The sequence below is a fragment of the Kribbella sp. NPDC058245 genome (assembly GCF_042882005.1).
In the GTDB taxonomy this organism is placed as follows: Bacteria; Actinomycetota; Actinomycetes; order Propionibacteriales; family Kribbellaceae; genus Kribbella.
In genome coordinates this window covers 56,476-113,360 of the sequence record NZ_JBHVWY010000009.1, presented here as the reverse complement: position 1 = coordinate 113,360, position 56,885 = coordinate 56,476, and the positions used below count along the sequence as shown (strand labels likewise).

The window sequence follows — 56,885 nt, the reverse complement described above, 5'->3', positions numbered from 1 at the left end:
CGTCGCCTGTTGCCCAGTACGCCGAGGAGCTGGGCGGCATCGAGATCCTGAAGCCGGTCAAGCCCAGTGATCCGGACTTCCTGGCCCGGCTGGCGGAGATCGCGCCGGATTGTTGCCCGGTCGTCGCGTACGGCGGTTTGTTGCCTCAGGCAGCGTTGGACATCCCCGAGCACGGGTGGGTGAACCTGCACTTCTCGGTGCTCCCTGCGTGGCGAGGTGCCGCGCCGGTGCAGCACTCGATCATCGCGGGCGACGACGTGACCGGGGCCAGCACGTTCCGGATCGTGAAGGCGCTGGACGCCGGCCCGGTGTTCGGCGTACTGACTGAACCGATCGGGCCGACCGACACCGCGGGTGACCTGCTTGGCCGGCTGGCCGAGTCGGGGTCGAGGCTGCTGGTCGACACGTTGGACGGCATCGAGGACGGGATCCTGCAGCCGCAGGAGCAGCCGGCCGATGGTGTCTCGCTGGCGCCGAAGATCAACGTCGAGGACGCCGAGCTGGACCTGACCGCGCCGGCGCTGCGCGTGGACCGGCTGGTCCGCGGCTGCAACCCGGCGCCCGGTGCGTGGACGACGTTCCGTGGTGAGCGGCTGAAGGTGCTCGCGGTCCGGTTGACCGACGAGGAGCGGAAGCCAGGTGAGCTACAGGCGACCAAGTCCAGTGTCGTGATCGGTACCGGCAGCAAGGCGGTCGAGCTGCTGACCGTCCAGCCGCAGGGCAAGAAGCCGATGGCCGCGGCCGACTGGGCCCGCGGTATCCGCATCACTCCTGAGGACAAGCTCGGTGAGTGACCGGTCACCGAGGAATCGTGAGCCGCAGAAGCGGCCGGACAAGGTGCGGCAGGTCGCCTATCGGGTGATCCGCCAGGTCACCTCCGAGGCCGGTTACGCGAACCTCGTGCTGAACAAGGCGCTGCGCGACGCACGCCTGGCCGGCCGGGACGCGGCGTTCTGCACCGAGCTCGTGCACGGCACGCTGCGCTGGCAGGGCACGTACGACGCCTTCCTCGCGCGCTGCGTCGATCGCCCGCTGAACGAGCTGGACCCCGAGCTGCTCGACATCCTCACCCTCGGCACTCACCAACTGCTCCGGATGCGCGTCGACTCGTACGCCGCGGTGAACGAGATGGTCACGCTGACCCGGGCCGAGATCGGTCACAAGCGCAGCGGCCTGGTGAACGCCGTACTGCGCAAGATCAGTCAGCGTACGTTCGACCAGTGGATCGAGACGGTCGCGCCGCCGATCGAGGAGAACCGGCTGCTGCACCTCGCGGTCGCGAAGGCGCATCCGACCTGGGAGGTCGAGGCGTTCGCGCAGTTGCTGGGCGACGGCGACGAGCTGGAAGACCTGCTCGACGCCGACAACGAACCCGCGCGCGTGACACTGGTCGCCCGCCCCGGGCTCGCCACGGTCGACGAGTTGATCGAGGCCGGCGCGAGTCGCGCGAAGTTTTCGCCGTACGCCGCCATCCTGCAGAGCGGCGGTGATCCGGGCCGGATCGCGGCCGTGGCAACCGGCCGGGCCGGAGTCCAGGACGAGGGTTCGCAGCTCGTCGCGCTCGCGCTAGCGAACGCGCCGATCGAGGGTTCGGACACCGAGTGGCTCGACCTGTGCGCGGGGCCCGGTGGGAAGTCGGCGCTGCTGGCGGCTCTGGTGGAGAAGCGCGCAGGCGCGCTGACTGCGGTTGAGCCGCTTGAGCACCGCGCTGAGCTCGTTCGCGCCAACCTGCGGGCGATCCCGGGTGATCACAAGGTGCTGGTGGAAGACGGTACGAAGCCGACCTGGGCGGAAGGCTCGTTCGACCGGGTCCTCGCCGATGTTCCGTGTAGCGGGCTCGGTGCGCTGCGTCGTCGGCCGGAAGCACGCTGGCGTCGTACGCCGGAGGACATCGAGGAGCTGCGGCCGCTGCAGGAGGACCTGCTCGACTCGGCGATCACCTCGGTTCGCCCGGGCGGAGTCGTCGCCTACGTGACGTGCTCGCCGCACCCCGACGAGACGCGCGCCGTCGTCGACGCCGTCCTGGCGAAGCGGGACGACGCCACTCTCGAGGACGCTCGGGAGCTGTTCCCGAATGTACCCGAGCTCGGCGCCGGACCCGACGTCCAGTTGTGGCCGCACCGGCAGGGCACAGACGCGATGTACCTGGCGCTGATCCGGCGGAACTGAGGCTCACCAGCTGGACCTGCTGTCAGGTGCATTAAGTGGAACGGTCATGATTGAGGGGTGACTGTCACCGCCGTTCGTCCTGAGACATCCGTCCGCCGGCAGCAGCTTGCCGGGCTGGCCGCCGCCTTCGGTATCGGGTCCTTGTTCGCGATCCAGTCCCGGCTGAACGGCGGACTGGGCGAGCTGCTCGGCGACGGGATCGCGGCCGCGCTGATCTCCTTCGGCACCGGCACAGTGATCCTGGCGATCACGGCCGCGCTTGTTCCGGGGATCCGCCGTTCGCTCGGCAACGTCTGGCGCGCCATCCGTGACCCGCTGAATGCCGGCGGCCTGCGCTGGTGGCAGTGCATCGGCGGCCTGTGCGGGGCCTGGATGGTTACGGTTCAGTCGATCACCGTGCATGTGCTCGGGGTCGCGGTCTTCATTGTCGCGGCGGTCGCCGGGCAGGCAGGCAGCAGCCTGATCGTCGATCGGCTCGGGTTCGGCCCGGCCGGCCGGCAGGAGTTCAGCACGCTGCGAATCGTCGGCGCCGGAGTCGCCTTGGTGGCCGTCGTCCTCGCAGTCTCCGACCAGCTCGGGCACTCGACTGGGCTGCTGCTCGCGATCCTCCCAGCTCTCGGCGGCGTCGCGACAGCGGTGCAGCAGGCGATCAACGGCCGGGTCGCACAGACCGCAGCCGGCGGCCGGTACGGCGCGGTCGCGGCCGGTGCGGTCAACTTCGGCGTCGGCTTCGCCGCACTGGTGGTCGTGTTCGGAATCGATCTCGTCCTGCGAGGCGCGCCGAACGCCTTGCCGGGCAACCCGTGGCTCTACCTCGGCGGCGCCTGCGGCGTGATCTTCATGAGCGTGGCCGCGGCCGTTGTCCGGGTGGTGGGCGTCTTCGTCCTGGGCCTGGGCACGATCGCCGGCCAACTGATCGGCAGCCTCGTCGTCGACCTCGTCGCCCCCGCCTCCGACAAAGCCATCACCCTTCCCGTCGTAGCCGGCACCCTCCTCGCCCTGGTTGCCGTCGTCGTCGCAGCCGTCCCGAACCTGCGCCGTACCTAAGAACATGTAGTAGGTATCTACGTATACGGTCCCGCACGCCTGAGCTCTGCCGTAGCAACGCTGACTCGTGGACCACTACCCGTTCTTAGCAACCAGATTCGGCGCGACGACTACCGGCTTGCGCTTGACCGTGAAGACGCCTTGGGAGATGGCTACGCCGAGGAGGACGACGAGGCCGCCGACGGGTTGGTACCAGGTGATGTGTTCGCGCAGGATGATGACGCCGACCAGGATCGAGAAGACCGGCATCAGGTAAGTGACCATCGAGGACCGGCTCGCGCCGATCAGGCGGATGTTGCGCATGTTGAGGACGAACGCGATGCCGCTGCCGAGTGCGCCCAGGGCCAGCACGCTGCCGAGGACCTCGATCGACAGCGACCATGGTGCCGGCGGGAGTTGGCGGGTGACGATCGGGGCCACGATCGCGAGCTGAACCATTGCGCAGAGCAACAAGGTCGCCGACAGGGCTGTCCCGGAGACCTTGGTCCCGGCCAGGAAGCGCTTCTGGTACGGAACGGCGATTCCGTAGCTGATCGCGGCGAACATGCACAGGAGCTGACCGGTCAGATCCGCGCCGCCGCTGACATTCCACGCACCCAGTACGACGAGCATGCCCACGAATCCGATCACCAGGCCGAGTCCGCGCTGCAGCGAGAAGAGCTCGGTCCGGAAGATCAGTACGGCGATCGGCAGCACGACCAGTGGGGTGATGCCGTTCCAGATGCCGGCGAGCAGCGAGGGGATGCGCTCCTCGCCGTACCCGAACAGGGTCCAGGGGATCGCCGATCCGACCGCGCCGACCACGAACGAGTGCGCCCACAGTCGCGGATCGCGGGGGAGCGCTTCGCGCTTGAACGCGAGGAACAGCAGCAGCACGATCGCGCCGGCCATCACCCGCCCCAACGCCAGATACAGCGGCGGTAGTTCGCGCACGCCGACCGAGATGAACAGGAAACTGCAACCCCAGATGGCGGCCAGGGTCAGCATGGTCGGAAGCCACGCGCGCGTCGGAATCGTGTCAGTAGTCGCAGGGGTGCTCACTCCTGACATCCTGCACCACGCCGCCGACAATTCGTACTGCGATTTCTGGATCCGGGCAGAGCTTTGTCCGGCCGCGGGCAGGGCCTGGCTCAGAACCGGTTCGGCGGGAGAGGATGGCGGGCATGGGTGCCTTCGATGTCATCGCCGTCCGCAAGCAGTTCCCGGCACTCGCCGAGGGGGCCGCGCACTTCGACGGACCCGGTGGATCGCAGACTCCACAAGCCGTGGCCGACGTTGTCGCGAGCACCATGACCTCGGCCCTCGCGAATCGCGGCCGGCTCACACCGGCCGAGCGCCGGGCCGACGGCATCGTCCGGGACGCCCGTACGGCGATGGCCGACCTGCTCGGGTCGACGCCCGAGGGGATCGTGTTCGGCCGCAGCATGACCCAGCTGACGTACGACTTCTCCCGCACGCTGGCCAAGTCCTGGGGGCCTGGCGATGAGATCGTTGTCAGCCGCCTCGACCACGACGCGAACGTCCGTCCGTGGGTGCAGGCCGCCGAGGCTGTCGGCGCGACCGTCCGCTGGCTGTCGTTCGATCGGGATACCTCGGAGCTCGACGATCTCGCGCCGCTGCTGTCCGACCGGACGAAGCTGGTCGCGGTCACCGGTGCCTCCAATCTGCTCGGCACTCGGCCCGACGTTGAGCAGATCGCCGCGCAGGTCCACGCGGTCGGCGCGCTCCTGTACGTCGACGGTGTGCACCTGACCGCGCACGCCCCGGCCGACACGTCGTACGCCGACTTCTACGCCTGCTCGCCGTACAAGTTCTTCGGGCCGCATCTCGGCGTGCTGACCGCGCGTCCGGAACTGCTCGAGACGCTGCGGCCGGACAAGCTGCTGCCCGCGACAGACGCCGTACCGGAGCGGTTCGAGCTGGGCACCCTGCCGTATGAATTGCTCGCCGGTACGACGGCCGCTGTCGCCTTCATCGCTGCTTTGGGTGGCGAGGGCGCGACCCGGCGGGAGCAGTTGAACGACTCCCTGCGCCTGGTCGAGGCTCACGAGGACGCGCTCCGGGACGATCTCGAGGCCCGCCTCAAGGCGATCCCCGGGATCACGCTCTACGGCCACGCGGCCCGCCGTACGCCGACGTTGTTGTTCACGCTGGACGGTCACGCGCCGAGCGCGGTCGCCGAACACCTCGCGCAGGCCGGGGTGAACGCCCCGGCCGGCACCTTCTACGCCTACGAACCCGCCCGCCACCTCGGTCTCACCGAAGGTGCAGTCCGCGCCGGACTAGCGCCGTACACGGACCAATCCGACGTCGACCGCCTAGCGGAGGCTGTCTTGACGCTCGCCAACAGCACTAACTAAAGTCAATGGGGAAAGTCGAGGGGGGTCAGGTGAGGGAACCCAGCGCGGTCTTCGTCCAGAGCGGCGACGACCTGATCACGGCCACCCGCCGCGACGCCACGTGGTCGGCGGCCGGCGTCGACGTCAGCTGGCTGGACGGGCCGATCGACGTCACCGCGGACACCGTCACCCGAGTCGCCCTCCGCTGGTCGTATCCGCTGCCGGCCGACGCGCTGATCCTTGGCGACGCCTGGGAACGCTCGTACGGCGATCTGCAGTGGCGGCATCAGCAACCCGAGCGCCTGCTCCCGTGGTACTTCCTCATCCACGATCCTGCCACCGGCCGCACGACCGGCCTCGGGGTCGAGGTGCAACCGAACGCGTTCGCAGCCTGGACCGTCGATACGTACGGCGCCACGCTCTGGCTCGACCTCCGCAACGGCGGCGGCCCGACGAAGCTCGACGGACGGACCCTCCGAGCAGCTACCGTCCGACTGTTCGACGATGCAGGAACCCCGTGGCTGACCCTCGAGGCAGCGGTCGCCACCATGAGCTCCCGACTGCCGGCGCGACCTGAGCCCGCGCCGGTGGTCGGGGCCAACAACTGGTACTACGCGTACGGCGAGAACTTTGACGAGAAGGCTGTCCTCACCGACGCCGCCACCATCGTCGAGCTCGCCGACGGGCACCCGGTCAAACCATTCAGCGTGGTCGACGACGGCTGGTACCCGGGCGGCATCGCGTCGGGCGGACCATGGGACCGAGGCATCCCCGGCGTCTTCGACGACCTCGCCGGTACGGCGGCCTCGATCCGGGCGCTCGGCGCTCGACCGGGACTGTGGTTCCGGCCGCTCCTGGTCCGCTCGTCGAGCCCGCAGGCCAGATCCGGTCCGCACGACAAGCCGGGCCGCGCGCTCGATCCGTCGTACCCGGAGGTGCTCGACCTGGTCCGTGCGGACCTGACCCGGTTCAAGGACTGGGGTTTCGAGCTGGTCAAGCACGACTTCAGCACGTACGACGTGTTCGGCGCCTTCGGGCCGGCGATGGGATCACGGCTGACCGAGAGCGGTTGGCAGCTGCACGATCCGAGCCGGACGACGGCCGAGATCGTGCTCGCGTTCTACCGCGAGATCCGGGACGCGGCACAGGACGTCGTACTGATCGGGTGCAACACGGTCGGGCATCTCGCCGCCGGGCTGGTCGACGTACAGCGGACCGGGGACGACACGTCCGGGCGGGACTGGGAGCGGACTCGCAAGATGGGCGTGAACACGCTCGCGTTCCGGCTGCCGCAGCACGGGCGGTTCTTCACCGTCGACGCGGACTGCGTGCCGTGTACCCCGCAGACGCCCTGGGAGCTGAACGAACGCTTCCTCGACCTGATCGCCCGGTCCGGTACGGCGCTGTTCTTGTCTATCGATCCGTTAGCCCGCACCGAACGTACCGACCGGGCGCTGAGGGCCGGTATCCGGCTGGCGCTCGACGGCGGTGACGCCGGCGGGATCGAACCAACCGACTGGTTGGTTAACACCACCCCGACGGAGTGGCGCAGCGGGGGAGGCACGATCCACTACGACTGGTCCCGACCCTGGGGAGCGGATCCCATCTCCGGATGAGTATCCGTCGCGGGACGAATCTCGATCGCGTCGGTGGGTACAACGACGCGGTGGTCCTGGATGCCATCCGCCGGAGTGAGCAGCTCAGCCGTGTCGAGCTCGCCACGGCTACCGGCCTGTCCGGCCAGGCCATCTCGAACATCATCCGTCGACTCCTCGACGCGGGCCTGGTCCGCGAGGCCGGTCGGCAGAAGAGCACCGGCCTCGGCAAACCCCGCACACTGCTGGAGCTCGAGCCCGCCGGCCAGTACGCCGTTGGCGTCCATCTCGACCCGGCGGTCGTCACCGTCGTACTGCTCGATCTGACCGGCGCTGTGGTCGCCCGGCGCCAGCTTGCTCCACCTCTGGATGACGATCCAGACGTCCTGATCGACGCGATCGCAGACACCGTCGAGGCCGTCATCGCGGAGTCCGCGGCACTCCGCAGTCGAGTGATCGGCGTCGGGATCGCCGCGCCCGGCCCGATCGACGTCGAGCGTGGCGTGGTCGTCGACCCGCCGAACCTCTCCACCTGGCACTTGGTGCCGTTGCGCGACGAACTGCGCGAGCGGACCGGGCTGCCGGTGCTGCTCGACAAGGACGTCACCGCGGCGGCCGCTGCCGAGAAATGGGTCAGCGGACCGGGCAACTTCGTGTTCTTCTACCTCGGGACCGGAGTCGGCGCCGGTCTGGTCCTTGGCGACGAGGTCGTTCGCGGCTCGTCCAGCAATGCCGGCGAGATCGGCCATCTGATCGCCGACCCGGACGGGCCGGTCTGCTTCTGCGGCCGGCGGGGCTGCGTCGGCGAGTCCAGCCGGCCGCGCTACCTGGTTCACCAGGCGGTCCACGCCGGAGTGCTTGCCCAGAGCATCGACCTGGACGACCGGCAGGCGGTGGATGCGGCCTTCGTCCAGCTGTGTACGCTGGCCGCCGCCGGGCCTGGCGCCGCGGCTGAGATCATCACGGCACTGGCCGAGCGGATCGCCAAGGTGGTCGAGGACGTGGCGAACCTGCTCGACCTGGACCGCGTGGTCTTCGGCGGACCGTACTACGAGCAGCTCGCCCCGCTGCTGATCGACAGTGTCCGGACCGCGCTGCAGAGCCGCTTCACGGTCCGCACGATCCACGGCGTACAAGTCACCGGTACGGCGCTCGGCGCGGACGCCGGGGCGATCGGAGCCGGCAGCCTGGTGCTGGACCACACGTTCTCGCCGGAGCGCGAACTCGTTGCTGAAAGGTAGCCCCGTTGTCGAAAGGTAGTGGAGTCTGATGATCGATCCCGACGTGCTGGCCCGCGCCACCGAGAAGGTCCGCGCGGCCAGTGGGGACGACGTGATCGCGGAGATGTTCCGGCGGTCGATGGCCGAGAACCTCCCGGCCGTGGCCGAGCGGATGCCGGACGGTACGACGTTCGTGCTGACCGGCGACATCCCGGCGATGTGGTTGCGCGACTCCGCGGCTCAGCTCCGCCCGTACCTGCTGCTGTGCCAGGACGACCCGGGTCTGCAGGACGTGCTGATCGGGGTCCTGCACCGGCAGCTGGAGTACGTCGTACTGGATCCGTATGCGAACGCCTTCAACAAGGAAGCCAACGGTGCCGGGCACACGTCCGACGAGACCGAGATGTCGCCGTGGGTGTGGGAACGCAAGTACGAGATCGACTCGCTGTGCTTCCCGCTCGACCTCGCCTACAAGTTGTGGAAGGCAACGGGCCGGGCCGATGTGATCGACGCGCGGTTCCGGCCGGCGGCCGAGGCGATCCTCGAGTTGTGGACGGTCGAGCAGGATCACGAGGCGCGGTCGCCGTACCGGTTCCAGCGTCATGACGACCGACCGTCGGACTCACTCGTGCGCGACGGGCTGGGGCGGTTGACCCAGCCGACGGGGATGTCGTGGAGCGCGTTCCGGCCGAGTGACGACGCTACGGATCTCGGCTTCAATGTGCCGGGCAACATGTTCGCGTCCGTGGTGCTCGGGTATCTGCAGGAGATCGCGGTCGAGGTCTTCGGTGACGAGTCGCTGGCGGCTCGGGCGAAGGAGCTGAAGTCGTCGATCGAGGACGGCATCGCTCGGCACGGGACGGTCGATCACCCTGTTCATGGTCGCGTCTACGCCTATGAGGTGGACGGGATGGGGGAGGCGTTGCTGATGGACGACGCCAACATGCCTTCGTTGCTGAGCGCCCCTTTGTCCGGCTTCGCCGCAGCCGACGACCCGACGTACCTGGCGACGCGGAAGCTGTTGCTGAGCCCGGAGAACCCGTACTACTACAGCGGTACGGTTGCCTCCGGCATCGGTAGCCCGCATACTCCGCCGCGGTACATCTGGCACATCGCCCTTGCTGTGCAAGGGATTTCGAGCACATCCGCGGAGGAACGCCAGCAACTGCTGGAGCTCCTCCGCGACACGACCGGCGGTACCGGGCTCATGCACGAAGGGTTCGACGTCGACGACCCTTCGCAGTTCACTCGCGAGTGGTTCTCCTGGGCGAACGCGATGTTCTGCGAGCTCGCCCTGGTCCACGCCGGCGTCAGGTGACGTCACGCCGGCTGGTCGTCCACGCGGCCACCGCAGCGAAGGCCAGGCAGTAGCCAACGAGCGTCAGCAGGGCACGGCCGCCGCCGACCGCATCCCGTACGCCGGGAGGTGCGTCGCCGGTGGCCATCCCGGTCACGGCAAACACCAGCGAGCCGGCGTTGGCGCCGGGCAGCGCGTTGGACAGGAACTTGAGGTCGGGCAGCAAGCTGTTGACGACTCCGGCCAGCAAGGTCTCGATGCCGAGGATCCACACGACGCCGAGTCCGATCGGCAGCGCAACGTTGCGGAAGGCAACGGCCAGGGCTGCTCCGGCCAAGCACCACGTCATCAACACCAGCCAGCCGCCCGCCAGCCCCTGGGCGAGGTCTAGCGCGCTCGGCCAGTCGGTTGTTGCGTTCTCGGCAGCTGCGATCCCGATGCTGCACAGGGAGCAGGCGATGAAGATCCCGAGCACCCACAGGGCGATCATCGTGGCGAGGCCGAGGAACTGCGCGCCGAGGATCGTCGCGCGGCCCGGGCGCTGGGTGAAGATCGTCTTCAGCGTGCCCCAGGTGTGCTCGCCGCCGATCACGATCGCGCCGAGCACCAGGGCGAGCGCCCCGGCGAAGATCGGGTAGCCGCCGATCGTGTTGTCGATGACTCTCGCCGGAAGCATGCCGGCCAGCACTGTGTCGCGTGGGACACCGGTCGTCTCTGGATTGTCGTCGCCGGTGATGTACCCGAGGTAGGGGAGGAGGTAGCCGAAGATCAGGCTCAGGATCAGACCGGCGCCGAACAGTACCCAGACGGCGGAACGTTTGCGGAGCTTCAGGAGCTCCGCGCGATAGCTACCCAACATCGGCCTTCTCCGTCGTCAGTTCGAAGAACAGATCCTCGAGAGCTCGTTCAGTGCTGTGCAACTCGGACACGGCAACCCCGGCCTCGACGAGTACCCGGTTCACCTCCGCCGCGCGCTCCGGATCCACTTGCACACGGAGCGTTTCGTCGTACAGGTGGACGGTGTTCGGGCCGAGCAACCTGGTCAGTACGGCGTGCGCGGTCTGCTGCGGTTCGGCGCGGACGATCAGTTCCTGCTCACCGCGCAGATCCTCGACGTTGTGCTCGGCAACCATCCGGCCCGAGTCGATGATGCCGACCCGGTCGCAGATCTGCTGCACCTCACCCAGCAGATGGCTGGACAGCAGCACCGTCTTGCCGTCCGATCCGAGCTCGCGGATCAGCCGGCGCATGTCGCGCATGCCTGCCGGGTCGAGGCCGTTGGTCGGCTCGTCCAGGATCACCAGCTCCGGATCCTTCAGCAACGCCGCCGCGACGCCGAGCCGCTGCTTCATCCCCAGGGAGTACGTCGAGAACCGGTCGCGGGCCCGGTCCTTGAGGTCCACCAACTCCAGCACCTCGTCGACCCGCAGCCGCGGCACCTCGGCGTACTCGGCCAGGAGGCGCAGGTTGTCGAGCCCGGAAAGGTAGGGATAGAACGCGGGCGACTCGATCATCGACCCCGTCTTCCCGAGGATGTCAGGGCTCCCCGGCCGCCCACCGAGTACCTTGATCGTCCCGCTCGTCGGCGCGATCAACCCGGTCAGAATCCGCAGCGTCGTGGTCTTCCCCGCCCCGTTCGGCCCGAGGAACCCGTACACCTCACCCGGCAGAACCGTCAGGTCGACCCCGTCGACCGCGAGCGTGTCGCCGTACCTCTTCGTCAGGCCGATCACCTCGACCAGTGGAACCCCTGTCTCGTTCATACCCCGAGACTGCCGGTGAACCACCCTCGCCCGCGTCGTCCACCGGGAGTGAACCCAGGTACGTCCCTCGGAGTACCCAAGGCCCGTTTGGTGGGTCAGCCCATCAAACGGTGGGTGGGCCACCCGCATGCCGTTCGCTCACCCACAACGCGGTGGGTCAGCCCATCAAATAGGGAACGGGGTCAGCCGAGCCAGCCGGGGCGGACGAGGCCGGTCTGGTAGGCGACGACCACCAACTGGGCACGATCGCGGGCACCGAGTTTGATCATCGCCCGGCTCACGTGTGTCTTCGCGGTCGCCGGGCTCAGCACCAGCCGCTCGGCGATCTCGTCGTTCGACAACCCCTCGCCAACCAGCGCGACGATCTCCTTCTCGCGCTCGGTCAGTACGTCGAGCTCCTTGCTCGCATGGGGCTGCCGGCTGCGGCTGGCGAACTCTGCCACCAACCGCCGGGTCACCCCCGGCGACAGCAGCGCATCCCCGCGCGCTACAACGCGAACCGCTTGCAGCAACTCCACCGGCTCGGTGTCCTTCACCAGGAACCCACTGGCCCCGACCCGCAACGCCTCGAACACGTATTCATCGAGATCGAACGTCGTCAGGATCACCACATGTACGTCGGCCAGCGCCTCATCCGCACCGATCATCTTGGTCGCCGTCAGCCCATCGGTCCCCGGCATCCGGATGTCCATCAGCACGACATCAGGCTTCTCCGCCCGCGCCACCGCGACGGCCTCGGCCCCATCGGCCACCTCGCCGATGACCGTGATGTCGTCCTCGGCGTTCAGCAGCGCCCGGAATCCGGCCCGCACCAACGCCTGGTCATCCGCCAGCAGAACCCTGATCATGCGGACAACCTAGGCCAAACCAGCGTCATGAGCGAGCAGTGCAATCTGCGTGCGATTCCCCAGCTCGAGCTTCGTCAGGATGTGCGAGATGTGCGCCTTCACCGTCGCCAGGCTCATATAGAGCTCACCAGCGATCTGCGCATTCGCCTTTCCCTGCGCCACCGCCAGCATCACGTCGTACTCGCGGGGCGACAACCGCTTCAGCGACTCCTGCGCGATCGTATGCGCATCCGCCTGCGTCGCTGCCCGGTCCATCAGTCGCCGGGTAATCGCGGGGGAGAGGATCGGATCCCCGGCCGCGACCCGCCGTACCGCCTCGACGATCTGAGCCGGTGGCGTGTCCTTCAACAGGAACCCGCTCGCCCCGGCGCGCAGCGCGTGCAGCACGTTCTCATCGGTGTCGAACGTCGTCAGTACGACGACCTCCGGCGGATTCGGCCGGGCGCGCACCCGCCGGGTCGCGACGATCCCGTCGACGCGCGGCATCCGCAGATCCATCAGTACGAGATCCGGGAAATGCGCGTCGACCGCCGCGGGTACCTCGTCGCCGTCGGCCGCCTGCCCGACCACCGCGATCCCATTCGCGCCGTCGAGCATCATCTCCAGGCTCGCCCGCACGAGCGCGTCGTCGTCCACCACCAGTACGCGGATGGTTGGTTCAGGCCCGGTCATGCCGGCCACGGTAGCGAGGCCTCGAGCCGGAAACCACCGCCGGGCTCCCGCTGATGATCGAGCGTCCCACCGGCCAGCTGCACCCGCTCAGTCAATCCGACCAGCCCGGTTCCACTCCCGGGAGCCAGCGGTACGCCGTTCGATCCCGGATTGGTCAGCGCGATCCGCAACCCGGTACCCGGGCGTCCGGTCACGGTGACCGTCACCGGATGCCCGGCCGCGTGCTTCCGTGCGTTCGTGAGCCCTTCCTGCACAACCCGGTACGCCGTCCGCCCGGTTGCCGGCGGCAACGACGTGGCCTCGTCCACCCGTTCGTCGTACGCGACCGTCGTACCGGCTGCCCGCGACTCGGCCACCAGCCCTTCCACATCCCCGAACGTCGGTTGCGGCCGCCCGCCCGGTCCCTCCTCGATCTCGGTGTCGCGCAGCACGCTGATCACCTCACGCAGTTCCTCCAGCGCCTGATGCACGCCGGTGCGGATCACGCCCGCGGCCTGCGCCAGCTTCTCCGGTGACGAGTCCGGCCGGTACTCCAGTGCACCCGCATACGTTGCCAGCAAGGACAATCGATGCGCCAGTACGTCGTGCATCTCGCGAGCCATCTGCGTCCGCTCGGCCGTCCGTGCCTCGGCGACCCGCCGCCCCTGCTCAGCCTCTGCCCGCTGCGCTCGCTCCAGCAGGTTGCCGAGCAGTTGCTGGCGCGCCTGGATCCACTGCCCCCACCCCAGCATCGCCACATGCACCGCGACATCAAGCACCGCAAACCAGAGGAACGGCAGATTCCCGATCGGCCGCCAGGCCCCCTGAACCAGGTGCGCCCCGATCTGGATCGCCGTCACGATGATCGCCGTCCGCTGCGGCAACCGCAGCGCGATCCCCATCGTCGTCGCCGTCGAGGCCGGCGTCGCAGCAGGCGAGAACACCGCCAGTACGGCGAGCGCCACCGCGGCTGGCACCGGCCGTCGCGGCACCAGCACCATCAGCGCGGTGCTGACGATCCCGATCGTCACATCCAGCCCGACCCACCGTGGATGACTGGCATCCGCCAGTCGTCCCACGATCGTCAAGGCCGTAAGCCCTCCGACCGCGAGCACGACCCAAACATCCCAGACCCACCGCCGCCCCGTCGGCGGACAGTCCTGTAGCTCCATGCCCAAAACCCTAAGCCGCCAGGCGCCCGCCCACCACCGACCAAAGTAGAAGCCCCGCAGCCGTCGGACCGATGCCCGAACGTCGTGTTCTCAGCCACCGTGATCCCACCAACCAGTCTCCGGAGGCCGAAATGCAGACCATCACCTCGTCCGTCCCGATCGCTCAGCCGGCCAAGCGCCGTACCGATCGAAGCAGGTTGCTGGTCGTCGGTGTCGCGACGATCGCGTCCGCAGCGTGGTGGGCGGTCCTCGTCCCCGTCGGCGGGCTCACGCTGGACGCGCGCCAAGGCGGCGTACTGCAGCATGTCGGTGCCCCCGCCGTCGCGATCTCCACAGCCCTGATTGCCCTGGCCGGCTGGGCGCTCCTGGCGATCCTGGAGCACTACGCGATCGGCGCCCGCAAGGCCTGGACGATCGTCGCGGTGATCTCCTGCCTGATGTCGCTCGGCAGTCCCCTCACCGGCGGCATCGGCGTCGGCGCCAAGCTCGGCCTCGCGTCGTTCCACCTGCTCGTCGGCGCGATCGTCATCTTCGGCCTCCACCGCACCGCGCTCTCTGCCCAGGACCGTTGCTACGAAGGCAACTGAGCAGCCTGATAGAACCCCTGGATGTGCGCGGCCACCAACCCGGCCGCGCCGTCCGCGTCCCCGGCCGCAAGCGCCGACACGATCGCTCGGTGCTCACCTCGCAACCCCACCGCCGTCGCCTCCCAATCCGGCAGATTCGGTACGGCGGCCAGCACGTACCCATGAATTGCCGACCGCAACGACTCCATCACCGCGGCGATCAGCACGTTCCCGGCCAACCCCGCCAGCGCCACATGGAACTCGGCGTCGAGCAGATGAAACGCCTCCGGCGACAACCCCGGCGCATCCATCCGATCCAGCAGCTCAACCACCGAATCCAGATCCACCGACCGCCCAGCCGCCTCCCGAGCCGCCCACGACTCGAGCAGGATGCGTGTCTGCACCACATCACCCATCGGCAGATGATTCGTTGCCAGATGCAACCTCAGTACGGCGGTCAGCGGCGACACCGGCTCGGCCACGATCACCGCGCCCGCCTCCGGCCCAGAACCGGTCGCTGTCCGTACGACGCCCATCGCCTCCAGCACCCGAACGGCCTCCCGCACCGACGGCCGGCTGATCCCGAGCTGCTCCGCGAGAACGCGCTCTCCGGGCAGGCGCCCACCGATCCGCAGCCGCCCGGCCCCCAGGTCGGCCTCGACCCGATGCAGCACCAGTTCGTAGTTCTTCACGCGATGACTCTACCCGTGTGGTCGGACCACACGGTAGGCTGTGGTCCGACCACACGACATCCGCCTGTTCCGGAGCCTCTGATGACCGATCGACAACTCCCCAAATGGTCCGAGCTGAAGCCCCTGCTGCGGGCGAAGCCGGTCACCGTGAACGCGACCGAGCGCCGCCTCGAGAAAGCGCTCACCATCGCGGATCTCCGGACGATCGCCAAGCGCCGGACGCCGCGCTCGGTCTTCGACTACACCGACGGTGCCGCCGAGGCCGAGATCAGTCTCAGCCGGGCCCGCCGGCTGTTCGCCGAGATGGAGCTGCAGCCGTCGATCCTGCGCAACGTCTCCGACATCGACCTCGGTACGTCGATCCTCGGCACCCGCTCGGAACTGCCGTTCGCGTTCGCGCCGACCGGCTTCACCCGGATGATGAACCACGAGGGGGAGAGCGCGGTCGTCAAGGTCGCGCAGCAGGTCGGCATCCCGTACGCGCTGTCCACCATGGGGACCACCTCGATCGAGGACGTCGCGGCCGCAGCTCCCGACGCGCGCAAGTGGTTCCAGCTGTACGTCTGGAAGGACCGCGACTTCGGTGAGGACCTGGTCAAGCGGTCCGCCGCGTCGGGCTATGAGGCTCTGATGCTGACTGTCGACGTACCGGTCGCCGGCGCCCGCCTGCGCGACGTACGCAACGGCTTCACCATCCCGCCGTCGCTGACGGCCAAGACCGTCCTGGACGCGTCGATGCACCCGGCCTGGTGGGCCAACCTGCTCACCACCCAACCGCTGACCTTCGCCTCGCTGTCCAGCTGGGACGGCACTGTTGCCGAGCTGCTGGACAAGCTGTTCGACCCCACCATGACGATCGACGACCTGAACTGGCTGCGCTCGATCTGGGACGGCCCGCTGATCGTCAAGGGCATCCAGACCGTCGAGGACGCCCGCCGCGTGGTCGAGGCCGGCGCGGACGCGATCGTGCTCTCCAACCACGGCGGCCGCCAGCTCGACCGCGCCCCAACCCCGCTGCGCATCCTGCCCGAGGTCCGCAAGGCGATCGGTACCGAGACCGAGATCTACCTGGACACCGGCATCATGTCCGGCGCCGACATCGTCGCCGCAATCGCTCTGGGCGCCGACGCCTGCCTGGTCGGCCGCGCCTACCTCTACGGCCTGATGGCCGGCGGTCAACGCGGCGTCGCCCGTGCTGCCGACATCCTCACCAAGGAGGTCCGCCGCACGATGGCTCTGCTCGGCGTCTCCAGCATCGCCGAACTCAACCCGTCACACGTGCGTCTACCCGCCTAACGGCAACGTTGCGACGACCCGCAGGCCACCCACGGGGGTGCGGGTCGTCGCCAGCGTCCCGCCGAGCGCAGTGGCTCGCTCACGCATGCCGACGATCCCATTGCCTTCGGTCGGGGGACCGGCCAGCGACCGCCCGTTGTCGTCCACCTGGATCACGAGCGACTCCTCGCCGTACTGGATCCGGACGGTCGCGGCTGTCGCCTTGGCATGCCGTACGACGTTTGTCAGCGACTCCTGGATGATGCGGAACGCAGCACGGTCCAGTCCGGTCGGCAGCGGTCGTGACTCGCCATGGATGGCGGTGTGCACCTCTAGACCCGCCATGGAGGTCCGACTGACCAGGTGCTCCAGCCGGTCCAGCCCGGCGACCGGTTGCCGTGGTGCTGACTCGTCGTTCTGGCGCAGGATGCCCACGATCGAGCGCAGCTCGACCAGCGCCTCCTTGCTGGCGTCTTTGATCGCCGAAAGCGCCGGAGCGGCCTGCTCGGGCTGACGATCCGCCAGGTGGAGCGCAGCGGACGCCTGCACGTTGATCAGCGAGATGTGGTGCGCCACCACGTCATGCAGCTCCTGTGCGATCCGGAGCCGCTCCTCACTGGCCTGCCGCAGCTCAGCCTCGCGTCGTGTCCGCTCCGACGCAGTCACCCGGTCGCGGTGCGCTCGGAACAGCTCCGAGATGCAGCCCAGCAAGACGAAGAAGAAGCCGACCAGCAAGATCTGGTAGACGCCCTGCTCATTGATGCCGAGCAACAGCCGCCCACCGACATGGCCGAGATACAGCGCGGCCAGGGCCGACCACCCGACCAGGCGATTCCCGCGCCGGATGTTCGAGAACACCGCGATGATGAACGGGATGATCACCGGGCCGTACGGGTACTGCATCAGCATGTAGATCAGCGTCGAGGCGACCGTTGCCCACAGCACCGGGATGGGATGGGTCCGCAGCCAGTACAGCGCCAGCGTCCCTTTCAGGACGAGCAGCACCATGAACCAGTCCGCGGCCCGATGGTCGAAATGAACGTTCCGCGACGCCCCGATCGACCCGACCACTCCGATCACGGACAGCACCAGAGGCAGAGCTATCCGCCGTACCTGGGGCCAGTGGTCGAAGCTCACAGTACGGAACGGTACGGCGGCGCGGTGCTCGATGTCATCGTCGCCACGGAGTAGTTGGATCTACTTCCGTTGCAGTAGTTAGTACTTGACGTCGTAGATCTTGTCCTCGTACTCCTGGCCGTAGTACTTCTGCAGCTCGGCCAGCGAGGCGTCCTTGCGCTCCAGCGCCTGTGAGATCTCCGCCCGGCTCGGCGCCGCGTCGACGTCCCAGGTCTCCGGCTTCCACAGCTTCGAACGCAGGAACGCCTTCGAGCAGTGGTGGTAGACCTCCTCGATCTCGACCAGCAGAGCGAGCTGCGGCCGGTTCCCCTTCACGATCATCTGGTCGAAGAACGGCGCCTCCCGCACGATCCGGGCCCGCCCGTTGATCCGCAGCGTGTCCGTCCGGCCCGGCAGGAAGTAGATCAGCCCGACATGCGGATTGCTGATGATGTTCGCGAAGCTGTCCACCCGGCGGTTGCCGGCCCGGTCCGGGATCGCGATCGTGGTGTCGTCCAGAATCAGCGTGAACCCGGCCGGATCGCCCTTCGGCGAGACATCACAAGTGCCATCAGCGGCCGATGTCGCCATCAGCACAAACGGCGAGGCGGCCAGCCAGTCCCGGTCCAGCGGGTGCAGCTCCTTGCGCTCCTTGTCGACCGCTGCGCCCAGCGGCTGCGGCACAATCTCGCGCAGTTCCTCGTACGTCGTGACCTCGACCAGACCGGGGATATCCATCAGGCTCCTCAGGCGACCACGGCCGAACCGTCCACACTGACGGCCCGCGTCCGCGCTGCCCATTTTACGGCGGGACCAGTCAACACACTGGTCCCTAGGAACAACGCTCCGACGATGATCCAGCCGATCGGGCCCCAGCCCAGGACCACTGTGGTCAGCAGCGCCGGACCCAGCATTCTGGCGATCGCGGGGCCGGTGCCGAAGAAGCCTTGGTACTGACCCTGCTTGTCGGCCGGTGCCAGTCCGAAGCTGATCTCCCAGGCGCCCGAGGCAAGCTTCATCTCGCCCAGTGTCAGCAGTGCTGCAGCCACCACAAGCACTCCGGCAGCGACCGCCGGGTGCAGCTTCATCGCGGTGAAGGCGAACACACCACACGCGGCCAGCATCGCGATCCCGGCGTACCGGATCGACTTCGTCGCCGTGCGCAGATCGCGAACCTTGCGCGCCACCCGCACCTGGAAGACCATCACGCCGAGCGTGTTCACGATCATCAGCGAGGCGACCGCCCAGCTCGGGGCGTCAGTGCGGGTCACGATCCACAGCGGGCCGATCAGGCTGATCAGCGGCATGAACAGCAGCATGATCGAGTTCAGCAGCGCGAGGACGGCGTACGGGCGATCCCGCAGTACGGCGAGCCGCGGCTCACCCTGGACCCGGACGGTCGCTGCGATCGACGGCACGCGTCGGATCAGCGCGGCGGCGATCAGGAAGCTCAGCGCGTCCACTGCAAAGACCGTCAGGTACGCCGCCTCTGTGTCGAAGCGGAGCGCGATCCCGCCGAGCAGCGCCCCGACCGCCAGCCCACCGTTCACCGTGGCTTGCAGGAAGGCCCGGATCTTGGTGCGCTCGGCAGGCGCGATCAGTCCGGCGAGGAGTGCCTGCCGCGCCGCCGTGAGACCGGTCTGGCTGCAGGCGTAGGCGATCGCGGCCACCAGGAAGAGCGGGAAGCTCCGGACGAACAGGAACGCCGAGACCGAGACCGCCGTACTGAGTGCCAGCAGGATGGCGACCATCCGCGGTCCCTTGCGGTCGGCCAGATTGCCCAGCGGTACGCCGGTCAGGAACCCGACCAGCCACGCGATCGTCAGCCCGAGGCCGACCTGCGCCTCCGACAGCCCGACCACGCGGGTGAAGAACAGCGCCGACGTGACGACGAACGCCCCGTCGCCCACCGCGTTCGCCAGCTGCGCCATCGCCAGATCGCGCGGCGCACCCGCCGGCGGCAAGAACTTGTTCGTCATCATGGGATGAGCCTATGGCCCTGGCGGCCCACGCAGCAGATCCACTTCACCTGGAGTCGGCTGGGCCAATTCCGGAAATTGGTCTGTGGATAACTCACATCCGGTGCCGAGATCACGGCACCTTCTAGGTATGAGCTTCCTTGATCTCGCCCCCAGCTGGTCCGACTACCCCCTCACCGACCCCACCCTGGCCGCCGACGTCGTCGACCTCATGGTCAGCATGGGCGACCGGTACCGAGGCACCTTCACCGCCATCCTCTGCGGCCCCGACGCCCGCTTCCGCGCCGTCGTCGCCATCGACCTGCCTGCGTACTTCGCCGCCGAGGCCACGCGCCTCGACACCCCCAACCTCGATCTCCCCGGCCTCGACACCCCCGGCCTCTGCGCCACCGCCCTGCACCCCATCGTCCCCGCCCTCCGCACCGAGCCCGGCGCCGCCCTCCTCCTGGCCCTGGGCCGCCCTGGCCCGCCCACCTGGCCCGACCTCGACCACGAATGGTCCACCGCCGCCACCCACCTCTGCCGCGCCGCCCAAGTCCCCCTCCTCGGCTTCTACATCGCCACCCCCGGCCACCTCTACCAACCCCTGGAGCTCAACGCAGAAGCCGCCTGACTCGTCCTTGCTATGGAACACTGATGACTGCGACCGTTCGGCAGAAAGGAGACCACGCGATGAGCATCGCCCCCGCTGGTCACGTCGGGCCTTGGACGATCGAAGATGTTGAAAGGCTCCCCGACAATGGCGACCACAGTCGCTACGAACTGCTCACCTCCGGTGTTCTCACTGTGACCCCGGCGCCAGGAACCGTTCACCAGCGCGCTTCGCGCCGCCTCGCCAACCTGCTGGAAGCAGCCGTCGCGGCCGCGAAGGCGCCTTATGAGGTGCTTGAGACGGTCAACGTCGAGATCCCCGGCGGCCGGTTGACGGAGCCGGACATCGTCGTGGTCGATCGCACCGTCTCCGCCACCGCCCCGTCGCGTTATCAAGGTGCCGCCGTCCTGCTCGTCGTCGAGATCGTCTCGCCCAATACGCATCCGCAGGACCGGATCATCAAGCCCGAGCTCTACGCCGAAGCCGGCATTGACTTCTATTGGCGGCTGGAGCCTGAGGGGCGCCCGCACCTGGTTGTCTCCAAGCTCAGCAACGGCAAGTTCGGCCGGGCATTGACCGCCTTCGGTGGAGTGGTTTCCACGATTGACGAGCCGTTCCCGATCCGGCTGGATCCGGCCGCGCTCGCCCGCCAATAAGGGTTCAGCGGACGCCGCGGGGGCGGAACTGGATGCTGATGCGGGGGCCAACGCGACCGCTGGCCTTGGGGATGGCGTGCTCCCAGGTGCGTTGGCAGGAACCGCCCATCACGATCAGATCGCCGTGCCCGAGCGGATACCGAATGGCCGAACCCACCGGACCGCTCAACCCACCCGGCCGTGGCCGAAGAGCGAGCATGCGTGGTTCGCCGACCGAGAGGATCGCGACCATGGTGTCCTCGTGATTCCCGCGACCGATTCGATCACCGTGCCAGGCCACGCTGTCCCGGCCGTCGCGGTAGAAGCACAACCCCGCCGTCCGGAACGGTTCGCCCAGCTCCTCGCGATAGTGCTCGCTCAAGGCGTCGCGAGCCTCGTCCAGAATCGGCACCGGGAGGTCCTGGCTCTCCTCGTAGAAGCACAGCAACCGCGGCACGTCCACCACCCGGTCGTACATCTGCCGCTTCTCCGCGTACCACGGCACATCCCGCACCAACCGCTCGAACACCTGGTCCGCCCCGGTCAACCACCCCGGCAGCACGTCGACCCAAGCGCCCTGCCCAAGCTCCGCCCGTGTGATGCGGTCGAGCGATCCCAACCCCGGATCCTCGAACGCATCCAGCAACGAGCCCTGAAGATCAGCACCCATGCGACGCACTCTACCCGAGATTCGAACATTTGTTCCCATAGGATTCGGTGGCGGTGTCCTCGGACACAACGTCCTCGGACAGAATGGGCCGGGTGACGGTGTCGTGGTGGTCGGTGGTGGCGAGCGTCGCGGGTGGCGTTCTGCTGTTGTGGGCAGCGCTGATCGCCGCGCTGTGGCGCGTCCGGCCTGACGAGCTGCGGATCCGGGACACGCTGCGGCTGCTGCCTGACCTGGTACGGCTCCTGCGTCGGCTGGCCGGGGACCGGGCGCTGCCTCGTGGGGTGCGAATCCGGTTGTGGCTTCTGCTGGCCTACCTCGCGTTGCCGTTCGACGTGGTGCCTGACTTCATCCCGGTGATCGGCTACGCCGACGACGCGGTGATCGTTGCGTTCGCGCTCAGGTCGGTCACCCGCCGGGCCGGACCTGCCGCACTCGATCGGCACTGGCCTGGCTCGCCGGATGGTCTCGCGGCGGTTCGCCGCCTCGTCGGGCTCCCTGCGGGTTGCTGAGACATGCTGACCGACTTCCTGCCCACGCTTCTGGCCGCCTCGGCGGCCGCGTTCGGTCTCGCGGCGTTGTCAGCGGTCGCCGGCTTCGGCGGCGGCGTGCTGCTCCTGCCGGTCTTCACTGCCCTCTTCGGCTTGCGAGTCGCGGTGCCGATGCTGACCCTGACCCAGTTGTCCAGCAACGGCTCCCGAGCATGGCTGAATCGGCGCGACCTCCGCTGGCCGCTGATCGGTTGGTTCGCCCTCGGAGCGGTGCCCTGTGCGGTCGCAGGCGGACTCCTGCTCGCTCACGCGCCACTCGCGCCCCTGAAGAGGCTGCTTGGCGTGTTCCTGGCCGGTGTCGTGGTCTGGCGACGGCTCAAGCCGCATCCGCGCAAGCCCGCTGACCCAGCCTTTGCCGCGGTCGGCGCCGCGTCTGGTCTCGGCTCAGCACTGCTCGGCTCTGTCGGCCCGTTGACCGCGCCGTTCTTCCTGGCCTACGGCCTCACCCGCGCCGCCTACATCGGTACCGAGGCCGTCAGCGCGCTCACCATGCACCTCACCAAGATCGCCACCTACGGAGCCGGTGACCTTCTCACCCGTCAGGTCCTGCTCTACGGCCTCGCGCTCACCCCCGCAACCCTGCTCGGCGCATGGGCGGGAAAGCACGTTGTCGGCCGGATCAGCGACCGACTCTTCGTCTTGCTGGTCGAAGTCGGCCTACTCGCCGCCGGCGCACTGTTCCTCATCGGCCTCTGACACTCTGATGCGCCCTACTCGACGGGTTCCTGGAACGGGCGTACCTCGAGCTTGCGACGACAGACCTTCGACGCCTCGGCCGCGAGCTTGAGCGCGACATCCAGGTCGGGCACGTCCCAGATCCAGACACCGCCGAGGTACTCCTTCGACTCGACGAACGGCCCGTCGCTGACCACGGGCACCTCGCCCCGGGCGTCGATGACCGTTGCCGCGGCCGGGTCGGCGAGCCCGCCAGCGAGTACCCAGTAACCCGCCGCGATCAGCCGCTCGTTGAACTCGCCGACGTCGGGCCGCCCGTCCGTGCTGCCGGGGTTGTCCTTGTCGTCGACCACAGAAACCAGATACCGCATCGGAAGATCCTCTCGGCTGAAGGTGAAGGCATTCTCACCCCTGCTACGAACTCCGGCGCCCCGATCCGACACCCACTCGCTGGTTTCTTCCGTCGGCGTCGAGGCCCCCGATGCGAAGATGGCCGCTCATCCGTTCCATCACACCGGGAGGTCCCGACATGGCCAGCAAGCTCACCGAGCTGGCGATCGACTGCGCCGATCCCGGTGTCCTGTCCAGGTTCTGGTGTGCGGTTCTCGACTACGAGGTGCAGCTCATCGAGGAGGACCTCGTCACCATCGGCTCTCCAACCGTCCCCGAAGGCAGGAACCGCCCCGGCCCACTCCCGCCAACCCTGACCTTCGTGCACGTCCCCGAGGGCAAGACCGTCAAGAACCGGATCCACCTCGACATCAACCCCACCGACCGCGACCAGGCCGCAGAAGTCCGCCGCCTCCTCGACCTGGGCGCCCGCCCCGCCGATGTGGGGCAAGGCGCCGATGCCACCTGGGTCGTCCTCGTCGACCCCGAGGGCAACGAGTTCTGCGTCCTCGCCGGCCGTCACCCCTGACCGTGAAAGGCTCCGGTATGGCGCTGATCCGCAACGTCGATGTCCTGATCGTCCCCGAGGTGGGGGAGTGCCGGGTGGACAAGGCCCAGGACATCCACCTCGCCGACTCCGTGATCACCGCGATCGTCCCCACCGGTACCACGTCATCCGAGCCCGGCGAGGTGATCGACGGCACCGGTCTGCTCGCCGTACCGGGCCTGATCAACTCGCACACCCACAGTCCAATGGTGATGATGCGCGGCGCGGCCGAGGACCTGGCCATCGACGACTGGTTCAACCAGCGCATCTGGCCGATGGAGGTCAACCTCACCCCCGAGCGCGTTCGAGTCGGCGCCCAGCTGGCCTGCGCCGAGATGCTCCTCGCTGGCGTGACCACGTTCGTCGACCACTACTTCCACGCCGACCAGATCGCCCAGGCCGCCATCGAATCCGGTATCCGCGCCGACCTCGCCCCCACCTACTTTTCCTCAGCCGGCCCCGAAGCCATCGACGCCGCGATCGCCGCCACCCGCGACCTCGCCACGCTGCACCCGCGCATCTCCGCCAGCCTCGGCCCACACGCGACGTACACGGTCTCGGACGAGGACCTTCGCCGTACGGCGGATGTCGCCCGCGCCGAAGGCTTCCGCATCCACCTGCACGCCGCCGAAACCGACGACCAAACCCAAGCCTCCTTGGACAAACACGGCGTCACCCCGATCCAGGTTCTCGAACGCACCGGCGTCCTCGACGCCGGCGCCCTGATCGCCCACGGCTGCGGCATCCGCGACGCAGACCTCCCGATCCTGGAGCGCTACGCGGACCGTACGACGATCGCCACGTGCCCCAAGGTCTACCTGAAACTTGCCATGGGCAACGGAACCCCGATCAAGCAACTCCACGAGCTCGGCATCCCCATCGGCATTGGTACCGACGGCGCCGCCGTTCACAACACCTTGGACGTCTGGGAATCCCTCCGCCTGCTGGCCCTCACCCAGAAACACCAGCAAAACAACGCCGAATGGATGACCGTCTCCGACACCCTCCGCCTCGCCACCCGAGGCAGCGCCGCCGCGGCCGGCCACTCCGACACCCTTGGCGCACTCGAGCCAGGCCGCCAAGCCGACATCACCCTGGTCGACCTCTCAGCTCCCCACAACCAACCTCTCCACGACCCGAGAGCAGCCCTCGTCTACTCGGTCCGCGCCTCTGACGTCCACACCGTCCTGGTCGCCGGCGAGGTAGTAGTCCGCAACCGCCAACTCACCAAGCTGGACCTGGCCGAGGTCCTCGCCGACGCGAAAGCCCTGGCCCACACCCTCGTAGACCTCTCCCAAGGCGGCGCCGTCCAGCACTACGCGCCCTAAACGCTGAAATGTCGCAGCACCTGCTCGGCGACCTCGTGCGGTCCGACCGCGCTGGTATCGATGACCAGTTCGTCGAGATCCGCGGCCTCGAGGCGCTTGGCGACCTCGTCGTACCGCTCCAAGTGCCACTCCAAAGCCGAGTCCTGGCTAGCGCGGTACCGCCCCCGCAACCGCAGCCTGGTGACCTCACTGTTGGCAGTCAGCCGAACCATCCGCACCGGAACCCCAACCGCAGCCTCATACCTCTCCCGAGCCGCCACTGTCGAGATCACCCCGCACATCACCAACTGCCGCGGCCCCACCGACCGATAGTTCGCCCACACCGCCGCAATGTTCCGAGCCTCCACCACCGCGTTGTCCCCATCCGCCGGCGGCCACGACCGGTGAAACCAGTCCACGTCCATCAGACTGAACGGCGTACCGGCCTGTGCCAGCAGGTCCCCGACATGATCAAGCGTCGACGACTTGCCAACCCCATAACCACCATTCAGAAAGATCGCGAAGTCAGCCACCCACCCATCCAAGCACCGCAGACAGACGTGTGCCCCGGCCGCTACCGACCGGGGCACACCTCACTCAGCTAGAACCCGACGATCAGGTGATCGTCAGGGTCCGGATCGCGCTGTAGGCCAGGGTGTGGTCGCCGTCGCTCGGGAAGTAGACCCGGTAGGCGATCTTGCCCTTGTACGGCGGCTTGATCCCGAAGGCGTAGGCACCAGTGGTGCTCAGCTTCGCCGAACCGGCCGCCGTCCACGTCTTGCCGACCAGTCGCTGCAACTGCACCGACTTACCCGAGTGCGCCGGGTTCACCACACCGCTGAGCTTCGTGCTCGAGCCCAGCTTGACCGACGACGGCGCCAGCGTTGACGAGATGGTCGGCGTGACCGAGACAGTGATGTCGTTGGTCCGCGTTCCCATCAGATCACCGTTACCGGCGAACGTCAGCATATAGACGGCCGAGTACCCCGGCTTGAAGGTGTAGCTCACGGTTCCCGTCGACGAAGCGCCCAGCGTCGTCAGCAACTTGAACGTCGTCCCGTTCGCGGGCCGCGAGTAGATGCTCATCGGCAACGCCGGGTACGCCTTGCCGTCGATCCCGACCGTGCTGCCCTTCAGCGTGATGGTCCCGCCGATGTTCAGCTTCGTCGCCGTCGTCGAGATCCCCGACTTCATGCCCTTCAGCTGGGTGGAGTTCCGCGCGCTGACGTTGCCGGTCCGGTCCTTGGCCCAGGCGGCGTAGGTGAACGTCGTTCCCGCGGGGAGCCCGACGTTCTGGAAGCTCGATGCCGTCCCGGAGTAGACCAAGGTGCCGCTCGTCAACGTCGGAACCGAGGTCCCGTTGAAGCGCCGCACGATGATCTGGTCGAGGTCCCCGAGCGCCGGGATCTTCCACGACAGGTTCGCCTTCTGGAACGCCCCCGTCGCGTCGAAGCTCCCGACCGGCGCCGGAGCGAGGTCAACAGTCGAGAACACGCTGCTGAACGGCGCCAGCGCCGCCCCACCGGTCTCCTGAACCCCGGTCACCTGAATCTGGTACGGCGAGTTGTCGAGCAACGGAGTCGTCGGAGTCAGCACGACCGTCCGGGTGTCCGCGGTGTACTCCGGCGTGGTCGCCACGACCGCCCCGGTCTTCCCGTTCACCAGCCGAACGGTGTCAGCAGTCACCGTGGCCGCATCAACCGTCCGCGCAAACGTCACAGCCGGCTTCGTGGTGACGGCCGCGCCGGCCGACAGATCAGCCGGAGTCGCATTCAGCACTGGGTAGGCAACACCGGCGGTGGTTCCGCCGGCACCCTGCTCGACGACATCGAGCGAGTACTGCCGGGTGTCCCGCGAGCCGTTGGCGTTCCGTACCGCGATGTAGGCATCTCCAGGCGGAGTGCTGACATTGGCGGTCGCGTTCAACGGTCCCCAGACCGGGAAGCCGTCAGGGTCGGTCTCGGTCGGGAACGGAGTGACCGCTCCGCCGACCCGCTGCAGTTGAGCGTCGTACACCTCGAACTCCGGTGCGAAGTTCGGCCCTCGGTTGTCTTCGTCGAAGAGCGGGCCGGACAGCGAGACAGTGATGTTGCGTGCGGCCGGAACGCTGACCTTGTACCAGTCGACGTCGCCTTCGACGGCGATCGCTCCATGGACCGGGGTCCCGGTGATGACGGTCGCGCGGGCCGGCTGGTCGTTGCCGTCGGCTGCCGCGGTCGCGAAGTCGCCCGTCCACTTGCCGCCGAGTGCGGCGTACGCGTCGAGGATGCCCGCACCGTAGTACGGGTCGGTGCCACGCGGGCCGGCGTCACGGGCGGTGCTCTTCAGCCGCGCCGCGATCTGGGCCGGCGTGTACGACGGCCACTTGTTCTTCATCATCGCCGCGACCCCGGCCACCATCGGCGCCGAGCAGGACGTGCCGGTGCACGAGAAGACCGGGTCGTCGCCCGGGTCGGTCAGCCGCACCGGACCAGACGTCAGCGTCCGCCAGCCGGGCGCTGCGATGTCCACCCAGTCGCCGTGGCTGCTGAAGCTGGTCACCGCGCCGGAGTAATCGGTCGCGCCGACGGCAATGACCTCCGGGTACGACGCCGGGTACTGCAGCCGGCCGTCTCCGTCGTTACCGGCCGAAGCCACGATCACAACACCCTTGGCGACGGCGCGCTTGATCGCGTCGTGCAGCAGCGGGCCGTCTTCTTCGTCGCTGCCGAAGGACATGTTCGCGACCTTGGCGCCGTGCGCGACCGCCCAGTCGAGACCCTCGATGATGTCGGAGTCGTAGCCCTGGCCCTTGCTGTTCAGGACCTTGACCGGCATCGCCTTGCCGTTCCAGGCGATGCCCGCGGTACCGATCCCGTTGTTGGCGGCGGCGGCGATGATGCCCGTCGTCATGGTGCCGTGGTAGTGGTCGTCGGTCGGGTTGGTCGGCCGCGCACTCGAGACGGCGTTGAAGCCCTGGACGAGGTGACCCTTGAGATCGGGATGGGTGAGGTCGGCACCCGTGTCCAGGACCGCGACGATCTGGCTGCCGTTCGTCTTGGACAGGTCCCAGGCCTGCGGCATCCGGATCGTGTTCATCGAGCTGGCCTGGCCCCATCGGCCGCTGTCGTACATCGGGTAGTAGAGATCGTTCGGTACGGCGGTGGCGTAGCGGACGTAGTTGAGCGAGGCCATCTCGACCGTCGGGTCGGCCTTGACCTTCTTCAGCAGCTCCGGCGCGGGCGTCGTACCGGTGATCTTGACCGTGGTGGAAGAGACCGAGTCCTCGGTCTTCGTCCGGAACTTGGACAGCACGGCCTTGCGGGCGGAAGCGGTCGCGCCCGGCTTGAACTTGACGACGACGGCGTTCGGCTCGTACGTCGGCTTACCCGGCGGCGTGTGCCGGTTCTCGAACTTCGGTACGACTGGCGTCCGGTCTTCAGCGGCAGCACCGGACGAGCCGTTCAGCACGACCAAGGCGCCCGCGACCAGCGCGGCTGGAACAGCCGCACGCAGCAAATGGGCAGGGCGGAACTTCAAAGGGACCCCCCCAAGGGTCTCAGAGTGATAGTGAGCGGAGTATCGCAGAATTTCGGTCCACTCCGCTTTGTGATTCCGATGACAAAACGTGCAATCACGTGTAAGCGCCGCCGGATCGGGGAAAAGTTTCACGCTTTACCGCAAAGGACGTAACGCGGTGGTCGCGTTCCGCGATGGAGCGGTCGATGAACACCGAGGAAACGCCCGCACGCGGGGATGGTGACAAGGAACCGTGGCGCGCAAGGATGTGGCTCGAGACAGCCGGCCTGCTGGGGGCGAGCCTCGCCCTCCGGCCTGTGGAGGACATCGTGCCAACGGTGGTGGGTGTGGCAATAGGCGTGCTCAGGCCCGGTTTGCTGGTGGGCTTCTACTGGCGGAGCGCGGTGTGGGCCGAGCGAGTGGCTCGGCGGAAGGAGATCTACCACCCGCAGTACTTCGTGCTGGGGCCGATCGGATTGGTGATGGCACTCGTGGCGCGGGACGGGCGTGCAGTGCGTTGAGACAGGACTGCCACGGTCCCGGTAGGTGGCCGGGACCGTGGCATCGCTCGGTGGCTAGACGGCTGTGAAGTACCAGCGTTGGCAGGAGCCGCCGTGGAAGGGCCAGACGATGACGTCGGCGCCGCGGGCGGCGGAGCAGCCGGCTACGTCGAGGGACTTGCCGGAGCCGGTGCCGAGGATCTGGTAGGCGCCGCCGATGATGGGGGTGATGGTCCAGGTCTGGCAGTCGGTGCCCTGGTCGTCGAAGAGGTCGACGGGGGTGGCGTCGGCGGTGGAGCAGCCGCTGACCTCGAGGGCCTTGCCGGTGTTGCCGTCGAGGATCTTGAAGGTGTTGCCGGTGGTGCGGACGATGTGCCACTGCTGGCAGGGGCTGGTCAGGATGCGGTCCCACATCCGGACGTTGGCGCCGTTCTGGGACTGGCAGTCCTGGACGTCGAGGTCGAAACCGCCGACCTCGGCCTTGATCCGGTAGATGCCGTCCTCCATCGGCGGCGGGGGATTGCCGGCGACATCGAGGAAGTTGCTGTCGATGTTGATCGTGACGCCGCCCCAGGTCTCGTTGTGGTCACCCTTGTACTGGTGGAGACGCTGGTGGTTGGCCCAGAGGCCGGCCGGGATGTACTGACCGCCGTTGGTGTCGGCGGCGCTGTTCCACCAGGCGAACCAGAGGTGGTCGGGCATCAGCCAGCGGCTGTCGCCGGCGGAGTTGGCCAGGTCGCGGCCGCCGGAACCGGCGCTGCTGTAGACGCCGCTCAGGTAGCCGCGGGCGTGCAGGGTCTCGGTCCAGCCGGAGATGTAGGACATGATCGCGTCGCGGCAGGCGACGGTGCTCGTGTACGCCTCGATGTCGGAGTAGAGAGCGCTCCCCGCGCCGATCCCGAGGGCGGCGGCCGCGTTGGCGGAGGCGGTTGCCGAGCTGGCGCCCTGGCTGCGCGCGGTGCCGAGGTCGAAGGACATCTTCGGGTTCCGGCTGCCGCACGGTGCCTGGTAGCCGACGTCGATCGGCATGAACGACCAGCCGTTGGCGGCGTTCGACGAGACCCACGAGGCGGTCAGGTTGGCCTGGCTGCAGGAGCGGGATGCGCCACTGATGTAGATGCCGACGGCCTTGAACGGTGAGGCTTTCCAGGCGTTCATGGCACCCAGCGACGGCGCGGTGCACTGGTCGAAGGCCTGCTGGTTGATCATGGTGCCTGGGGCAACAATCGTGTCCGCGGGCGCCATCGCGGCCGCCTTCGGCCGCACCAGTTGAGCTGCGGCGGCCTTCGAGGTGACGCGCGCCCGGCCGAGGATCTGCCGTACGGCGGCCTCATCCGACGATGCGCCGTGGACTGCGGTGACCAGGACGCCGGCATCCTCGACCCCGACCTGGATCTCGTTGTCCGACGACGGTGCCGCGGCGGCCGCCGTACTGGCTGAGGCTGCGACCGCGGCGGGTCGGGGAGCGGAGCCGGAGAGCGGTTCCAGGATCAGGCCCGCGGTGCGTCCGGTCAGATGGGCGGGGCAGTTCTGCTGTGCGGCCGGCCGGCCGACGTAGACCGCTGGGCGGTCGAAGCGCACGCAGGCCGACGGGTCCTTGGTCAGGTCGACGACCTGCCACGACTTCGGTACGGCGACCTGGTACCCGTGGTAGCTGACGGTCCGTTCGTCCGGCGCGGCCTGGGCCGGTCCGACGGCGGTGGCTGCGGTGAGTGTCAGCGCGACGCCGGTGAGTAGGGTGAGAGGACGGAGCATGAGCACTTCCTCGGGGAGGGGCGGGCGTAGTCGTCCTAGTGGACTGGACCGGCCGCCAACACCTCAACCCCTTCGATTGAGGTTTCAGTGATTCAGGTGACAGCAAGGAGTAAGACGTGGCTGAAGCGGCAGTGATTCCTGAGGCGGCCGGTTGGCGGCGTGCGCCGTTCACCGGGGCCGGGCAGACCTACGACTGCTTCGAGAAGGGCGAAGGCCCTGGCATCGTGATGATCCCGGAGATCCCCGGCCTCACCCCGGACGTCCTCGGGTACGCCGAACATCTCGTCAGCGAGGGCTTCACCGTCGTCATCGCCTCACCCTTCGGTACGCCGGGAAAGCCGGAGAGCGCTCTCTACGTTCTCGGCGTCGTTGCCCGGCTGTGCGTCTCCAAGGAGTTCCGCGCGTTCGCCACGAACGCCCAGCGGCCGATCACCCAGTACCTGAGAGCGGTTGCTGTGGATCTCGCCGCGCGGACGCCCGGTCGGGGCGTTGGCGTGATCGGGATGTGCTTCACCGGCGGCTTCGGCCTGGCCACCGCGGTCGAGGACGTGGTGAAGGCGCCCGTACTGAGTCAGCCATCGGTCCCACTGCCGCTGACCGCCAAGATGCGCCGCGATCCGGGGCTGTCCCGCCAGGAGCTCGACGTGATCAAGGAGCGCACCCGGACGGACGGGTTGTGCGTCCTCGGAGTGCGCTTCAGCAAGGACTCGATGGCACCGGCCGACCGGTTCGCGACACTGCGCTCCGAGCTGGGCGATGCCTTCGAGGTCATCGAGCTCGACTCGGGGCCCGGCAACCCTGACGGCTACCCCAAGTCCGCGCACTCCGTCCTGACCCGCGAGGTCCGTGAGAACCCGCCGAACTCGGCTTTCCACGCCCGCGCCCGGACGGTCGAATTCTTCCGCGAGCGGTTGAGCCCGACGAGCTGAAACGACACCCGGGGTTACCGGACTGATCGTTCTCCATAACGCTGCGTGCGGAAATGTTAAAGCAGCGTTGAGGAATTCCCGGGCTGTGATTGCCCACGCCCCAGCCGGGGAACCAACGGGGCCTGGGGCCACCGCTTTTGTTGCGGTGTGCAAAGGAGGAAGAGCGGTGGGTGACGCTCGGTGATTACCTCTGGTTGAACCAGCAATGTCGTGGGACGATCAGCCCCGGTGCACACATCCAGGGGCACTATCAGGGGGCGGGGATGGCGCGAGCCAGGCAACAGGACAGCAGTCCTCCGGTGGAGGCAAAGCTGACCGAAGCAGCATCCAACGGCAAGGTGAGCAACGTGAGCACGACGACCGACGTACCGGTCACCGAGGAGCACTGGTCCGAGCGGCCGATCGGGCGCGTGGAGGTTCCAGCGCTGGGGGAGTTCAGTACGCCGGTCCGGGTCGACGAGATCGCGGTCGCCGCGATGGCGCTGTCCGAGAACCTCGACGCAGCGACCCGTGGAATGCCGGAATCCGTTGCCCTGCGTGAGTTCCGTCGCGAACTCGACCAGGCCGCGAGCACCTTCCGTACTCTCGCCGGCAAGCTCGAAGCGACTGCCGGCAGCCTCGTCAGGCTGGCTGCCAACGACGGCGAAACCTGTGGGGTCGGCTGGGGTGTTTGCCCTGAGCACAATCTCACCTTGATGAACGTCGGTGAGACGGTCACGTGCCACATCCTCGGCTGCCACCGGCAGAACGAGGGCGCGGTCGAGCGCTGTGAGCACCCGGTGGCCTACCGCGTCGTCGACGCCGCGGGCCCGGCGCTGCTTACCTGCGCCGGGCACGCGATCGCCTGTCGCCTCTACCTGGAGAACCCTGTCATCACCGCGGCAGGCGACAGCATGGAACTCTTCTAGGTGATCCGGACCGACGTCAGCTGGTCGTTGGCGTTGGGGGAAAGGTTCACGAAGTTCGGCGTATCCGCGGTCCGGACCCAGGTCTGTCCGGTGAAGTTGTCCTCGGCATAGATCGTCACGGTCCAGCCCGCGGGCACCTTCACCGACGATGCCCAGTTGTCCTGCACCCCGGCGGCCACCAGTTGCGCCCGGGTGTAGTTGCCCTTAGCAAGAACTGCGCCCGCGGTGCCGCCGTAGTCGATGTGCTGGTAGAAGATCACGCCGCTGCTGCCCTGCGCGGGCCACGGCACCGTAGGCCGCGTTGCCGTCAACGGTATCTGGCCTTTGAGCATCCGCCCGCCGTCGTTCGTCAACCGCAGGTAGTAGTCCGACGTGCACGCCGTACCGTCCTCGTCGAGGGCGCGGATCCCAGACCCAGAAGGAATCCAGGCAGCGCTCTCCGCGGTCTTCGCGATCTGGTTGCCCTCGTTGTACTCGTCGAACATCGAGATGTAGAACCCTTGGACGCCGACCCGCGTCAGGTTGTAGAACTGCCGCCACATCAGCTCGCCGTGCTGCCGGTGCCCGGACGACAGGTCGCCCGGAATCACGCAGGGCTGGTAGTCGATGCCATGAGCGTTGCAGTCGGCCTGGTCCTGCTGATTCACGTTGTTGTAGTAGTGATCCGCTCCGGCGATGTCGCTGATCCGGCCGACCATCCAGGGCGAGATCATGTTGAACGCGTGGTAGACCTCGAGATACCCGGGCCGTGAATCCTCGTTACCAGGAAGCCAATGCGTCGGTACGCCGCCGATCACGTAGCAGCCCTGCGCCTTGAACCAGTTCACGACATCCAGGCAGACCGAGGCCGGGAACGCCTTGTTGGCCTCGTTGAAACCGAAGCCCCAGATGCACACGACCGGCTTGCCGTTCTGGTACGCGTACGCCGAGGACGACGTGTACGCACGCATCTTGTTGGTCCAGTCGGTCTTCATCTCCGACTGCATGTTCGTCCAGTCGGTGGCGTCGTACATGATGTAGAACTTCCGCCCGTACTGCTCCGCGGCCTGGCGCACCTTCGCCGCCATCGCGTCGCGGGTCGGGCCTTCGCCGCCGGTCGGGTTGAACCGTTGCAGCGCAGCCGTGTCGCAGCCGTTCTGCTGCATCCGCTGGAAGTGCGTGTTCACGGTCTGCTGCGTGTACGACGAGAAAAGCTTTGCCGGCTGTCCGTTTCCGAGGTTCGAGTACGCCGTCTGGTACGTCGAGGTGTACTCGCGCACATCCGGCCAGCTCACGATCGCGGTGTTGTTCGGGGCCGGCGGCTGACCCCAGTTGCTGCTCCAGTGCCACCAGGCGTTGATGGGGGAGCCATCACCGGGGGCCGCGAACCAGCCTTGGTAGCCGACGGTCACTTTGCCGACGACGTCGCCTGGGGGACTGGCCGCATAACTCAACTGTGGAAGGGATCCGGCCGCTGTGGCAGCGGCAGCGGAGGCGAGCAGGGTACGACGAGAAAGCTTCATGGCGGTTCTCCTGGGGGCGGGAGAGTAGCAAATTGTGAACAGAGTGTTGCAAGAAATCGATCGTGACAACCCCTTGACGCGAAACTGTTCGAAACTTAGTTTGTTGGCTCAACAGACAAAGTCTGTGATCGGGCTCACAGAGCATAGAGGGTGGGGGTGAGCGTATGACGCTGAGCGACGGCCGCCGTCCCGGGGATCGCGCGGTCGCGGCGGACCACGTCTCGCTGCGCCGCAACAACCTCTCGGTCGTCCTGCGCCATGTCCGTGAATCAGGCCCGAAGTCCCGCGCCCGGATCGCCGCCGACACCGGCCTGAACAAGGCGACCGTCAGCAGCCTGGTCGCCGAGCTGGTCGAACGCGGCCTGCTCCGCGAAGGCTCCGCCGACTCCACCCGCGCCCTCGGCCGCCCCGGTCAGCTCGTCGAGCTCGACGGCAGCGGCGTCTGCGGCGTGGGTGCCGAGGTCAACGTCGACTACCTCGCCGTCACCGCACTCGACCTGGCCGGCGACACCGTGATCGAGCGCCGCGTCCCCCTCGACGTCGCCCACCTCGAGCCCGGTACGACGCTCGACCGGCTCGCGGACCTGATCCGGGAGGCCCTGGATGCCGTGGAAGCGCGGTCCGGTCAGCTCGCCGGTGTCACCTTGGCCGTTCCTGGTCTGGTCCGTGGCGATACCGGCGCCCTGAGCCTCGCTCCGAACCTCGGTTGGGGTGAGCTCGAGGTCGCTGCGGAGATGCGCACCCGGCTCGGCGAACCGTCGTACTCGCTGCTGATCGACAACGAGGCAAACCTCGCGGCGCTCGCGGCGTACTCGGAGCTTCGCAAGGACGGGCCGGTGCAGGACCTCGTGCTGCTCACCGGTGCGGTCGGTGTCGGTGGCGGTGTCGTGTCGAACGGGCACCTGCTCCGCGGCGGTCGCGGCTACAGCGGTGAGGTCGGGCACATGCCGGTCGCGCCGCCCGGCCGGATCTGCGGCTGCGGCCGGACCGGTTGCTGGGAGACCGTGGTCGGGCTCAGCGCTTTGTTGCATCAGGCAACCGACAGCGACGACCCGGTCCGCGATCCGTCGCTGGACGTCGAGCAGCGGCTGGCCGGGATCACCCAGCGCGCCGAGGACGGCGACGCGCGCACCCTGCAGGCGCTCAAGGACGTCGGCGCCTGGCTGGGCATCGGCGGCGCGATCCTGGTGAACATCCTGAACCCGGACGTCCTCGTGCTCGGCGGATACTTCGCGGCCCTCGGCCCGTGGCTGAAGGAGCCGCTCGAACAAGCCATCCGCGATCGCGTGATCGCGCCGAACGGCGGCGGCTGCCGCGTGGTCCGCTCCGAGCTCGGTTTCGCTGCCGCCGTCCGCGGCGGCGCACAGATCGCGCTCGACCAGGTGTTCGTCGACCCGACCATGATCGGCCGGGCGGAATCAGGAGTCGCGCAATGAGTGAGACCGCCCCTATGACAGAGACGGCACTGCTCACCATGACCGGGATCGTCAAGGAGTTCCCCGGGGTCCGGGCGCTCGACGGTGTCGATCTCGACGTCCGCGCCGGGGAGGTGCACTGCCTGCTCGGCCAGAACGGTGCCGGCAAGTCGACGCTGATCCGGGTGCTGACCGGTGCCCACCAGCCCGACGCGGGCGAGATCCGGATCAACGGCGAAGAGGTTCAGCTCAACAGCCCGACCGCCTCGATCGACCGCGGCATCGCGGCGATCTACCAGGAGCTCGACCTTGTCCCCGGTCTGTCCGTGGCCGAGAACATCTTCCTTGGTCACGAGCCGTCCCGCTTCGGCTTCAGCCGCCGTCACGAAGCGGCCTCGAAGGCCCGCGAGATCCTCCAGGGTCTCGGCCACGGCGAGATCCCGGTACGGCGTGAGGTCGGCTCGCTGCCGGCCGCGGGGCAGCAGGTCGTGAGCATGGCGAGAGCGCTCTCCAGGGACGCTCACCTGATCGTGATGGACGAGCCCTCCGCCGTACTGGATCCCGAAGAGGTCGCGAACCTCTTCCGGGTGATCAAGGGTCTGACCGCTCGCGGGGTGGCCGTGGTCTACATCAGCCACCGGCTCGAGGAGATCCGCGAGATCGGCGACCGGGTGACCGTGCTGAAGGACGGCGCGACCGTAGCGACCGGCTTGGACGCGCGGGAGACGCCGACCCAGGAACTCATCCGGCTGATGACCGGCCGCTCGATCGAGTACGTCTTCCCGCCCCGCGCCGAGATCCTGAGCACCGCCCCTGTGGTGCTGTCGGTCGAGGGGTTGAGCAGGCCGGGTGAGTTCGCGGAGATCTCGTTCGAGGTGCGGGCCGGCGAGATCGTCGGCTTCGCCGGCCTGGTCGGTTCCGGCCGCTCCGAAGTACTGGAGACCGTGTACGGCGCGCGCCGAGCGGCAACCGGCCGCGTGACGGTCGACGGGTCCGAGCTGCGGCCCGGCCGGGTGCAGTCCGCCGTGAAGGCTGGTGTCGGACTGGCTCCCGAGGAACGCAAGAGTCAGGCACTGCTGATGGACGAGGCCGTGTTCAAGAACATCACGGTCTCGACGATGGATCGCTTCGCCAGCGGCGGTTTCCTGAACCGGACCGCCGAGCGCGCAGCAGCCACCAAGCTGGCCGAGTCGCTCGACGTCCGCCCACCTGGCGTCGACCGCCCGGTCCGGAACCTGTCCGGCGGCAACCAGCAGAAGGTCGTGCTGGCTCGTTGGCTCCTGCGGGATTGCCGGGTGTTGCTGCTCGACGAACCCACCCGGGGCGTCGACGTCGGCGCCCGCTCCGAGATCTACGCCCTGGTTCGCAAGCTGGCCGCCAGTGGTGTCGCGATCGTGCTGGTCTCCAGCGAGGTCGAGGAAGTGCTCGGTCTGGCCGACCGGGTCGTCGTACTGCGGGAGGGGCAAGCCGTCCACACGGGACCCGCACAAGACATCGACGAGCACCAGGTGCTCGACTTGGTAATGGAGGGAAGCTCGGTGTGAGTGAGGCACCTTTGGAGACAACGACTTCTTCGACCCAGGCAACGGTCGCCCCGCCGACAGCGCAACGTTCGACGAGTCTGCTCAGCACTGGCATCGGCCGGAATCTCGGTCTGGTGGTGGCGCTGGTCGTGCTCTGCATCGTGGGGGCGGTGACCGCGGGCGACACGTTCGCGACCGGGCCCAACGTGCTGACGATCCTGCGGCTGGCCGCAGTGGTCGGTGTGGTCAGCATCGGAATGACGTTCGTGATCACCGGCGGCGGAATCGACTTGTCGGTCGGAGCGATCCTCGCGCTGTCCTCGGTCTGGGCCACGACGCTGGCCACCCAGCAGTTGGCGGACAGCTACGGCTGGATCGTCATGGTCAGTACGGCGCTCCTGGTAGGCGCCGCGTGTGGCCTGGTGAACGGACTGCTGATTGCCTACGGCAAGATCGTGCCGTTCATCGCAACGCTGGCGATGCTGGCTGCGGCACGCGGTCTGGCCGAGATCATCTCGGACCGCCGGACCCAGATCGTCGCGAACAACTCGTTCGTGGACTTCTTCGGCGGCTCGCTGATCGGCGTACCGGTGCTGGTCTGGATCTTCCTGCTGGTCGCCGCGGCCGGCTGGGTGGTCCTGAACCGGACCACGTTCGGCCGCCGGACGTTCGCCGTCGGCGGCAACGCGGAAGCGGCCCGCCTCGCGGGGATCAAGGTGCAGCGGCACACAGTGGCGCTGTATGTCCTGGCCGGGCTGTGCTGCGGGATCGCCGCGGTGATGCTGATGGCACGGACGACAACGGGGAGCTCGACCCACGGTCAGTTGTACGAACTCGACGCGATCGCGGCGGTGGTGATCGGCGGCACGCTGCTGTCCGGTGGCCGCGGCACGATCGTCGGCACGGTGTTCGGCGTCCTGATCTTCACCACGCTCAACAACGTCTTCACCCTCAACAACCTGAGCATCTCCGCCCAGTCCGTCGCGAAGGGCCTGATCATCGTGATCGCGGTCCTGCTGCAGCAACGCCTCGCCAGTCGCACCACCAGTTCATAGGAGACACCGATGTCCCGTTCCGCCCGTACCATCATCGTTGCCGGCGTTGGCGTGCTCGCCCTGGCCGCCTGTACCAGCAACACCCCGAAGGCCGAGACCACCAACGACGCGGCCAACACCTCGGCCGTGTCCGCCGGGAAGAACGACGAACCCGGCAAGAAGGTCAAGATCGGCTTCTCCGCGCCCGCCGCCGACCACGGCTGGATGGGTGCGATCACCAAGGCCACCCAGGCCGAGGCGAAGAAGTACTCCGACGTCGAGCTGATCGTTGCCGAGGGCACCAACGACGTGAACCTGCAGATCAGCCAGGTGGAGACCTTCATCAACCAGAAGGTCGACGCTATCGTGCTGCTGCCCTTCGACGGCGCCGCCCTGACCGCGGTCGCGACCAAGGCGATGGAGGCCGGGATCACGGTCGTCAACGTCGACCGGGAGTTCGACAACCCGGCCGCCGCGCGCACCACGGTACTCGGCGACAACTACGGCATGGGCCGGTCGGCCGGCAGCTACATCTGCTCGCAGCTCAAGGACAAGAAGGACGCGATCGTCGCGGAGATCGCGGGCATCGACTCGCTGCCGCTGACCCAGGACCGCAGCAAGGGCTTCAAGGAGTCCCTCGCGGGCTGTGGGCTCAAGGTGAACAACCGGGTCGCGGCCGAGTTCACCGTCGAGTCCGGTGAGAAGGCAGCGGCCAACCTGTTGCAGGCGGCCCCGAAGATCGACGCGATCTGGAACCACGACGACGACCAGGGCGTCGGCGTGATGGCGGCGATCAAGAACTCCAACCGCAAGGACTTCTTCCTGGTCGGCGGCGCCGGTTCGGCCAACGTCATGCGCGACATCAAGTCCGGTACGTCGTTGGTCAAGGCAACCGTCGTCTACCCGTCCACGCAGGGTGCCGACGGCATCAAGCTGGCCCGGCTGCTGGTGCAGAAGAAGGCCCTCGGCGACCTGGTGGAGGTCGAGGTCCCGCGCAAGGTCCAGCTGTTCGCACCGGTCGTCACCAAGGACAACGTCGACCAGTACCTGCCGTCCGCCTTCGAAAGCTAAGGAAACCTCAGATGACCGACCTCGGCATCGGCCTGATCGGGTATGCGTTCATGGGCGCGGCCCACTCGCAGGCCTGGCGGAGCGCGCCGCGCTTCTTCGACCTGCCGCTCAACCCGACGATGACCGTCCTCTGCGGCCGCAACGCTGACGCCGTACAGGCTGCTGCGGGCAAGCTCGGCTGGCAGGAGACCGAGACCGACTGGCGCAAGCTGCTCACCCGCGACGACGTACAGGTCATTGATGTCTGTACGCCGGGGGACAGTCATGCCGAGATCGCGATCGCGGCCCTGCAGGCCGGCAAACACGTGCTGTGTGAGAAGCCGCTGGCCAACACGGTCGCCGAGGCCGAGGCCATGACTGCGGCCGCCGAGGCCGCGAAAGCAAACGGCGTCCGCTCGATGGTCGGGTTCACCTATCGCCGGGTCCCGGCGATCGGGCTCGCCCGGCAGCTGGTTGCCGAGGGCAAGCTCGGTACCATCCGGCACGTCCGGGCGCAGTACCTGCAGGACTGGATCGCCGACCCGGAGGCGCCGCTGTCGTGGCGCCTCGACAAGGAGAAGGCCGGCTCCGGTGCGCTCGGCGACATCGGTGCGCACATCATCGACCTGACGCAGTACATCACCGGTGACAACATCGCCGAGGTGAGCGGCCAGCTCGAGACCTTCGTCAAGGAGCGCCCGGTCGCCGCCTCGGAACACACCGGCTTGTCCGGTACGGCGGGCACCGAGCGCGGCCCGGTCACCGTCGACGACGCGGCCGTGTTCCTGGCGAAGTTCGACTCGGGCGCACTCGGTGTCTTCGAGGCGACCCGGTTCGCGACCGGCCGCAAGAACGCGATCCGGATCGAGATCAACGGCAGTGCGGGCAGTCTCGCCTTCGACTTCGAGGACATGAACGTCCTGCACTACTACGACGCGACCGAAGACTCCCGGACGGCCGGCTTCCGCCGCATCCTCGCGACCGAGGCCGTCCACCCGTACGTCGAGGCGTGGTGGCCACCGGGTCACCTGCTCGGCTACGAGCACGGATTCACCCACCAAGTCGTCGACCTGGTCACTGCGATTGCCGAGGGCACCGATCCGGCGCCGTCGTTCGCGGACGGGCTGCGGGTCCAGCGTGTGCTGGCCGCGATCGAGACCAGTTCGACGTCCCGACAATGGCAGGAGATTCCCGCATGAACTCATACACACCCAGCAGAGACGACAAGTTCTCCTTCGGTCTGTGGACCGTGGGCTGGGAAGGCGTCGACGTCTTCGGTACGGCGGTTCGCCCGGCGATGGACCCGGTCCACGCCGTGGAGAAACTCGCCGAGCTCGGCGCCGCCGCCATCTCGTTCCACGACGACGACCTGGTACCGGACGACAAGACCCGGACCCAGACCCTGGAACGCTTCACCAAGGCCCTGGCCGACACCGGCATCGTGGTCGAGATGGCCACCACGAACCTGTTCAGCCACCCGGTCTTCAAGGACGGCGGCCTCACCGCCAACGACCGTCAGGTACGGCGGTACGCGCTCGCCAAGGTGCTGCGCAATCTCGACCTGGCCGCCGAGCTGGGCGCGTCGACGTACGTGCTGTGGGGCGGTCGCGAAGGCGCCGAGTCCGGCGGCTCGAAGGACGTCCGGGCCGCGCTCGACCGGTACAAGGAGTCGATGGACATCCTGTGCGCGTACGTACGCGAGCAGGGCTACAACATCCGCTTCGCGATCGAGCCGAAGCCGAACGAGCCGCGCGGTGACATCCTGCTGCCGTCGATCGGGCATGCCATTGCCTTCATCAACGATCTCGCGGACCCGAAGCTGGTCGGGATCAACCCCGAGGTCGGGCACGAGCAGATGGCCGGCCTGAACTACGCGCACGGGATCGCCCAGGCGTTGTGGCACGGGAAGCTCTACCACATCGACCTCAACGGGCAGCACGGTCCGCGGTTCGACCAGGACCTGCGGTTCGGGGCCGGGAACCTCCGCGAGGCGTTCTGGACCGTCGACGTACTGAACGGATCGGAGGGCCGGCCCGGCTACGACGGGTACGTGCACTTCGACTACAAGCCGCCGCGCACCGAGGACGAGGAGGGCGTCTGGGAGACCGCGCGGGGCTGTATGCGCAACTACCTGATCCTGAAGGACAAGGTGGCTGCCTTCCGGGCCGACCCGGAGGTGGCCGAAGCACTGGCCGCGGCCCGTGTCGCGGAGTTGTCCGAACCCACCCTGGCCGAGGGTGAGTCGCTGGCCGACCTCCGTGCTCAGACGTACGACCGGGAAGCGCTGGCCGAGCGCGGTCTCGGGTTCGAGAAGCTGGACCAGCTGGCGATGGAGCACTTGCTCGGCGTTCGCTGATCCTTTGCAGTAAAGACAACACCACGTCCCGCGCCGGGCAGAGCACGGGAATAGCAGGAGCGCGCACCTTATCCGACCCATGAGGAGCTCCGATGATCCAGCTACGCCGGCACGGCACATTTGCCGCTGCCCTCGTGCTCGCCCTGGTGGCGGCATTGCTGGCCCCGTTACCGGCCCGGGCACATCCCGGGCACGGTGACGAGACCTTCAACGCCCTGATCTTCAGCAAGACCGCAGGTTTCCGGCACGACTCGATCCCGGCGGGAATCCAGGCCATCAAGGATCTGGCCGCCGGCAACAACTTCACGGTCACCGCGACCGAGGACGCCTCGATGTTCAACGACACCGAGCTGGCCAAGTACGAGGTCGTGATCTGGCTCTCCACGACCGGCGACGTACTGAACGCGGACCAGCAGGCGTCGTTCGAGCGCTACATCAAGGGCGGCGGCGGGTACGCCGGTATCCACGCGGCCTCGGACACCGAGTACGACTGGCCGTGGTACGGCAAGCTCGTCGGCAGCTACTTCGACAGCCACCCGGCCGGTACGCCGACCGCCACGGTGAAGACCGAGGACCACGCGCACCCGTCGACCGCCGAGGCGCCGACCAAGTGGCAGCGCACGGACGAGTGGTACAACTACCGCACCAATCCCCGCGGTACCGTGCACGTCCTCGAGTCACTGGACGAATCGACGTACAGCGGCGGCAACATGGGCGTCGAGCACCCGATCACGTGGTGTCAGGACTACGACGGCGGCCGTGCCTGGTACACGGGCATGGGACACACCATCGAGTCGTACGCCGACCCGACGTTCCAGAAGCTGTTGCTCGGTGGCATCAAGACCGCCGCTGGTGTGCAGCCCGCCGACTGTGGCGCTTCGCTGAGCGACAGCTACGAGAAGGTCACCCTCGACGACAACACCTCGAACCCGATGGAACTGACGATCGCGAAGGACGGCCGGGTCTTCTACATCGACCGCAACGGCGCGGTGAAGATCGTCAAGACCGACGGCTCCGTCGTGACCGCGGCGACCCTGGACGTCTACACCGGTCAGGAGTTCGGGCTGCTGGGGATCGCGCTCGACCCGGCCTTCGACACCAACGGCTTCCTGTACCTGTACTACTCGCCGGCCGCGGCCGATCCGCACGACCAGGTATCCCGGTTCAAGGTGACTGGTGACACTCTTGACCTGGCCAGCGAGAAGAAGGTTCTGCGGATCGACACCCAGCGCGATCAGTGTTGCCACGCGGGTGGTGCGCTGGAGTTCGATGGCAACGGCAATCTTTTCGTTGCCACCGGCGACAACCGGAACCCGTTCGACTCCGACGGCTACTCGCCGCTGGACGAACGTGCGGGCCGCGCGGCCTGGGACTCCCAGGGCAGCGCCGCGAACAGCAATGCGCTGAACGGCAAGATCCTGCGGATCCACCCCGAGGCCGACGGCACCTACACAATCCCTTCCGGCAACATGTTCGCGCCCGGAACAGCGAAGACCCGCCCGGAGATCTACGCGATGGGCTTCCGCAACCCGTTCCGGATCGGCATCGACCCGACCACCAACCACCTGTTCGTCGCCGACTACGGCCCCGACGCCGGCCAGGTCTCGCCGACGCGCGGCCCGGACGGCCGGGTCGAGTGGGACATCCTGGACAAGCCGGGCTTCTACGGCTGGCCGTACTGCGTCGGCGCGAACACGCCGTACAACGACTTCGACTTCGCCACCGGTACGTCGGGAGCGACGTTCAACTGCAACGCCCCGGTCAACGACTCGCCGAACAACACCGGCATCACTCAGTTGCCCGCGGCAATCCCCGCCTCGCTCTGGATGGGCAAGTCGACCACCGGTTCGCCGGAGATCGGTGGCAGTGGCGCGCCGATGACGAGCGGTGCCTACCAGTTCGACGCAGCCAGTACGTCGGACCGCAAGTGGCCGGCGTACTTCGACGGCAAGGCCGTGTTCGCCGACTGGAACGACAGCCGGCTGTTCTCGGTCCAGCTGACCGACGACCGGACTGGCGTCAGCGACGTGTCACGGATGCTGGAGAAGCTGAACTTCATCCGGCCGCACGCGTTGCAGTTCGGACCGGACGGCGCCCTCTATGTCATCGAGTGGGGGAGTGGGTTCGGCGGCAACAACGCCGACTCCGGGATCTACCGGATCGACTATGTGCAAGGGAACCGGGCACCGATTGCCCAGTTCACGACCGACAAGACGTCCGGTCCGACACCACTGGCGGTCGCCTTCGACTCCACTGGATCACGAGATCCGGACGGGCAGCCGATCACGCTGGCCTGGGACTTCGATGGGGACGGGACGACCGACAGTACAGAGCCCAAACCGTCGTACACCTACAGCACGCCAGGTGTGTTCACCGCGCGATTGACGGTGACCGACCCGGACGGCCGGACCGCGGTGTCGAACAAGACGATCACGGTGGGCAACACCGCGCCGACGATCTCGATCGAGGCGCCGGTCGACGGTGGGTTCTTCGAGTTCGGGGACACGATCCACTACAAGGTGACGGTGACCGATCCCGAGGACGGGACGATCGACTGTAACGACGTCATCACCCAGCCCGCACTCGGCCATGACCAGCACGCCCACGATTACGAGCAGTACCACGGTTGTGAAGGCTCGTTCCCGCTGCCCGGCGACCAGGGGCATGTCGGGGCGAACATCTTCGGCATCGTCAAGGTGACCTACACCGACAAGGGCGCGCCGGGGACCGGCCGGATCACCACCCAGAAGATCGTCCAGCTGCAGCCGAAGACGCGGGAGGCCGAGTTCTTCAACGAGACCGGCGGCCCGGGCACGACTCCCGGCGTACAGACTGAGGACACCGGCGACACTGCTGGTGGCGGGAAGAACATCGGCTTCATCGAGGACGGCGACTGGTGGGGCTGGAAGCCCACCAACCTGACGAACATCGGCCAGATCCAGTTGCGGGCGGCATCGCCTGACCTGGGTGCGACCGTGCAGGTGCGTCAAGGTTCGCCGACTGATGGGCCGGTGGTTGCCACCATCCAGGTGACGCCGACCGGTGGTTGGCAGACGTACGGCGACTTCACCGCGCCGGTGAGTGGTGCGTCGCTCGCGAGTGGTCCGTTGTACTTCGTGAAGACGACGGGGCAGCTCAACGTCAACTGGGTGAAGTTCATCGGCAAGGGCGTCACGGAGAACGAGCGCCCGGCGGTGACGGTCCAGGCGTCGACGACGCAGGGCAAGGCGCCGCTGAAGGTCGACTTCACGGCGGCCGCGACGGATCCGGAAGGCGATCTGCCGCTGTCGTACACGTGGAGCTTCGGCGATGGTGGGACGGCGACCGGAGCATCGGTCAGTCACACCTACACCACGGCCGGGACGCACACCGCGATCGCGACCGTGACGGACTCGCGCGGAGCAGCCGGTACGGCGAAGGTCGTGATCACGGTGGATACGCCGTCGCTGCCGACCTGCCTGACCGGACGGTCCGACGGGTTCGACGGGACTGCTCTGAACACCGGTCGCTGGTCATCTGTTGTCCGGGGCAACCAAGAGCTATCGGTTGCTGATGGCAAGCTGTCGCTCCCGCTGACCGCTACTGACATCTACGGGACCGGTAACACGGGCGTGCCGAACCTCGTGCTGCAGCCGTTGCCGGCGGGTGCCTGGCAGGCAACAACCAAGCTCACGCTGCCGGCTCGATTGGCCTATCAGCAGGCCGGATTGCTGCTGTACGGCGATGACGACAACTACGCGAAGATGGTGATCCAAGGCCGATCGACGGGTGCACCGTCGGCGGCTGACCGGATCTTCCAGTTCATTCGCGAGGAGGCCGGCGTACCGAGTGAGGTCGCCGGGTCGAACACGGCCAACCTGGGTGCGGACTACCCGGACACCGTGTGGGTGCGGTTCACCTCCGACGGGTCGAACCTGAAGGCGGCGTACTCCGCTGATGGCGCGACATTCATCGAGATGCCGGAGACCAAGGCTTTGGCCGGAATCTCCAACCCGCGGATCGGTGTCTTCGGGCTGGCGAACCGGACCGAGGCGCTGCCGGTCACCGCGTCGTTCGACTACTTCCAGTTGACCCCGGACGACACCGCCGAGCAGCCGGCACCGGACGACGAGTTCACCGGTACGACGCTCGACGCGTGCCGCTGGTCGTCGATCGTGCGCCCGGACCCAACGGCGTACCGGGTGACTGGTGACGGGCTGCAGATCGACACGAGCAAGGGCGACATCTACCAGGGAACGGCGACGAACCCGAAGAACCTGATGTTGCAGCCGGCACCGGATGGCGACTGGACGATCGAGACGAAGGTCGATGCGTCGTCCTTCGATGAGGCGTTCCAGCAGGCGGGCCTCCTTGTCTACAAGGATGATGCGAACTACGTGAAGCTGGACTACCTGACCACGAACCCGTCTGGGTCTCCGGTTGCTCGCGGTTTGGAGTTGCGGAGCGAGGTGGGCGACGTCCTGCAGGAGCCGCAGCCTGGTGCTGGGGCAACGCAGGGAGTCTGGTGGTTCCGGTTGGCCAAGAAGGGTTCCAGCTTCACCGGGTCGTACAGCTCAGACGGCCTGACTTGGACGGCGATGACTTCGGTGGCGAACACTGCGCTTGCCACTGGGGCGAAGTTCGGGGTCTACGCGTTCGGTGTGGATCAGGCGGCTTCGAAGACGGCCAAGTTCGACTACTTCAAGCTGGTGCGGGACACGACGGCGCCGACTGTGTCGCTCTCGCTGAACCCGTCGGCTCCTTCCGGTCAGGCCGGGTGGTGGACGGATCCGGTCGTGGCAACCGCTCTCGGGACGGATGACCAGGGTGGTCAGACGTATCTGGAGCAGAAGGTTGGCGACGGCAACTGGTCCGAGTACACCGCTCCGGTGACGTTCTCGGCCGACGGCACGCACACGCTGCAGGTGCGTGCGTCTGACACGGCCGGCAATGTGTCGGAACCGCAGTCGGTGACGGTGAAGATCGATCGAACGGCGCCGACCGCGACGGTCAGCGGTCTTGCCGCTGGGGACTCGCTCGGGGTCGCTTCGACGGCGACGGTCAGTGCCAAGGCAGCGGATGCCGGTTCGGGTCCGGGCGCAGTGACGCTGGCGATCGACGGTCAGGCGGTACCGGCCGGCGGGAAGCTTGACGGCGCCGTACTCGGTCTTGGTGCACACAAGCTGACCGCCACCGCACTCGATGTGGCAGGCAACAAGTCGGTGACCACGGTGGCGTTCACGGTGGTCTCGTCGTACCCGGAGGCGCTGAAACTCGTAGAGCGCTTTCGCGTCTCCGGGAAGCTCTCGCCGGCGCAGGCCACGGTGATGAAGGTGCAGCTTGGGCTGGCGCAGCGCGCGGTCGAGCGCAAACAGCCCCTGGTCGCCCGGATCGCCATGGATCTGTACCTCGCGCAGGCCAAGTCGGTGAAGGACGTGCCGACCCGAACCCTCCTGACCGCCGTCGGCCAGGACCTGAGGAGCAAGATCCGCTAGCCGTCCCGCAGTTGTTGCGGGACCCCAAGACGTCGCCGTCGGAGAACGCTTCCGTACCCGGGTGGTTCGGCCCCACCCGGGAACGGGGTAGAGCGCTCTCCGGCGGTCGGCGGGGGACCACCCGGTCCTCGTCCCCGGCGGCACCTCGCGCTCCGGTGTCGCCGGGGGCACCACCCCCTGTTGTGTGCGAGCTGAGGAGTTTGTGATGGCACGACCGATCACCCTGTTCACCGGCCAGTGGGCCGACCTGCCGTTCGAGGAAGTCGCCCGGCTGGCGTCGTCGTGGGGATACGAGGGCCTGGAGATCGCCTGCTGGGGTGATCACCTCGACGTCCGCCGTGCCGCCGAGGACCCGGCGTACGTCCGCGACCGGCTGGACATCCTGGAGAAGCACAATCTGAAGGTCTGGACGATCTCGAACCACCTGCTCGGCCAGGCGATCTGCGACGACCCGATCGATGAGCGGCACCAGGCGATCCTGCCCGCACACATCTGGGGCGACGGATCTCCCGAAGGCGTCCGGCAACGCGCGGCCGCGGAGATGGAGACCACGGCTCGCGCCGCCCGCGCGCTCGGCGTCGACACCGTCGTCGGCTTCACCGGGTCGTCGATCTGGAAGACCGTGGCGATGTTCCCGCCGGTCCCGCCGTCGATGATCGAGGCCGGCTACCGCGACTTCGCGGACCGCTGGAACCCGATCCTGGACGTCTTCGACTCCGTAGGTGTCCGCTTCGCCCACGAGGTGCACCCGTCCGAGATCGCCTATGACTACTGGACGACCACCTTGGCTTTGGAGGCGATCGGTCACCGCGAGGCCTTCGGCCTGAACTGGGATCCGTCCCACTTCGTCTGGCAGGACCTCGACCCGGTCGGCTTCCTCTGGGACTTCAAGGACCGCATCTACCACGTCGACTGCAAGGACGCGAAGCGCCAAGTAGGCAACGGCCGCAACGGCCGCATGGGCTCCCACCTCGCCTGGGGCGACCCCCGCCGCGGCTGGGACTTCGTCTCCACCGGCCACGGCGACGTCCCCTGGGAAGCCTGCTTCCGGATGCTCAACACGATCGGCTACACCGGCCCGATCTCCGTCGAGTGGGAAGACGCCGGCATGGACCGCCTCGTCGGCGCCGCCGAAGCCCTCCAGTTCGTGCGCACCCTCGCCTTCGACCCACCCACCGCCTCCTTCGACGCCGCCTTCTCCTCCTAACCGCCTCGCCACAACCGGTGGCTCACCGCCCGGCCACAACCGGTGGCTCACCGCCCGGCCACAACCGGTGGGCGAGCCGCCCAGCCACAACCGGTGGGCGTGAACAAGAAGTGGTGGGCTTGACCAAGAAGTGGTGGGCTTGAACAAGCTATGTCCTGTTCACGGCCCCCGCAGGGAGTGCACACCCCGAGTTGTGGTCGGCCCACCGCATGGCGAATGGTCATGCGTGCGGTGGTTCACGTCCGAAGGTCTGCTGACGGGGGCCTGCGTGTTTTCGGACGTTGGTTGGGGGGGCGGTTAACGTCCGAAGGTCTGCTGACGGGGGCCTGCGTGTTTTCGGACGTTGGCCGGGGGCGGTGGTTAACGTCCGAAGGTCTGCTCACCAGGGCCCGCGTGTCTTCGGACGTTATGGGGTGGGATGCAGGGTGAAGAACGAGTGGAGGTCTGCGGCGACCAGGTCGGGGACCTCCAGTACGGCGAAGTGGCCGCCGCGGTCGAACTCGGTGTAGTGGGTAACGTCGAACTCGCGCTGGGCGAGGCGACGGACTGTGCTGTCGCCGGGGAAGACGGCGAGGCCGGTGGGAACGGGGCAGAAAGCGCTCTCTGCGCCCCAACTCGACGCGGCCTCGCGGTAGATCCGGCCGGACGAACCCGCCGTGCCGGTCAGCCAGGTCAGGGTGACCGCATCCAGGATCTGATCGTTGCCAATGGCACCTTCCCGGTGGCCGTAGTCGTCGTACCACTCGAGGTTCCAGGCCAGCTGGCCGACGGGGGAGTCGACCAGCGCGTACGCGAGCGTCTGCGGGCGGGTGGACTGGATCGCGGCGTATCCCGACCGCTCGCTTTCCCAGCGAGAGAGCCCGAGTAAGCGCTCTCTCTCGCTCTCACTCAGTTCGTCGTCGTCCTTCGGGAAGGCAAGATACCCGTCGAGATGCAGGCCGATCAGCCGCTCCGGAACCAGCCGCGCGATCGCCGGTCCGATCCGAGCACCCCAGTCGAACCCATGGACGCCATACCGGTCGTAGCCGAGCTGTTCCATCAACGCGACGTAGGCCTGCGCGATTCGCTCGGCACCCCAGCCCGTCGCGGTGGTCGGTCCCGAGAAACCGAATCCGGGCATCGTCGGCACCACGAGCGTGAACTCCGGCAGTAGGTCCATCAGGCAGAGAAAGTCGACACCTGAGCCGGGCCAGCCGTGCAGCAGGAGCAGCGGTGTCTTCCCCTCGACCGCCCGGTGCAGGAAGTGGATCCGCTGTCCGTCGATCTCGGTCAGGTACTGCGGTACTTGGTTGAGCCTCTGCTCGAACCGACGCCAGTCGTACGTCGTCCGCCAGTACTCGACCAGTGACCGCAGCCGCTCCAACTCAACGCCGTATGACCACTCGACGCCTGGCAACTGATCGGGCCAGCGGACCGCATCCAGCCGGCGCTGCAACTCTTCCAACTCGACTGCCGGGATCTCGGCCCGGAACGCGCTCTCTCGCATGTTCTCGAGCCTAGGCACGGTACCGGCCAGGACGTGACCGCTACGCTCGCTGATATGGCCGCCATCTGGCCGGACGCGCCCGCGCTCCGGCGTCCCCGGATCCTGCGGCAGCGGTGGCTCGATCTGACCTTCCTGCACTGGGCGGTCGATCCCGCCGCGGTCGCGCACCTGTTCCCGCCCGGCACTCGCCCGGACGTCTTCGAAGGACGCACGTACGTCGGCCTGGTCCCGTTCCGCATGGTCGACACCGGCCTCCCACACGGACCGTCCGTCCCGTACGTCGGCACCTTCCTCGAAACGAACATCCGCCTGTACTCGATCGACACCACCGGCCGCCGAGGCGTCATCTTCCTCAGCCTCGACGCGAATCGGCTGACAGTGGTCGCGGCCGCTCGGACCGTCTTCGCCCTGCCGTACCGCTGGGCTCACATGACCCACATAGCCTCGGGCGACGCACATACGTACACCTCGACCCTTCGCTGGTACGGCGTGCGCGCGAGCAGCACGATCGTTGTCGAGACCGGTCCGCGCGTCCCGACCGACCCGTTGGCCGACTTCCTCACGGCCCGGTGGGGTCTGCACACCCACCGAGCCGGCCGCACCTGGTACCTGCCGAACTACCACCCGACCTGGGAACTCCACTCCGCAACAGTCACCAAGCTGCACATGCCGGGCCTGTTCCCTTCAGTCGGGCTCCCTGAGCCAGCGGGACCACCCGACCACGTGCTGCACAGCCCCGGCGTACCGGCGGAGTTCGGTCTGCCCCTCAAGCCAGCATTGCTGCCGTCTGCTGCTCGACGAACGGGATTCCGGCCTGACCGGCCCAGCGGTTGACTTCGGTCGCCAAGGCCCGCGACCCTGCTGCGTCGCCTTCGGTTTTGAGTAGTTCGCACAGCAGCGCCTGTTGAGCGAGCGATCCCAGCAGATGCCCGATCTTCTGGCGTAGCTCCGTCGACCGCTCCCACTGTGCCCGTGCAAGCTTCAGATCGCCGGCCGTGTGCGCGTGATCGCCAAGGTGCCGGAGCGCGAGAGAGATCAGGAGATCATCGAGAGCGCTCTCTCCCCGTTTCAGTGCCTCTGTGTAGTGCGCGAACGCCGTCGCCGGCTCGCTCAGCAGGTTGTCGGCGATCGCGCCGGCATAGAACGCCGCCATCCCGGACCGCCCGTCATCAGGTGCGGTATCCCGCAACGCCACAGCATGTGCGTGAAGCGAGCCGCCGCGCTCGCTCAGCCCGCCGAACAACGCCGGCGCGTAGTCCGACCGCAACTGCAGCAACGCGGCATCCCAGCGAACCGTTGCATCGGGCAACAGTTCGAGCGCCTTCCCGAGCGTCGCGAGAGAGCGCTCCCCGTGCTGTGTCCGCCGGGCGAAGTCCTCGTCCACTGACACTCCAGCGAGCGCCAGGGCCACCGCCCGGACGTCCGCCGCTTCCTCCGGCTCGGCCGCCTCCAGCAGCGTGCGCGCGACACCCCACTGACCAGCCAGCACCAGTTGCCCTGCCGCTGCCACCACCGCCGACACCTCGACCTGCACCATCCGACGTCTCCTCACCGATCGTGAACTGGTTCGTTGAAGGTACTTCGACATCGAAATGTTTGACAACAAAGCTTCAGTCGGTGAAAAATCCGATCTGTGAAAGAAGACTTCGTGACCTGGCACGTCGACCAGTGGGAACGCGAGATCCCGGGCTTCGACCGCCGCGTCGAGGGCATCGCGGTCCGGCTGCAGTCACTCGGTCAGTACCTCGACCGCAGTCGTGACGCCGTTCTCGCGAAGTACGACATGCAGTGGTGGGAGTTCAAGACCCTCCACCTCCTGCGACGCAACGGAACGCCGTACCAGGCGACCCCCGGCGAACTCGCCAAACACCTCTCCATGTCACCCGCCGCCCTCACCAACCGCCTCGACGCTCTCGAACGCCGCAAGTACGTCGAACGCCACCACGACCGCGACGACCGCCGCAAAGTCCTCGCCCGCCTCACCCCAGCCGGCCTCGACATCTGGCAACGCGGCATCGGTGACATCCAGGACGTCGAGCAGTCCCTGGTGCGCGCTCTCCCCGAGTCGGACCAGGAGCAGCTCGAAACCCTGCTCAGCGCCCTTCTGCGCGCGACCGAGGGCATGAAAGAGTCCTCCTGTGACTGATGATCAGAGGGCCGGCCAGGTCGCGCGACTACTGTCGGCGTACGACGAGCAACTGCGCGGCGGCAGTGAGGGCGCCGATGTTCCGACGAGTACTGACGGGCCGGTGATCCGGGTCGAGTATCCGCAGCGGGGCTTCGTGAGTTACCGCTCTCTCGAGGGTCTCGATGGTGCTGAGGTGGACGCGCTGATCGGTCGGCAGCGGGACTACTTCGCGGCCAAGGGTCAGCCGGTCGAGTGGAAGCTGCGCGGGCATGATCTGCCGGCGGATCTCCCGGATCGGCTGCGGGCGGCCGGGTTCGAGCCGGAGGACCAGGAGACCGTGCTGATCGCGGAGAGCGCGGACATCGTCGACCGCCTGGCCGGCCGCGACTCCGTCGACGGCGTCACGATCCGGCTCGTCACCGACCGCTTCGACTTCGAGCGGATCGCCGCGATGGAGTCGACGGTCTGGGGCGAGGACTGGTCCTGGCTGACCGACGATCTGGTACGGCGGCACGCGACCGGCCTGACCGATATCTACGTGGCTGAGGCTGACGGCGTGGTGGTCTCGGCAGCCTGGGCGGTCTACAAGGAGAACACCGAGTTCACCGGCCTGTGGGGCGGTTCGACGCTGGCCGAGTGGCGTGGCAAGGGCATCTACAAGGCACTCGTCGCCGTCCGGGCTGCCCGAGCTGTTGCCCAGGGCTACAAATATCTCCACGTCGACGCGTCCGATGACAGCTCGCCGATCCTGCAGCGGCTCGGCTTCCTCGCCGTGACGACCACGACGCCCTACGTCTTCACGCCGTAGTGGTGGAAGATCTGCCCCGGCAGTACGCACGGACGCAGCGCTTCAGCGCCGGGTCCGTCACCGGGCTCGCGCTCGACAGCACCGGTCGTTATGCGACGTTCAATCGCAACGGATCGCTGTGGGTCATAGATGCTGAACGCGGTCGCGAACAGCGCGTTGGCCCGGCCGGCGGCCACAGCACAGCGCGCGGCCGGCTCTGTCTGCAGACCGCCGAGGGAATGTCCGTCACCAACCTCGAAACCGGCGAGCGGACCAACCTCCCGGTGGGTGCCGTCGACGCGGCCCGAATCGATCCCACCGCAACACTGATCGTGTTCGCTCAGTCCGGGGCACTCGAAGTGATCGGCGTCGACGGCTCCGATCGCCGTACGCTCGCCAAGCCGGACGGCGACGCGGTGACCTGGGGCGTTCCCGAGTTCGCGGCCACGCTGTCGATGGAACGAGAGAGCGCTTTCTGGTGGTCTCCGAGCGGCGATCAGGTCCTGGCCGCCCGTGTCGACGAGAGCAGGGTCGAGCTGCGCTACCTGGCAGATCCGACCCAGCCGGATGCGCTGCCGCAGCAGATCCGCTACCCACGAGCCGGTACGGACAATGCGCAGGTGACCCTCAGCCTGATTGCTTTGGACGGCAGTCGCGTCGAGGTCCAGTGGGACAACGTCGAGTTCGAGTACTTGGTTCAGGCCACGTGGACCACGGAGAGACCGCTGTTCGCGGTGCAGAGTCGCGACCAGCGCCGCGTGCACCTGCTCGAGGCTGATCCGGTGACGGGGGAGACAACCGTCGTACGGGAGGTGACCGACGAGCAGTGGGTCGACATCCGGCCGGGTACGCCGTCGCGAGCTGTCGACGGACAACTGGTCTGGATCGAACGTGACCTCGGGTGCGACACCAATCGGCTCCTCGTCGGCGCGGAATTCGTTACGCCGCCGGGTCTTCAGGTGGCCGAGATCCGATCCAGCAACTCAGCCGGGATCGCGTTCCTGGCGCAGACCGAGCCGACCGAGACCCAGCTGTACCTCTACGACGGAGAGCTGCGCCAACTCACCGAGACCGCCGGTGTCAACGACGGATTCGTTGCCGATGGCACCTTGGCGCTGGACCGCCGCACAATGAACGACCGCCGGATCACGGTCAACAGCCACGGCATCCATTCACGTCCGGAGCGGCCCCTCCTCGAGCTCGACGTGAAGTTCATGAGTGCCGGCGCCGACGAACTGCGCACCGCGGTCTTCCACCCCTCTTGGCACCGCCCCGGCATGCCGAACCTGCCCGTCCTCCTCAACCCGTACGCCGGCCCCGGCTTCCAGCTCGTGATGGCTCATGGCGCGCCGTACTATGCCGTCTCCCGCTGGTTCGCCGAGCAGGGTTTCGTTGTGATCAGCACCGACGGCCGCGGGACGCCCGGCCGCGGACCGGCATACGAGCGTGCCATCCATGGCGACTTCGTGACCCCGGTGCTCGACGACCAGGTCGAGGCTCTGCAGGCTGTTGCCGACCAGTACGGCGACCTGGACCTGAGCCGGGTCGCGATGCGCGGCTGGAGTTTCAGCGGCTTCCTGTCCGCGGCCGCGGTGATCCACCGCCCGGAGATCTTCCACGCCGGAATCGCCGGCGCCGCGGTCGCCGATCAGCGCCAGTACGACACCTACTGGAAAGAGCGCTTCATCGGGCACCCCGACGACCACCCGGGCGCCTACGACCGGACCAGCCTGTTGCCCTACGCAACCAATCTGACCCGGCCGCTGCTCATCATCCAGGGCCTGGCCGACACGAATGTCTGGAGTTCACACGCCCTCCGTTTCAGCGGCGCCCTCTCCGCGGCAGGCAAACACCACGAACTGATCGTGCTCCCCGGCGAAGGCCACCGCGTCACCGACGAGAACACCATTGCCAACCTGCTCTACCGTGAGCTGGACTTCCTGCGCCGGTCGCTGGGAGTCGCCGAACGCTAGTCGCGGCGGAGGATGGTCTCCTCGATCTCGGCGCCGCGCGCGTTGGCGTGGCCGACGTCGGTGCCGGTGATGACGAAACCTGCCTTCTGCAGCACCCGGATCGAGCCGGCGTTGTCACTGGCTGCTCGCGCGTGCAGCGGACCCGCGGGCAGGCGCTGAATGAGGAGAGCGAGGGCTCGGCTCGCGATGCCCTGTCCCCAGAACGCACGATCGATCCAGTAGGTCACCTCCCGCTCGCCATCCATCTCCCAGCTGCCGACGGTCCCGACCAGCTCGCCGTCGCGAGTGACGGCGAGGTGCGTGAGCTCAGGATCTGATCTCAGCTTGGCAATGTGGGCGTCGAACGCCGCGCGGTCGTTGGGATCCTTGTGGGTGAAGGCCGCCATCCGGACCGACTCCGGGTCGCGCATCTGCTCGAACAGCGCATCGAGATCGCTGTCCTCGACCTCGCGCAAAGCCACGTCAGCCATGGTTCTTCCTCCTGCCGTTGTCCTCCCGGCAACGTATCAACGGCTTCGGACAGTTTCAGGTGCGGAGCCGGGCGACGATCAGGTCGGCGACGGCGCGCATGCCGGCCGCGTTCGGGTGGTACGGGACGAAGCCGCGGAGCATCTGGAACGGTTGCAGGCTGAAGCCGGTCGTCCAGGGCTCGGGGGAGCCGATGGCGTGGTCGCGACTGGCCGCGGACGCGGCGATCAGGTCCGCGCCGGTGGCGGCCGCTGCTTCGGCGAACGCGGCGGCCAGGCCGTCGGCCATCATCGCGACGCTCGGCAGTTGTTCCTCGTTCAGCGGTACGTCGAGACGCGGGCGGGTGCTGGGACCGACGAGGGTGAGGTAGTCGACGAGCACCACGCGAGCGTTCGGAGAGCGCTCTCTGATGTTCTCGACGACCGTGATCAGTGAGTCTGCGGAGGCTTGGTACTCGGCGTCGTCCTTGAGGTAGCTGACGCGCGCCCGGATCCGGTTGGCGACCCGGCGGCCGAGGACGGTGGCCGGCTTGGCGAGAGTGTTGAGGGCGCTCCCGCGCAGGAACGTACCGACGTACTCGAGGTCGTTGCCTCCGGCAGTGATCGTGACGAGCGCGGTATCGGGGCCGACGGCATCGAGCTGAGGTGGCGCGTCGTCCTGGCGGGTGTCGAGCAGATGGGCGGTGGTGGCGCCGGAGTACGTGACATCGGTGAGGTCGAGACCGAGCTCCGCGGCGACGAGGTGCGCGTAGTTGTGGCCCGATCGGCCCGCCGGCTTGTGCACGATCGGACGGATACCAGGGCCCGCTGCGAACGAGCTGCCAAGGGCGACATACCGACTGCCGGGTGGGATCACCGGCCAACCATAGCTGTGAGCTGGCACCATAAGTTCCGCAGTGTGGACGGCGATGTCACAAGGCAGACAGCTCGCCGGTCTCCAGCTGGGAAACCAACACCTCTCTGAAGGGAACAGCTCATGCGTGGAGTCACGCGGAGAGCGCTCACCGCGTTCTCGATCACCGGTCTGGCGGCGGCGACGCTCGCCGTCGTCCCGGCCACCGCGGACGCGACGCCGCCGTCCGGCGTCACCGGCGAGATCCTGTGGCAGCAGACGGTCGGCGACACGGACATCATCTACCGCAAGATCACCATTCAGCCGGGTGGGACGACCGGCTGGCACTTCCACGACGGCAACCTGCTCGCCCGGGTGGCCGAAGGCACCCTCGACCACTTCGGCAGCGACTGCAAGTCCGACGGTCACTACCCGAAGGGTTCCGTCTTCCGCGAGCCCGACCACCAGGTCCACATCGGGCGCAACCTGACCGGCAAGCCGATCGTGCTCCTGGTCTACTACTTCAACCCGAAGGGCGCGCCGCTGTCCGAAGACGCGGCCAACCCGGGCTGTTCGTTCCAGTGAGAGAGCGCTCGCCGGGGCAGATCTCCACGCCCCGGCGGGCACCCTCGCCGTACCGGTCGGCCCGTGCCCCGGCATACTGCACCGCGTGAGCGACGATGTGTTCGGAACGGCCGGGATTCGCGAACGAGTGCTGGCAGGTTGGTCGGCAGCACCAGTCCGGTTCCGGGAGGACGCGAACGCGGAGGAAGACCTCGCCCTCGGCGGGTACGTCGACCGCCTGGTGATCGAGCTGGCGCAGAACGCCGCCGATGCCGCCCTCCGGGCGGGAGTCCCGGGCCGCGTGCTGTTCGAGTTCCGCGGCAACACGCTAGTCGTCGCCAACACCGGTACGCCGTTGTCCGCGGAAGGCGTCGAGTCCCTGGCAACGCTTCGAGCGTCCGCCA

Annotated in this window: 52 protein-coding genes (2 of these 52 only partly in view); 32 read left to right on the top strand and 20 right to left on the bottom strand. The window is 67.7% G+C overall.

The window, feature by feature from the left end; all coding sequences use genetic code 11:
• The 3 genes in view from fmt to ACFVWG_RS21900 are tightly spaced (at most 57 nt apart) and all read left to right on the top strand, a layout consistent with a single transcriptional unit that may run on beyond the window.
• Positions 1-794, top strand: the 3' portion of a protein-coding gene (fmt, locus tag ACFVWG_RS21910; protein WP_391545197.1) for a methionyl-tRNA formyltransferase. Its footprint begins 133 nt before the window's first position; the window shows 794 of its 927 coding nt (coding positions 134-927); its start codon lies off the left edge, out of view; it ends in the stop codon at positions 792-794.
• Positions 787-2,169, top strand: a complete 1,383-nt coding sequence (locus ACFVWG_RS21905; RefSeq protein WP_391545196.1) for an RsmB/NOP family class I SAM-dependent RNA methyltransferase — start codon at positions 787-789, stop codon at positions 2,167-2,169. Before fmt ends, ACFVWG_RS21905 begins: the two co-directional genes overlap by 8 nt.
• Before the next feature lie 57 nt (positions 2,170-2,226).
• Positions 2,227-3,216, top strand: coding sequence for a DMT family transporter (locus tag ACFVWG_RS21900; protein ID WP_391545195.1), 990 nt, complete (start codon positions 2,227-2,229; stop codon positions 3,214-3,216).
• Between the two features lie 75 nt (positions 3,217-3,291).
• On the opposite strand, the gene ACFVWG_RS21895 is transcribed toward ACFVWG_RS21900, so the two are convergent.
• Positions 3,292-4,257, bottom strand: coding sequence for a DMT family transporter (locus ACFVWG_RS21895; RefSeq protein ID WP_391545194.1), 966 nt, complete (start codon positions 4,255-4,257; stop codon positions 3,292-3,294).
• A 122-nt stretch (positions 4,258-4,379) separates the two neighbouring features.
• Here ACFVWG_RS21895 and ACFVWG_RS21890 point away from each other — a divergent pair, with 122 nt between their 5' ends.
• Genes ACFVWG_RS21890 through ACFVWG_RS21875 form a run of 4 tightly spaced genes read left to right on the top strand, consistent with a single transcriptional unit; the run spans position 4,380 to position 9,688 of the window.
• On the top strand, positions 4,380-5,576 hold the full coding sequence (locus ACFVWG_RS21890) for a cysteine desulfurase-like protein (protein ID WP_391545193.1): 1,197 nt from the start codon (positions 4,380-4,382) through the stop codon (positions 5,574-5,576).
• Between the two features lie 29 nt (positions 5,577-5,605).
• Positions 5,606-7,171 carry a hypothetical protein gene (locus ACFVWG_RS21885; protein WP_391545192.1) on the top strand — a complete coding sequence of 522 codons (1,566 nt, stop codon included), beginning with the start codon at positions 5,606-5,608 and terminating at the stop codon, positions 7,169-7,171.
• A complete protein-coding gene (locus ACFVWG_RS21880; RefSeq protein ID WP_391545191.1) occupies positions 7,168-8,391 on the top strand; it encodes an ROK family protein in 1,224 nt (407 codons plus the stop codon). The genes ACFVWG_RS21885 and ACFVWG_RS21880 overlap by 4 nt, the downstream gene beginning before the upstream one ends.
• 28 nt (positions 8,392-8,419) lie before the next feature.
• Positions 8,420-9,688, top strand: a complete 1,269-nt coding sequence (locus ACFVWG_RS21875; RefSeq protein WP_391545190.1) for a glycoside hydrolase family 125 protein — start codon at positions 8,420-8,422, stop codon at positions 9,686-9,688.
• Here ACFVWG_RS21875 and ACFVWG_RS21870 read toward each other — a convergent pair.
• The 5 genes from ACFVWG_RS21870 to ACFVWG_RS21850 form a co-directional block, all read right to left on the bottom strand.
• Positions 9,681-10,526 carry an ABC transporter permease gene (locus tag ACFVWG_RS21870; RefSeq protein WP_391545189.1) on the bottom strand — a complete coding sequence of 282 codons (846 nt, stop codon included), beginning with the start codon at positions 10,524-10,526 and terminating at the stop codon, positions 9,681-9,683. The genes ACFVWG_RS21875 and ACFVWG_RS21870 overlap by 8 nt on opposite strands.
• On the bottom strand, positions 10,516-11,430 hold the full coding sequence (locus ACFVWG_RS21865) for an ABC transporter ATP-binding protein (RefSeq protein ID WP_391545188.1): 915 nt from the start codon (positions 11,428-11,430) through the stop codon (positions 10,516-10,518). Before ACFVWG_RS21865 ends, ACFVWG_RS21870 begins: the two co-directional genes overlap by 11 nt.
• A 182-nt stretch (positions 11,431-11,612) precedes the next feature.
• Positions 11,613-12,278, bottom strand: a complete 666-nt coding sequence (locus ACFVWG_RS21860; RefSeq protein ID WP_391545187.1) for a response regulator — start codon at positions 12,276-12,278, stop codon at positions 11,613-11,615.
• 9 nt (positions 12,279-12,287) lie between these two features.
• Complete coding sequence (locus tag ACFVWG_RS21855) at positions 12,288-12,950, bottom strand: response regulator (RefSeq protein WP_391545186.1); 663 nt, start codon at positions 12,948-12,950, stop codon at positions 12,288-12,290.
• On the bottom strand, positions 12,947-14,101 hold the full coding sequence (locus ACFVWG_RS21850; RefSeq protein WP_391545185.1) for a sensor histidine kinase: 1,155 nt from the start codon (positions 14,099-14,101) through the stop codon (positions 12,947-12,949). The genes ACFVWG_RS21855 and ACFVWG_RS21850 overlap by 4 nt, the downstream gene beginning before the upstream one ends.
• A 131-nt stretch (positions 14,102-14,232) precedes the next feature.
• Here ACFVWG_RS21850 and ACFVWG_RS21845 point away from each other — a divergent pair, with 131 nt between their 5' ends.
• Positions 14,233-14,688, top strand: a complete 456-nt coding sequence (locus tag ACFVWG_RS21845) for a DUF6069 family protein (RefSeq protein WP_391545184.1) — start codon at positions 14,233-14,235, stop codon at positions 14,686-14,688.
• Here ACFVWG_RS21845 and ACFVWG_RS21840 read toward each other — a convergent pair.
• Positions 14,673-15,359: a FadR/GntR family transcriptional regulator gene (locus ACFVWG_RS21840; RefSeq protein ID WP_391545183.1), complete on the bottom strand. Its 687-nt coding sequence runs from the start codon at positions 15,357-15,359 to the stop codon at positions 14,673-14,675. The genes ACFVWG_RS21845 and ACFVWG_RS21840 overlap by 16 nt on opposite strands.
• 81 nt (positions 15,360-15,440) lie before the next feature.
• Between ACFVWG_RS21840 and ACFVWG_RS21835 the strand changes: the two genes are divergently transcribed.
• Positions 15,441-16,655, top strand: coding sequence for an alpha-hydroxy-acid oxidizing protein (locus tag ACFVWG_RS21835; protein WP_391545182.1), 1,215 nt, complete (start codon positions 15,441-15,443; stop codon positions 16,653-16,655).
• On the opposite strand, the gene ACFVWG_RS21830 is transcribed toward ACFVWG_RS21835, so the two are convergent.
• The 3 genes from ACFVWG_RS21830 to ACFVWG_RS21820 form a co-directional block, all read right to left on the bottom strand.
• Complete coding sequence (locus ACFVWG_RS21830; protein WP_391545181.1) at positions 16,644-17,771, bottom strand: sensor histidine kinase; 1,128 nt, start codon at positions 17,769-17,771, stop codon at positions 16,644-16,646. The genes ACFVWG_RS21835 and ACFVWG_RS21830 overlap by 12 nt on opposite strands.
• 78 nt (positions 17,772-17,849) lie before the next feature.
• A complete protein-coding gene (locus ACFVWG_RS21825) occupies positions 17,850-18,488 on the bottom strand; it encodes a pyridoxamine 5'-phosphate oxidase family protein (RefSeq protein WP_391545180.1) in 639 nt (212 codons plus the stop codon).
• 8 nt (positions 18,489-18,496) lie between these two features.
• On the bottom strand, positions 18,497-19,732 hold the full coding sequence (locus ACFVWG_RS21820; RefSeq protein WP_391545179.1) for an MFS transporter: 1,236 nt from the start codon (positions 19,730-19,732) through the stop codon (positions 18,497-18,499).
• A gap of 127 nt (positions 19,733-19,859) precedes the next feature.
• Between ACFVWG_RS21820 and ACFVWG_RS21815 the strand changes: the two genes are divergently transcribed.
• Both ACFVWG_RS21815 and ACFVWG_RS21810 read left to right on the top strand, forming a co-directional pair.
• Entirely contained in the window at positions 19,860-20,342 is a 483-nt protein-coding gene (locus tag ACFVWG_RS21815) for a hypothetical protein (RefSeq protein ID WP_391545178.1), read from the top strand.
• Between the two features lie 59 nt (positions 20,343-20,401).
• Positions 20,402-20,977 carry a Uma2 family endonuclease gene (locus tag ACFVWG_RS21810; RefSeq protein ID WP_391545177.1) on the top strand — a complete coding sequence of 192 codons (576 nt, stop codon included), beginning with the start codon at positions 20,402-20,404 and terminating at the stop codon, positions 20,975-20,977.
• A 4-nt stretch (positions 20,978-20,981) separates the two neighbouring features.
• On the opposite strand, the gene ACFVWG_RS21805 is transcribed toward ACFVWG_RS21810, so the two are convergent.
• Complete coding sequence (locus tag ACFVWG_RS21805; protein ID WP_391545176.1) at positions 20,982-21,626, bottom strand: alpha-ketoglutarate-dependent dioxygenase AlkB; 645 nt, start codon at positions 21,624-21,626, stop codon at positions 20,982-20,984.
• A gap of 92 nt (positions 21,627-21,718) precedes the next feature.
• Between ACFVWG_RS21805 and ACFVWG_RS21800 the strand changes: the two genes are divergently transcribed.
• Together ACFVWG_RS21800 and ACFVWG_RS21795 are read left to right on the top strand one after the other, a co-directional pair.
• On the top strand, positions 21,719-22,135 hold the full coding sequence (locus tag ACFVWG_RS21800) for a YkvA family protein (RefSeq protein WP_391545175.1): 417 nt from the start codon (positions 21,719-21,721) through the stop codon (positions 22,133-22,135).
• A 3-nt stretch (positions 22,136-22,138) separates the two neighbouring features.
• Positions 22,139-22,870, top strand: a complete 732-nt coding sequence (locus ACFVWG_RS21795) for a sulfite exporter TauE/SafE family protein (protein WP_391545174.1) — start codon at positions 22,139-22,141, stop codon at positions 22,868-22,870.
• Between the two features lie 14 nt (positions 22,871-22,884).
• Here ACFVWG_RS21795 and ACFVWG_RS21790 read toward each other — a convergent pair whose 3' ends face one another.
• Positions 22,885-23,220 (bottom strand): YciI family protein, encoded by a 336-nt coding sequence (locus ACFVWG_RS21790; protein WP_391545173.1) that lies wholly within the window; start codon positions 23,218-23,220, stop codon positions 22,885-22,887.
• 158 nt (positions 23,221-23,378) lie between these two features.
• On the opposite strand from ACFVWG_RS21790, the gene ACFVWG_RS21785 reads away from it, so the two are divergent.
• Both ACFVWG_RS21785 and ACFVWG_RS21780 read left to right on the top strand, forming a co-directional pair.
• Complete coding sequence (locus ACFVWG_RS21785) at positions 23,379-23,768, top strand: VOC family protein (RefSeq protein ID WP_391545172.1); 390 nt, start codon at positions 23,379-23,381, stop codon at positions 23,766-23,768.
• Positions 23,769-23,785: 17 nt separating this feature from the next.
• Positions 23,786-25,114 (top strand): amidohydrolase, encoded by a 1,329-nt coding sequence (locus ACFVWG_RS21780; RefSeq protein WP_391545171.1) that lies wholly within the window; start codon positions 23,786-23,788, stop codon positions 25,112-25,114.
• Here the strand turns inward: ACFVWG_RS21780 and ACFVWG_RS21775 are convergent.
• Complete coding sequence (locus ACFVWG_RS21775) at positions 25,111-25,626, bottom strand: hypothetical protein (protein WP_391545170.1); 516 nt, start codon at positions 25,624-25,626, stop codon at positions 25,111-25,113. The genes ACFVWG_RS21780 and ACFVWG_RS21775 overlap by 4 nt on opposite strands.
• Positions 25,627-25,708: 82 nt before the next feature.
• On the bottom strand, positions 25,709-28,612 hold the full coding sequence (locus ACFVWG_RS21770; RefSeq protein WP_391545169.1) for a S8 family serine peptidase: 2,904 nt from the start codon (positions 28,610-28,612) through the stop codon (positions 25,709-25,711).
• Between the two features lie 185 nt (positions 28,613-28,797).
• On the opposite strand from ACFVWG_RS21770, the gene ACFVWG_RS21765 reads away from it, so the two are divergent.
• A complete protein-coding gene (locus tag ACFVWG_RS21765; protein ID WP_391545168.1) occupies positions 28,798-29,112 on the top strand; it encodes a hypothetical protein in 315 nt (104 codons plus the stop codon).
• A gap of 54 nt (positions 29,113-29,166) precedes the next feature.
• On the opposite strand, the gene ACFVWG_RS21760 is transcribed toward ACFVWG_RS21765, so the two are convergent.
• Positions 29,167-30,846, bottom strand: coding sequence for a glycoside hydrolase domain-containing protein (locus tag ACFVWG_RS21760; RefSeq protein ID WP_391545167.1), 1,680 nt, complete (start codon positions 30,844-30,846; stop codon positions 29,167-29,169).
• Positions 30,847-30,962: 116 nt separating this feature from the next.
• Between ACFVWG_RS21760 and ACFVWG_RS21755 the strand changes: the two genes are divergently transcribed.
• Positions 30,963-31,775, top strand: coding sequence for a dienelactone hydrolase family protein (locus ACFVWG_RS21755; protein ID WP_391545166.1), 813 nt, complete (start codon positions 30,963-30,965; stop codon positions 31,773-31,775).
• 347 nt (positions 31,776-32,122) lie between these two features.
• Complete coding sequence (locus tag ACFVWG_RS21750; RefSeq protein ID WP_391545165.1) at positions 32,123-32,683, top strand: hypothetical protein; 561 nt, start codon at positions 32,123-32,125, stop codon at positions 32,681-32,683.
• Here the strand turns inward: ACFVWG_RS21750 and ACFVWG_RS21745 are convergent.
• Entirely contained in the window at positions 32,680-34,185 is a 1,506-nt protein-coding gene (locus tag ACFVWG_RS21745) for a glycoside hydrolase family 71/99-like protein (protein ID WP_391545164.1), read from the bottom strand. The two genes, ACFVWG_RS21750 and ACFVWG_RS21745, sit on opposite strands and share 4 nt — an antisense overlap.
• 164 nt (positions 34,186-34,349) lie before the next feature.
• Between ACFVWG_RS21745 and ACFVWG_RS21740 the strand changes: the two genes are divergently transcribed.
• From ACFVWG_RS21740 to ACFVWG_RS21705, 8 genes are all read left to right on the top strand, one after another.
• Entirely contained in the window at positions 34,350-35,621 is a 1,272-nt protein-coding gene (locus tag ACFVWG_RS21740; protein ID WP_391545163.1) for an ROK family protein, read from the top strand.
• 14 nt (positions 35,622-35,635) lie between these two features.
• Complete coding sequence (locus ACFVWG_RS21735; protein WP_391545162.1) at positions 35,636-37,144, top strand: sugar ABC transporter ATP-binding protein; 1,509 nt, start codon at positions 35,636-35,638, stop codon at positions 37,142-37,144.
• A complete protein-coding gene (locus ACFVWG_RS21730; protein WP_391545161.1) occupies positions 37,141-38,178 on the top strand; it encodes an ABC transporter permease in 1,038 nt (345 codons plus the stop codon). Before ACFVWG_RS21735 ends, ACFVWG_RS21730 begins: the two co-directional genes overlap by 4 nt.
• A 9-nt stretch (positions 38,179-38,187) precedes the next feature.
• On the top strand, positions 38,188-39,228 hold the full coding sequence (locus ACFVWG_RS21725; RefSeq protein WP_391545160.1) for a substrate-binding domain-containing protein: 1,041 nt from the start codon (positions 38,188-38,190) through the stop codon (positions 39,226-39,228).
• An 11-nt stretch (positions 39,229-39,239) separates the two neighbouring features.
• Positions 39,240-40,406, top strand: a complete 1,167-nt coding sequence (locus tag ACFVWG_RS21720; protein WP_391545159.1) for a Gfo/Idh/MocA family protein — start codon at positions 39,240-39,242, stop codon at positions 40,404-40,406.
• A complete protein-coding gene (gene xylA / locus ACFVWG_RS21715) occupies positions 40,403-41,563 on the top strand; it encodes a xylose isomerase (protein WP_391545158.1) in 1,161 nt (386 codons plus the stop codon). Before ACFVWG_RS21720 ends, xylA begins: the two co-directional genes overlap by 4 nt.
• Before the next feature lie 92 nt (positions 41,564-41,655).
• A complete protein-coding gene (locus ACFVWG_RS21710; protein ID WP_391545157.1) occupies positions 41,656-47,037 on the top strand; it encodes a ThuA domain-containing protein in 5,382 nt (1,793 codons plus the stop codon).
• A gap of 205 nt (positions 47,038-47,242) precedes the next feature.
• A complete protein-coding gene (locus ACFVWG_RS21705; protein WP_391545156.1) occupies positions 47,243-48,244 on the top strand; it encodes a sugar phosphate isomerase/epimerase family protein in 1,002 nt (333 codons plus the stop codon).
• Between the two features lie 406 nt (positions 48,245-48,650).
• Here the strand turns inward: ACFVWG_RS21705 and ACFVWG_RS21700 are convergent, their stop codons facing one another.
• Positions 48,651-49,730, bottom strand: a complete 1,080-nt coding sequence (locus ACFVWG_RS21700; RefSeq protein WP_391545155.1) for an epoxide hydrolase family protein — start codon at positions 49,728-49,730, stop codon at positions 48,651-48,653.
• Positions 49,731-49,784: 54 nt separating this feature from the next.
• On the opposite strand from ACFVWG_RS21700, the gene ACFVWG_RS21695 reads away from it, so the two are divergent.
• Positions 49,785-50,564 (top strand): YqjF family protein, encoded by a 780-nt coding sequence (locus tag ACFVWG_RS21695; RefSeq protein ID WP_391545154.1) that lies wholly within the window; start codon positions 49,785-49,787, stop codon positions 50,562-50,564.
• Here the strand turns inward: ACFVWG_RS21695 and ACFVWG_RS21690 are convergent.
• On the bottom strand, positions 50,497-51,267 hold the full coding sequence (locus tag ACFVWG_RS21690) for a hypothetical protein (RefSeq protein WP_391545153.1): 771 nt from the start codon (positions 51,265-51,267) through the stop codon (positions 50,497-50,499). The two genes, ACFVWG_RS21695 and ACFVWG_RS21690, sit on opposite strands and share 68 nt — an antisense overlap.
• 96 nt (positions 51,268-51,363) lie before the next feature.
• Between ACFVWG_RS21690 and ACFVWG_RS21685 the strand changes: the two genes are divergently transcribed.
• From ACFVWG_RS21685 to ACFVWG_RS21675, 3 genes are read left to right on the top strand one after another with little or no spacing between them, the layout of a single operon-like run.
• Complete coding sequence (locus tag ACFVWG_RS21685; protein ID WP_391545152.1) at positions 51,364-51,876, top strand: MarR family winged helix-turn-helix transcriptional regulator; 513 nt, start codon at positions 51,364-51,366, stop codon at positions 51,874-51,876.
• Positions 51,869-52,666, top strand: coding sequence for a GNAT family N-acetyltransferase (locus ACFVWG_RS21680; protein WP_391545151.1), 798 nt, complete (start codon positions 51,869-51,871; stop codon positions 52,664-52,666). The genes ACFVWG_RS21685 and ACFVWG_RS21680 overlap by 8 nt, the downstream gene beginning before the upstream one ends.
• A gap of 2 nt (positions 52,667-52,668) precedes the next feature.
• Positions 52,669-54,618 (top strand): prolyl oligopeptidase family serine peptidase, encoded by a 1,950-nt coding sequence (locus ACFVWG_RS21675; RefSeq protein WP_391545150.1) that lies wholly within the window; start codon positions 52,669-52,671, stop codon positions 54,616-54,618.
• Here the strand turns inward: ACFVWG_RS21675 and ACFVWG_RS21670 are convergent.
• Together ACFVWG_RS21670 and ACFVWG_RS21665 are read right to left on the bottom strand one after the other, a co-directional pair.
• Positions 54,615-55,088, bottom strand: a complete 474-nt coding sequence (locus ACFVWG_RS21670) for a GNAT family N-acetyltransferase (protein WP_391545149.1) — start codon at positions 55,086-55,088, stop codon at positions 54,615-54,617. The two genes, ACFVWG_RS21675 and ACFVWG_RS21670, sit on opposite strands and share 4 nt — an antisense overlap.
• A gap of 55 nt (positions 55,089-55,143) precedes the next feature.
• Positions 55,144-55,941 (bottom strand): SGNH/GDSL hydrolase family protein, encoded by a 798-nt coding sequence (locus tag ACFVWG_RS21665; protein WP_391545148.1) that lies wholly within the window; start codon positions 55,939-55,941, stop codon positions 55,144-55,146.
• Positions 55,942-56,061: 120 nt separating this feature from the next.
• Here ACFVWG_RS21665 and ACFVWG_RS21660 point away from each other — a divergent pair, with 120 nt between their 5' ends.
• Together ACFVWG_RS21660 and ACFVWG_RS21655 are read left to right on the top strand one after the other, a co-directional pair.
• Positions 56,062-56,502 (top strand): cupin, encoded by a 441-nt coding sequence (locus tag ACFVWG_RS21660; protein WP_391545147.1) that lies wholly within the window; start codon positions 56,062-56,064, stop codon positions 56,500-56,502.
• A gap of 85 nt (positions 56,503-56,587) precedes the next feature.
• Positions 56,588-56,885: the 5' end (the start) of a sacsin N-terminal ATP-binding-like domain-containing protein gene (locus ACFVWG_RS21655; protein ID WP_391545146.1), read on the top strand. 2,858 nt of this gene lie beyond the right edge of the window; the window shows 298 of its 3,156 coding nt (coding positions 1-298); the start codon lies at positions 56,588-56,590; its stop codon lies off the right edge, out of view.

Excerpts from the sequence above, each read along its gene's own strand:
- ACFVWG_RS21890 (WP_391545193.1), top strand. The coding sequence starts at position 4,380 with ATGGGTGCCTTCGATGTCATCGCCGTCCGCAAGCAGTTCCCGGCACTC.
- ACFVWG_RS21880 (WP_391545191.1), top strand. The coding sequence starts at position 7,168 with ATGAGTATCCGTCGCGGGACGAATCTCGATCGCGTCGGTGGGTACAAC.
- ACFVWG_RS21875 (WP_391545190.1), top strand. The coding sequence starts at position 8,420 with ATGATCGATCCCGACGTGCTGGCCCGCGCCACCGAGAAGGTCCGCGCG.
- ACFVWG_RS21870 (WP_391545189.1), bottom strand. The coding sequence starts at position 10,526 with ATGTTGGGTAGCTATCGCGCGGAGCTCCTGAAGCTCCGCAAACGTTCC.
- ACFVWG_RS21865 (WP_391545188.1), bottom strand. The coding sequence starts at position 11,430 with ATGAACGAGACAGGGGTTCCACTGGTCGAGGTGATCGGCCTGACGAAG.
- ACFVWG_RS21860 (WP_391545187.1), bottom strand. The coding sequence starts at position 12,278 with ATGATCAGGGTTCTGCTGGCGGATGACCAGGCGTTGGTGCGGGCCGGA.
- ACFVWG_RS21855 (WP_391545186.1), bottom strand. The coding sequence starts at position 12,950 with ATGACCGGGCCTGAACCAACCATCCGCGTACTGGTGGTGGACGACGAC.
- ACFVWG_RS21850 (WP_391545185.1), bottom strand. The coding sequence starts at position 14,101 with ATGGAGCTACAGGACTGTCCGCCGACGGGGCGGCGGTGGGTCTGGGAT.
- ACFVWG_RS21845 (WP_391545184.1), top strand. The coding sequence starts at position 14,233 with ATGCAGACCATCACCTCGTCCGTCCCGATCGCTCAGCCGGCCAAGCGC.
- ACFVWG_RS21835 (WP_391545182.1), top strand. The coding sequence starts at position 15,441 with ATGACCGATCGACAACTCCCCAAATGGTCCGAGCTGAAGCCCCTGCTG.
- ACFVWG_RS21825 (WP_391545180.1), bottom strand. The coding sequence starts at position 18,488 with ATGGATATCCCCGGTCTGGTCGAGGTCACGACGTACGAGGAACTGCGC.
- ACFVWG_RS21820 (WP_391545179.1), bottom strand. The coding sequence starts at position 19,732 with ATGATGACGAACAAGTTCTTGCCGCCGGCGGGTGCGCCGCGCGATCTG.
- ACFVWG_RS21815 (WP_391545178.1), top strand. The coding sequence starts at position 19,860 with ATGAGCTTCCTTGATCTCGCCCCCAGCTGGTCCGACTACCCCCTCACC.
- ACFVWG_RS21810 (WP_391545177.1), top strand. The coding sequence starts at position 20,402 with ATGAGCATCGCCCCCGCTGGTCACGTCGGGCCTTGGACGATCGAAGAT.
- ACFVWG_RS21805 (WP_391545176.1), bottom strand. The coding sequence starts at position 21,626 with ATGGGTGCTGATCTTCAGGGCTCGTTGCTGGATGCGTTCGAGGATCCG.
- ACFVWG_RS21795 (WP_391545174.1), top strand. The coding sequence starts at position 22,139 with ATGCTGACCGACTTCCTGCCCACGCTTCTGGCCGCCTCGGCGGCCGCG.
- ACFVWG_RS21790 (WP_391545173.1), bottom strand. The coding sequence starts at position 23,220 with ATGCGGTATCTGGTTTCTGTGGTCGACGACAAGGACAACCCCGGCAGC.
- ACFVWG_RS21785 (WP_391545172.1), top strand. The coding sequence starts at position 23,379 with ATGGCCAGCAAGCTCACCGAGCTGGCGATCGACTGCGCCGATCCCGGT.
- ACFVWG_RS21780 (WP_391545171.1), top strand. The coding sequence starts at position 23,786 with ATGGCGCTGATCCGCAACGTCGATGTCCTGATCGTCCCCGAGGTGGGG.
- ACFVWG_RS21765 (WP_391545168.1), top strand. The coding sequence starts at position 28,798 with ATGAACACCGAGGAAACGCCCGCACGCGGGGATGGTGACAAGGAACCG.
- ACFVWG_RS21760 (WP_391545167.1), bottom strand. The coding sequence starts at position 30,846 with ATGCTCCGTCCTCTCACCCTACTCACCGGCGTCGCGCTGACACTCACC.
- ACFVWG_RS21745 (WP_391545164.1), bottom strand. The coding sequence starts at position 34,185 with ATGAAGCTTTCTCGTCGTACCCTGCTCGCCTCCGCTGCCGCTGCCACA.
- ACFVWG_RS21740 (WP_391545163.1), top strand. The coding sequence starts at position 34,350 with ATGACGCTGAGCGACGGCCGCCGTCCCGGGGATCGCGCGGTCGCGGCG.
- ACFVWG_RS21735 (WP_391545162.1), top strand. The coding sequence starts at position 35,636 with ATGACAGAGACGGCACTGCTCACCATGACCGGGATCGTCAAGGAGTTC.
- ACFVWG_RS21725 (WP_391545160.1), top strand. The coding sequence starts at position 38,188 with ATGTCCCGTTCCGCCCGTACCATCATCGTTGCCGGCGTTGGCGTGCTC.
- ACFVWG_RS21720 (WP_391545159.1), top strand. The coding sequence starts at position 39,240 with ATGACCGACCTCGGCATCGGCCTGATCGGGTATGCGTTCATGGGCGCG.
- xylA (WP_391545158.1), top strand. The coding sequence starts at position 40,403 with ATGAACTCATACACACCCAGCAGAGACGACAAGTTCTCCTTCGGTCTG.
- ACFVWG_RS21710 (WP_391545157.1), top strand. The coding sequence starts at position 41,656 with ATGATCCAGCTACGCCGGCACGGCACATTTGCCGCTGCCCTCGTGCTC.
- ACFVWG_RS21705 (WP_391545156.1), top strand. The coding sequence starts at position 47,243 with ATGGCACGACCGATCACCCTGTTCACCGGCCAGTGGGCCGACCTGCCG.
- ACFVWG_RS21700 (WP_391545155.1), bottom strand. The coding sequence starts at position 49,730 with ATGCGAGAGAGCGCGTTCCGGGCCGAGATCCCGGCAGTCGAGTTGGAA.
- ACFVWG_RS21695 (WP_391545154.1), top strand. The coding sequence starts at position 49,785 with ATGGCCGCCATCTGGCCGGACGCGCCCGCGCTCCGGCGTCCCCGGATC.
- ACFVWG_RS21690 (WP_391545153.1), bottom strand. The coding sequence starts at position 51,267 with ATGGTGCAGGTCGAGGTGTCGGCGGTGGTGGCAGCGGCAGGGCAACTG.
- ACFVWG_RS21670 (WP_391545149.1), bottom strand. The coding sequence starts at position 55,088 with ATGGCTGACGTGGCTTTGCGCGAGGTCGAGGACAGCGATCTCGATGCG.
- ACFVWG_RS21660 (WP_391545147.1), top strand. The coding sequence starts at position 56,062 with ATGCGTGGAGTCACGCGGAGAGCGCTCACCGCGTTCTCGATCACCGGT.